This is a genomic window from Variovorax sp. LjRoot130, from assembly GCF_964253755.1.
Lineage (GTDB): Bacteria > Pseudomonadota > Gammaproteobacteria > Burkholderiales > Burkholderiaceae_C > Variovorax.
Genome location: NZ_CAXURM020000001.1, coordinates 436555 through 491763 on the forward strand (window position 1 = coordinate 436555; position 55209 = coordinate 491763).

57 protein-coding genes (2 of these 57 cut by a window edge) are annotated in these 55209 nt (G+C 67.9%); 32 read left to right on the top strand and 25 right to left on the bottom strand.

Annotated elements, in window-relative coordinates; translation table 11 throughout:
• Positions 1-140: the 3' portion of a HAMP domain-containing sensor histidine kinase gene (locus tag ACSQ86_RS02290; RefSeq protein WP_244503815.1), read on the top strand. It extends 1156 nt beyond the left edge of the window; the window shows 140 of its 1296 coding nt (coding positions 1157-1296); its start codon lies beyond the left edge, outside the window; the stop codon is at positions 138-140.
• On the opposite strand, the gene ACSQ86_RS02295 is transcribed toward ACSQ86_RS02290, so the two are convergent.
• A complete protein-coding gene (locus ACSQ86_RS02295) occupies positions 115-1071 on the bottom strand; it encodes a helix-turn-helix domain-containing protein (protein ID WP_436302528.1) in 957 nt (318 codons plus the stop codon). The two genes, ACSQ86_RS02290 and ACSQ86_RS02295, sit on opposite strands and share 26 nt — an antisense overlap.
• A gap of 165 nt (positions 1072-1236) precedes the next feature.
• On the opposite strand from ACSQ86_RS02295, the gene ACSQ86_RS02300 reads away from it, so the two are divergent.
• The 7 genes from ACSQ86_RS02300 to ACSQ86_RS02330 all read left to right on the top strand — a co-directional run bounded on the left by ACSQ86_RS02300 (position 1237) and on the right by ACSQ86_RS02330 (position 8363).
• Complete coding sequence (locus ACSQ86_RS02300; RefSeq protein ID WP_436302529.1) at positions 1237-2427, top strand: amino acid ABC transporter substrate-binding protein; 1191 nt, start codon at positions 1237-1239, stop codon at positions 2425-2427.
• A gap of 1 nt (position 2428) precedes the next feature.
• Entirely contained in the window at positions 2429-3304 is an 876-nt protein-coding gene (locus ACSQ86_RS02305; protein ID WP_436302530.1) for a branched-chain amino acid ABC transporter permease, read from the top strand.
• Positions 3301-4215, top strand: coding sequence for a branched-chain amino acid ABC transporter permease (locus tag ACSQ86_RS02310; RefSeq protein WP_436302531.1), 915 nt, complete (start codon positions 3301-3303; stop codon positions 4213-4215). Before ACSQ86_RS02305 ends, ACSQ86_RS02310 begins: the two co-directional genes overlap by 4 nt.
• On the top strand, positions 4208-4960 hold the full coding sequence (locus tag ACSQ86_RS02315; protein ID WP_436302532.1) for an ABC transporter ATP-binding protein: 753 nt from the start codon (positions 4208-4210) through the stop codon (positions 4958-4960). Before ACSQ86_RS02310 ends, ACSQ86_RS02315 begins: the two co-directional genes overlap by 8 nt.
• 59 nt (positions 4961-5019) lie before the next feature.
• Entirely contained in the window at positions 5020-5748 is a 729-nt protein-coding gene (locus ACSQ86_RS02320; protein ID WP_436308416.1) for an ABC transporter ATP-binding protein, read from the top strand.
• Positions 5749-5776: 28 nt separating this feature from the next.
• Positions 5777-7231: an aldehyde dehydrogenase gene (locus ACSQ86_RS02325; RefSeq protein WP_436302533.1), complete on the top strand. Its 1455-nt coding sequence runs from the start codon at positions 5777-5779 to the stop codon at positions 7229-7231.
• An 88-nt stretch (positions 7232-7319) separates the two neighbouring features.
• A complete protein-coding gene (locus ACSQ86_RS02330) occupies positions 7320-8363 on the top strand; it encodes an NADP-dependent oxidoreductase (protein WP_436302534.1) in 1044 nt (347 codons plus the stop codon).
• Positions 8364-8451: 88 nt separating this feature from the next.
• Here the strand turns inward: ACSQ86_RS02330 and ACSQ86_RS02335 are convergent, their stop codons facing one another.
• The 3 genes from ACSQ86_RS02335 to ACSQ86_RS02345 all read right to left on the bottom strand — a co-directional run bounded on the left by ACSQ86_RS02335 (position 8452) and on the right by ACSQ86_RS02345 (position 10819).
• Positions 8452-9297, bottom strand: coding sequence for a DMT family transporter (locus ACSQ86_RS02335; RefSeq protein ID WP_436302535.1), 846 nt, complete (start codon positions 9295-9297; stop codon positions 8452-8454).
• Positions 9298-9362: 65 nt separating this feature from the next.
• Entirely contained in the window at positions 9363-10061 is a 699-nt protein-coding gene (locus ACSQ86_RS02340; RefSeq protein ID WP_093104823.1) for a helix-turn-helix domain-containing protein, read from the bottom strand.
• A gap of 26 nt (positions 10062-10087) precedes the next feature.
• On the bottom strand, positions 10088-10819 hold the full coding sequence (locus ACSQ86_RS02345; RefSeq protein WP_436302537.1) for a GntR family transcriptional regulator: 732 nt from the start codon (positions 10817-10819) through the stop codon (positions 10088-10090).
• 94 nt (positions 10820-10913) lie between these two features.
• Here ACSQ86_RS02345 and ACSQ86_RS02350 point away from each other — a divergent pair, with 94 nt between their 5' ends.
• Genes ACSQ86_RS02350 through ACSQ86_RS02360 form a run of 3 tightly spaced genes read left to right on the top strand, consistent with a single transcriptional unit; the run spans position 10914 to position 14733 of the window.
• Complete coding sequence (locus ACSQ86_RS02350) at positions 10914-12290, top strand: class-II fumarase/aspartase family protein (RefSeq protein WP_436302538.1); 1377 nt, start codon at positions 10914-10916, stop codon at positions 12288-12290.
• A gap of 44 nt (positions 12291-12334) precedes the next feature.
• Positions 12335-13312, top strand: a complete 978-nt coding sequence (locus tag ACSQ86_RS02355; RefSeq protein ID WP_436302539.1) for a tripartite tricarboxylate transporter substrate binding protein BugD — start codon at positions 12335-12337, stop codon at positions 13310-13312.
• 5 nt (positions 13313-13317) lie between these two features.
• Positions 13318-14733 carry a class II fumarate hydratase gene (locus ACSQ86_RS02360; protein ID WP_436308417.1) on the top strand — a complete coding sequence of 472 codons (1416 nt, stop codon included), beginning with the start codon at positions 13318-13320 and terminating at the stop codon, positions 14731-14733.
• Positions 14734-15053: 320 nt separating this feature from the next.
• On the opposite strand, the gene ACSQ86_RS02365 is transcribed toward ACSQ86_RS02360, so the two are convergent.
• From ACSQ86_RS02365 to ACSQ86_RS02425, 13 genes are all read right to left on the bottom strand, one after another.
• Complete coding sequence (locus ACSQ86_RS02365) at positions 15054-16184, bottom strand: IS110 family transposase (protein ID WP_436305038.1); 1131 nt, start codon at positions 16182-16184, stop codon at positions 15054-15056.
• Between the two features lie 129 nt (positions 16185-16313).
• Positions 16314-17435: an SLC13 family permease gene (locus ACSQ86_RS02370; protein ID WP_436308418.1), complete on the bottom strand. Its 1122-nt coding sequence runs from the start codon at positions 17433-17435 to the stop codon at positions 16314-16316.
• The gene (locus tag ACSQ86_RS02375; protein WP_436310248.1) at positions 17413-18939 is read right to left on the bottom strand and encodes a class I adenylate-forming enzyme family protein; all 1527 of its coding nucleotides are present in this window, start codon (positions 18937-18939) and stop codon (positions 17413-17415) included. The genes ACSQ86_RS02370 and ACSQ86_RS02375 overlap by 23 nt, the downstream gene beginning before the upstream one ends.
• A 123-nt stretch (positions 18940-19062) precedes the next feature.
• Positions 19063-22374: a pilus assembly protein gene (locus ACSQ86_RS02380; protein ID WP_436308419.1), complete on the bottom strand. Its 3312-nt coding sequence runs from the start codon at positions 22372-22374 to the stop codon at positions 19063-19065.
• A 19-nt stretch (positions 22375-22393) separates the two neighbouring features.
• A complete protein-coding gene (locus tag ACSQ86_RS02385) occupies positions 22394-22936 on the bottom strand; it encodes a pilus assembly PilX family protein (protein WP_436308420.1) in 543 nt (180 codons plus the stop codon).
• Positions 22933-24006 (bottom strand): PilW family protein, encoded by a 1074-nt coding sequence (locus tag ACSQ86_RS02390; RefSeq protein ID WP_436308421.1) that lies wholly within the window; start codon positions 24004-24006, stop codon positions 22933-22935. The genes ACSQ86_RS02385 and ACSQ86_RS02390 overlap by 4 nt, the downstream gene beginning before the upstream one ends.
• Complete coding sequence (gene pilV, locus ACSQ86_RS02395; RefSeq protein WP_436308422.1) at positions 24003-24578, bottom strand: type IV pilus modification protein PilV; 576 nt, start codon at positions 24576-24578, stop codon at positions 24003-24005. The genes ACSQ86_RS02390 and pilV overlap by 4 nt, the downstream gene beginning before the upstream one ends.
• Positions 24579-24611: 33 nt before the next feature.
• Entirely contained in the window at positions 24612-25094 is a 483-nt protein-coding gene (locus ACSQ86_RS02400) for a GspH/FimT family pseudopilin (protein ID WP_436308423.1), read from the bottom strand.
• On the bottom strand, positions 25085-25561 hold the full coding sequence (locus ACSQ86_RS02405; protein ID WP_436308424.1) for a type IV pilin protein: 477 nt from the start codon (positions 25559-25561) through the stop codon (positions 25085-25087). The genes ACSQ86_RS02400 and ACSQ86_RS02405 overlap by 10 nt, the downstream gene beginning before the upstream one ends.
• A gap of 351 nt (positions 25562-25912) precedes the next feature.
• Positions 25913-26896: a lipoyl synthase gene (lipA, locus tag ACSQ86_RS02410; RefSeq protein WP_436308425.1), complete on the bottom strand. Its 984-nt coding sequence runs from the start codon at positions 26894-26896 to the stop codon at positions 25913-25915.
• A 19-nt stretch (positions 26897-26915) separates the two neighbouring features.
• Complete coding sequence (gene lipB / locus ACSQ86_RS02415) at positions 26916-27596, bottom strand: lipoyl(octanoyl) transferase LipB (protein ID WP_436310249.1); 681 nt, start codon at positions 27594-27596, stop codon at positions 26916-26918.
• Positions 27593-27889, bottom strand: a complete 297-nt coding sequence (locus ACSQ86_RS02420) for a YbeD family protein (protein ID WP_093104854.1) — start codon at positions 27887-27889, stop codon at positions 27593-27595. Before ACSQ86_RS02420 ends, lipB begins: the two co-directional genes overlap by 4 nt.
• On the bottom strand, positions 27886-28791 hold the full coding sequence (locus ACSQ86_RS02425) for a D-amino acid aminotransferase (protein WP_436308426.1): 906 nt from the start codon (positions 28789-28791) through the stop codon (positions 27886-27888). Before ACSQ86_RS02425 ends, ACSQ86_RS02420 begins: the two co-directional genes overlap by 4 nt.
• Positions 28792-28962: 171 nt before the next feature.
• Between ACSQ86_RS02425 and ACSQ86_RS02430 the strand changes: the two genes are divergently transcribed.
• The 16 genes from ACSQ86_RS02430 to ACSQ86_RS02505 all read left to right on the top strand — a co-directional run bounded on the left by ACSQ86_RS02430 (position 28963) and on the right by ACSQ86_RS02505 (position 44965).
• A complete protein-coding gene (locus ACSQ86_RS02430; protein WP_436302551.1) occupies positions 28963-29463 on the top strand; it encodes an ATP synthase subunit I in 501 nt (166 codons plus the stop codon).
• Between the two features lie 3 nt (positions 29464-29466).
• Positions 29467-30336: a F0F1 ATP synthase subunit A gene (gene atpB, locus ACSQ86_RS02435; RefSeq protein ID WP_093104864.1), complete on the top strand. Its 870-nt coding sequence runs from the start codon at positions 29467-29469 to the stop codon at positions 30334-30336.
• Between the two features lie 61 nt (positions 30337-30397).
• Complete coding sequence (atpE, locus tag ACSQ86_RS02440) at positions 30398-30661, top strand: F0F1 ATP synthase subunit C (protein ID WP_019657641.1); 264 nt, start codon at positions 30398-30400, stop codon at positions 30659-30661.
• 80 nt (positions 30662-30741) lie between these two features.
• Positions 30742-31212 carry a F0F1 ATP synthase subunit B gene (locus ACSQ86_RS02445; RefSeq protein ID WP_093104866.1) on the top strand — a complete coding sequence of 157 codons (471 nt, stop codon included), beginning with the start codon at positions 30742-30744 and terminating at the stop codon, positions 31210-31212.
• A gap of 8 nt (positions 31213-31220) precedes the next feature.
• A complete protein-coding gene (locus ACSQ86_RS02450) occupies positions 31221-31751 on the top strand; it encodes a F0F1 ATP synthase subunit delta (RefSeq protein ID WP_436302553.1) in 531 nt (176 codons plus the stop codon).
• A gap of 37 nt (positions 31752-31788) precedes the next feature.
• Entirely contained in the window at positions 31789-33342 is a 1554-nt protein-coding gene (atpA, locus tag ACSQ86_RS02455) for a F0F1 ATP synthase subunit alpha (RefSeq protein ID WP_214696543.1), read from the top strand.
• A gap of 21 nt (positions 33343-33363) precedes the next feature.
• The gene (gene atpG, locus ACSQ86_RS02460; RefSeq protein ID WP_093104873.1) at positions 33364-34239 is read left to right on the top strand and encodes a F0F1 ATP synthase subunit gamma; all 876 of its coding nucleotides are present in this window, start codon (positions 33364-33366) and stop codon (positions 34237-34239) included.
• Between the two features lie 52 nt (positions 34240-34291).
• The gene (atpD, locus tag ACSQ86_RS02465; protein ID WP_093105441.1) at positions 34292-35707 is read left to right on the top strand and encodes a F0F1 ATP synthase subunit beta; all 1416 of its coding nucleotides are present in this window, start codon (positions 34292-34294) and stop codon (positions 35705-35707) included.
• Between the two features lie 18 nt (positions 35708-35725).
• Entirely contained in the window at positions 35726-36145 is a 420-nt protein-coding gene (locus ACSQ86_RS02470) for a F0F1 ATP synthase subunit epsilon (protein ID WP_093104875.1), read from the top strand.
• A 207-nt stretch (positions 36146-36352) separates the two neighbouring features.
• Positions 36353-37522: an ROK family protein gene (locus ACSQ86_RS02475; protein WP_436306243.1), complete on the top strand. Its 1170-nt coding sequence runs from the start codon at positions 36353-36355 to the stop codon at positions 37520-37522.
• On the top strand, positions 37519-39036 hold the full coding sequence (locus ACSQ86_RS02480; RefSeq protein WP_436308427.1) for a sugar ABC transporter ATP-binding protein: 1518 nt from the start codon (positions 37519-37521) through the stop codon (positions 39034-39036). Before ACSQ86_RS02475 ends, ACSQ86_RS02480 begins: the two co-directional genes overlap by 4 nt.
• The gene (locus tag ACSQ86_RS02485) at positions 39005-40039 is read left to right on the top strand and encodes an ABC transporter permease (RefSeq protein ID WP_093104879.1); all 1035 of its coding nucleotides are present in this window, start codon (positions 39005-39007) and stop codon (positions 40037-40039) included. Before ACSQ86_RS02480 ends, ACSQ86_RS02485 begins: the two co-directional genes overlap by 32 nt.
• Positions 40040-40085: 46 nt before the next feature.
• Complete coding sequence (locus tag ACSQ86_RS02490; protein ID WP_436302554.1) at positions 40086-41048, top strand: substrate-binding domain-containing protein; 963 nt, start codon at positions 40086-40088, stop codon at positions 41046-41048.
• Between the two features lie 5 nt (positions 41049-41053).
• Positions 41054-42217: a Gfo/Idh/MocA family protein gene (locus ACSQ86_RS02495; protein ID WP_436308428.1), complete on the top strand. Its 1164-nt coding sequence runs from the start codon at positions 41054-41056 to the stop codon at positions 42215-42217.
• 206 nt (positions 42218-42423) lie between these two features.
• Positions 42424-42789 (top strand): hypothetical protein, encoded by a 366-nt coding sequence (locus tag ACSQ86_RS02500; protein ID WP_436308429.1) that lies wholly within the window; start codon positions 42424-42426, stop codon positions 42787-42789.
• Between the two features lie 97 nt (positions 42790-42886).
• Positions 42887-44965, top strand: coding sequence for an NAD(+) synthase (locus ACSQ86_RS02505; RefSeq protein WP_436308430.1), 2079 nt, complete (start codon positions 42887-42889; stop codon positions 44963-44965).
• 9 nt (positions 44966-44974) lie between these two features.
• Here the strand turns inward: ACSQ86_RS02505 and ACSQ86_RS02510 are convergent, their stop codons facing one another.
• Complete coding sequence (locus ACSQ86_RS02510; RefSeq protein ID WP_093104892.1) at positions 44975-45193, bottom strand: DUF3606 domain-containing protein; 219 nt, start codon at positions 45191-45193, stop codon at positions 44975-44977.
• A gap of 200 nt (positions 45194-45393) precedes the next feature.
• Here ACSQ86_RS02510 and ACSQ86_RS02515 point away from each other — a divergent pair, with 200 nt between their 5' ends.
• The 4 genes from ACSQ86_RS02515 to ACSQ86_RS02530 all read left to right on the top strand — a co-directional run bounded on the left by ACSQ86_RS02515 (position 45394) and on the right by ACSQ86_RS02530 (position 49415).
• Positions 45394-45918 carry a DUF3617 domain-containing protein gene (locus ACSQ86_RS02515; RefSeq protein ID WP_436295043.1) on the top strand — a complete coding sequence of 175 codons (525 nt, stop codon included), beginning with the start codon at positions 45394-45396 and terminating at the stop codon, positions 45916-45918.
• A 70-nt stretch (positions 45919-45988) separates the two neighbouring features.
• Positions 45989-47056 carry a ligase-associated DNA damage response exonuclease gene (locus ACSQ86_RS02520; protein ID WP_436308431.1) on the top strand — a complete coding sequence of 356 codons (1068 nt, stop codon included), beginning with the start codon at positions 45989-45991 and terminating at the stop codon, positions 47054-47056.
• A complete protein-coding gene (locus tag ACSQ86_RS02525) occupies positions 47053-48723 on the top strand; it encodes an ATP-dependent DNA ligase (protein WP_436308432.1) in 1671 nt (556 codons plus the stop codon). The genes ACSQ86_RS02520 and ACSQ86_RS02525 overlap by 4 nt, the downstream gene beginning before the upstream one ends.
• A 113-nt stretch (positions 48724-48836) precedes the next feature.
• Positions 48837-49415, top strand: a complete 579-nt coding sequence (locus ACSQ86_RS02530) for a cyclic nucleotide-binding domain-containing protein (protein ID WP_436308433.1) — start codon at positions 48837-48839, stop codon at positions 49413-49415.
• A 3-nt stretch (positions 49416-49418) separates the two neighbouring features.
• Here the strand turns inward: ACSQ86_RS02530 and ACSQ86_RS02535 are convergent, their stop codons facing one another.
• From ACSQ86_RS02535 to ACSQ86_RS02545, 3 genes are read right to left on the bottom strand one after another with little or no spacing between them, the layout of a single operon-like run.
• Entirely contained in the window at positions 49419-49946 is a 528-nt protein-coding gene (locus ACSQ86_RS02535; RefSeq protein WP_093104906.1) for a TPM domain-containing protein, read from the bottom strand.
• Positions 49947-49948: 2 nt separating this feature from the next.
• A complete protein-coding gene (locus ACSQ86_RS02540) occupies positions 49949-50878 on the bottom strand; it encodes a TPM domain-containing protein (protein WP_436308434.1) in 930 nt (309 codons plus the stop codon).
• 8 nt (positions 50879-50886) lie between these two features.
• On the bottom strand, positions 50887-51483 hold the full coding sequence (locus tag ACSQ86_RS02545) for a LemA family protein (RefSeq protein WP_244503816.1): 597 nt from the start codon (positions 51481-51483) through the stop codon (positions 50887-50889).
• Positions 51484-51528: 45 nt separating this feature from the next.
• On the opposite strand from ACSQ86_RS02545, the gene ACSQ86_RS02550 reads away from it, so the two are divergent.
• Positions 51529-52281, top strand: coding sequence for a hypothetical protein (locus ACSQ86_RS02550; RefSeq protein ID WP_436302565.1), 753 nt, complete (start codon positions 51529-51531; stop codon positions 52279-52281).
• On the opposite strand, the gene ACSQ86_RS02555 is transcribed toward ACSQ86_RS02550, so the two are convergent.
• The 4 genes in view from ACSQ86_RS02555 to ACSQ86_RS02570 are tightly spaced (each overlapping or abutting the next) and all read right to left on the bottom strand, a layout consistent with a single transcriptional unit that may run on beyond the window.
• Complete coding sequence (locus ACSQ86_RS02555) at positions 52278-53093, bottom strand: ABC transporter permease (protein WP_436308435.1); 816 nt, start codon at positions 53091-53093, stop codon at positions 52278-52280. The genes ACSQ86_RS02550 and ACSQ86_RS02555 overlap by 4 nt on opposite strands.
• A complete protein-coding gene (locus ACSQ86_RS02560) occupies positions 53090-53989 on the bottom strand; it encodes an ABC transporter permease (protein ID WP_436295050.1) in 900 nt (299 codons plus the stop codon). Before ACSQ86_RS02560 ends, ACSQ86_RS02555 begins: the two co-directional genes overlap by 4 nt.
• The gene (locus tag ACSQ86_RS02565; protein WP_436308436.1) at positions 53986-55125 is read right to left on the bottom strand and encodes an ABC transporter ATP-binding protein; all 1140 of its coding nucleotides are present in this window, start codon (positions 55123-55125) and stop codon (positions 53986-53988) included. Before ACSQ86_RS02565 ends, ACSQ86_RS02560 begins: the two co-directional genes overlap by 4 nt.
• Positions 55122-55209, bottom strand: the 3' end of a protein-coding gene (locus ACSQ86_RS02570) for an ABC transporter substrate-binding protein (RefSeq protein ID WP_436308437.1). The gene runs 959 nt beyond the window's last position; the window shows 88 of its 1047 coding nt (coding positions 960-1047); the start codon falls outside the window, past its right edge; its stop codon occupies positions 55122-55124. Before ACSQ86_RS02570 ends, ACSQ86_RS02565 begins: the two co-directional genes overlap by 4 nt.

A 55209-nucleotide genomic window follows, 5' to 3' on the forward strand; every position in this document is an offset into this window, starting at 1 on the left:
GCGCACGCCAGCGCGCGACCGGCGGCGTCGGGCTCGGCATGTACCTGTGCCGGCTGGTGGCCGAAGCGCACGGCGGCACGCTGCGCGTGCGCAACGCGCAGCCGGGCCTCGCGGTCAGCGTCGTGCTGCCTGGCGCCTGAACTCGCTCGGGCTGCCGCCGGTGTGTTCGCGGAACACGCGGCTGAAATGCGAGAGGTTGGAAAAGCCCGAGGCCAGTGCGATGTCGGTGATCGGCCGTGCCGCATTCGCCGGATCCACCAGGTCGCGGATGCAGCAGGCCAGGCGCTGGTGGAGGATGTAGCCGGCCAGCGTGTCCTCGTCGCCGGCAAAGGCGTTGTGCAGATGGCGCTTGCTGCAGCGCAGCGCCTGCGCAATGCCGTCGATCGACAAAGAAGGATCGCGCAGATGCTGCGCCACGTGCTGGCGGATGCGGTCCTTCAGCGCCTCGCGCTGGGTGCGCGGCGTTTCCTGGCCGGCCAGCTCCATCAGCGACAGCCGCACCAGCTGGATGATCAGCTCGCCCGCGCCGCGCGCCGCCGCCTCGCTCATGTAGGGCAGCTCGAGGTAGGTGTTGCGCATGGTCTCCAGCGCCACGCGCGAGATGCCGCTTGCGCCGCCCACGCGGCGCGCCACCAGCTCGCCCAGCGGCAGGTCGGGCACCGCCAGCTGGTCCTTGGGCAGCATCACGATCAGGTGGTCGCTGCGCTCTGGGTTGGCCACCGTGTAGTCGGCGGTGGTGTCGTAGAGCGTCCAGCCGCCGGTGCGCACCGAGGCCTCGCGGCCGCGCTGCGTCACCGCCGCTGACCCCTGCCAGGGCGCGACGATCTTCAGGTACGCGGCCTCGCTGCTGCGCGCCATCTGCGGGGTGCGCAGCACGCGGTGGCGATTGGCTTCCAGCCGCGTGAGGATCACGTCGCCGGCATGCGACGCTGCGATGTGGCCGTCGAACTCGCTGTCGCCGTAGAGCTCGGAATCGAGGCCGCCGAAATGGCGCCAGACCCATTCGCGCCAGACCGGCGCACGCTCGCGCGGCGGAACTTCGTCGGTCGACAGCTGCAGGGAGGCGGTCATGCGCCTATTGTCTGGCGGGCTGCGGCTGGCGGGCTTTGCGGGTTAACCACTAGCGGCGTGCGCGCTGCGTCAAATGCTTTGTGCGCAGGCGGCACAGCGGCGCAGAGTCGCGCTTCCTACGATCGGGGCATCGGACGCAGCTCGACGCCCGCAAGGAGACTCGCCATGACAGACGCCCATCGCCGCCGCTGGATCCAGCAAGCCGCCACCGCCGTCGGCGCCGCCGCCGTCGCGCCGCACCTGTTCGCGCAGGGCGCGCCGGTGAAGATCGGCTATGCCATCGCCCGCACCGGCCCCTGGGCGGCCGGCGCGCAGGTCAGCCAGGAGCCCAACTACCTGCTGTGGGCCGAGCAGGTCAATGCGGCCGGCGGGTTGTCGGTGAAGGGCGCGAAGCGGCCCATCGAGCTCGTCGGCTACGACGACCGCAGCGAGACCGAGACCTGCGTGCGCACCTTCGAGAAGCTGATGGGCAGCGACAAGGTCGACCTCATCCTGCCGCCCTGGGGCTCGGGCGCCAACTTCGCCGTCGCGCCGCTCGCCAACCGCTTCGGCTATCCGATGCTGGCGCCCACCGCGCTCTCGCGCAAGCTGATCGACATGCAGCTGCCGTACTTCTTCTCGCTGCTGCAGCAGCCCGACAAGATGATGGGCGCGCTGGTCGACATGCTGGTCGCGAACGGCGTGAAGAGCATCGCCATCGTCTACATGGACGACCTGTTCGGGCTGGAGAACTTCGCCGCCCTCAATGCCGCGCTCAAGAAGACGGGCATCCAGGTGCTGGAGCGCAAGAGCTACCCACTCGGCGTGAAGGACCTGGCGCCGGTGCTGCGCACGATGAAGGACCTGAACCCCGATGCCTTCATCGGCATCACCTACCCGCCCGACACCATCCTCGCGAGCCGGCAGGCGCGCGAGGTCGGCTTCAATCCGAAGTACTTCTACGCCTCGGTCGGCACCGCCTTCCAGCTCTACAAGAACGTGATGGCGGCCAACACCGAGGGCGTGATCGGCATGGGTTCGTGGAACGCCAAGACCAGCCCGGAGGCGAAGGCGTATTTCGACGCGCACACCAAGAAGTTCGGCAAGGAGCCGGACCGCTGGGCCAGTGGCCATTGCTGGGCCGGGCTCGAGATCCTGCAGCAGGCAGTGGCCAAGGTGGGCCTGGAGCGCAAGGCGCTGCGCGAGCAGATCGCGAAGAACGAGTTCAAGACCATCTTGGGGTCGATGCGCTTCGAGGGCAGCGAGAACGCCTCGATCCCCGGCACCGTGGCGCAATGGCAGAGCGGCGAGTTCGAGGTGGTATGGCCGAAGAACCGCGCCACCGCGCAACTGATGCCGAAGCCGGCCTGGAAATAGCGTGTCCCTCACTGGATGGGCCGAGCTCCTGGCCGGCGGCTTGATCACGGGCGGCATCTATGCGCTGGTCGCGATCGGCCTGAACCTGCAGTACGGCCTGATGCGCATCATGAACATCTCGCACGGCGAGTTCCTGATGCTCGGCGCCTTCCTGACCTGGTGGGCGCATACCGCCTGGGGCATCTCGCCGCTGGTGTTCCTGCCGGTCGCCTTCGTGGTGCTGATGGGGATCGGCATGGCGGTGCACCGGCTGTGCTTTCGCCAGGTCGCGGCGCGCGCGCCCAGCGTCGAAGTGTTCGAGGCGCGCAGCCTGATGGTCGGCTTCGGCCTGATGTTCTTCGTGCAGAACACGGCGCTCCTGATCTGGGGCGGCGACCTGCGCGGCTACGACTACCTGGCCGAGCCTGTGCAGGTGGCGGACATGCGTTTCACCGTCAACAAGCTGGTGCTCTTCGGCATCGCGCTCGCCCTGAGCCTCGTGCTCATCGCGCTGCTCAGGCTCACCTTGCTGGGCAAGGCGGTGCGCGCGCTGATGCAGTCGCCCGTCGGCGCGCAGCTGGTGGGCATCAACACGAAGCGGCTGCATCCGCTGATGTTCGGCATCGGCCTCGGGCTCTCGGGCGTGGCCGGCGCACTGCTGTCGATGACCTACGAGATCTCGCCCTCGATGGGCGAGCCTTACACCGTGACCGCGCTGATCGTCATCACGCTCGGCGGCTTCGGCAGCATCGCGGGCAGCCTGGTCGGCGGCCTGCTGCTGGGTGTGGTCGAGGCGCTGGGCATGCACTTCACGAGCCCCTCGTTCAAGATGCTGCTGTCCTATGCGGTGTTCATCGGCGTCCTGATCTGGCGCCCCAACGGGTTGTTCTCGCGATGAAGGCCGCATTCGCCAACAGGCCCTGGCTTTGGCTCTCCATCGGGCTGCTGCTCGCGGCCGGCGTGCCGCGGGTGGCTTCGGACTTCGTGAGCGCGGTCGCACTGAGCTGCCTCATGTACATCGCACTCGCCTGCAGCTGGTCGCTGTTCTGCGGGGCGACGCGCTACCTGTCGCTGGCGACCTCCGCCTTCTTCGGGCTCGGCGCGTACGCCAGCGCGACGCTGCTGGGCGTGCTGCCCTGGCCCCTGGTGATCCTCTGCGGCGCTGCGCTCGCCAGCGTGGTCGCGGTGGCGATGGGCACGGCCGTGCTGCACCTGCGCGGCACCTACTTCGCGGTGCTGACCTTCGGCATGACCGAGCTGATCCGCCATGCCGTCACCTTCGTCGAGAAGCAGGTCTCGGGCACCGTGGGCCGCGTGCTGACGGTGGTGCCGTCGAACGAGACGGTGTACCTCACGGTGCTCGCGATCGCCGGCGCCGCGATCGCGGCGGCGATCCTCGTCAAGCGCAGCCGCTTCGGCCTTGCGCTCGCGGGCATCGGCGCCGACGAGCAGCGTGCACAGACGCTGGGCGTGGACACGCGGCGCATCAAGATCGCGGGCTTCGCACTCACCGCCGCCTTCGCGGGCGCGGCCGGCGCCGCGATGGCGGTGCGCTGGACCTACATCGAGCCGGCCGCGGTGTTCAGCCCCTTCATCGGTTTCCAGACCGTGCTGATCGCACTGATCGGCGGCGCGGCCAGCATCGGCGGGCCGATCGTCGCGGCCATCGTCTTCAGCCTGCTGGCCGAGACGCTGCGGCTGCAACTGCCCTACGGCTACATGATGGTGCTGGGGCTCTTGCTGATCCTGTGCGTGATGTACCTGCCCAACGGCCTCGCGACGCTGTGGCAAAGGCAGAGAAATGAATGACGCGGTGATTCCCCTGCTCGAAGCCCGCGAGCTCACCGTGCGCTTCGGTGGACTGACGGCCGTCGACGCGGTCAGCGCGCGGCTGCATGCGGGCGAGCTGGTCGGCATCATCGGGCCCAACGGCGCGGGCAAGACCACTTTTTTCAATGCCATCTCGGGCGTCATCGCGCCGACCTCCGGCAAGCTGCTGGTGCAGGGCACCGTCGATCTCACCGGCCGCGGCCCGCACCACTACGCGGCGCACGGCATCGCGCGCACCTTCCAGACGCCGCGTGTCATGGCCGAGATGACGCTGGCCGACAACGTGCGCTTCGGCATGCAGTTCGCGGGGCGCCATCGCACGCCGCTCGCAGGTTTGCAGAGCGAGGGCGACATTCTCGACATGCTGGGCCTCGGTGCGCTGGCCGGTCGCATGGCGGCGGACGTCACGCCTTCGCAGCAACGCTTGCTCGAGATCGGCATGGCGCTCGGCACGCGGCCGCGTGTTTTGTTGCTCGACGAAGTGGCAGCCGGGCTCACCGAAGCCGAGGTCGATGCGATGGCGCGGCGCATCCGCAGCCTGCGCGACGCGCACGGGCTCACCGTCGTCTGGATCGAGCATGCGGTGACCACGCTGCTGCGCTACGTCGAGCGCGTGCTGGTGCTGCACCAGGGCCGCAAGATCGCCGACGGATCGCCGGCCGATGTGGTGCGCAATGCCGAAGTGGTCGAGGCCTATCTGGGCGACGAGATGGAGGCGCAGTGAGCGCCGCCGGGCCGCCCCAAGGCGCGAAGGCCCCCTCGGGGGGCAGCGAGGACACGCGAGTGCCGAGCGTGGGGGCGACATGCACCGCTGAACTGCGCGTGCGTGGGCTGGCGGCCGGCTACCACGGCTTCCAGGTCATCCAGGGCCTCGATCTCGATGTGCTGCCCGGGATCACCGTCGTGCTGGGCCCCAACGGCGCCGGCAAGACCACGCTGCTCAAGGCGCTCGCCGGGCTGCTGCCGCGCGCGGGGGAAGTCCTGCTCGATGGCGCGGCACTGCCTTCGAACGATGCCACGACCTGCGTGCGCCAGGGCCTCGCGCTGGTCGCCGAAGGCCGGCAGCTCTTCCCGCAGATGAGCGTGACCGAGAACCTCGAACTCGGTGCCTGGCTCGCGCCCGCGCGGCTGCGCAGCGAGCGCCTGGCGCGTGCCTTCGAGGACTTCCCGCGCCTCGCGGAACGCGCCACGCAGCTGGCCGGCACCATGAGCGGCGGCGAGCAGCAGATGGTGGCGGTGGCGCGCGCGATGATGAGCGGCCCGCGCCTCTTGATGCTCGACGAGCCCTCGCTCGGCCTCGCGCCGCGCATGGTCGACGAGCTGCTGGCCATCGTGCGCCGCATCGCGGCCCAGGGCGTGACGGTGCTGATGGTCGAGCAGAACGTGCGCAAGGCGCTCATGGCCGCCGACCGCGGCTACGTGCTCGAACGCGGTCGCGTCGTCGCTTCGGGCGACGCGAAGACGCTGCTCCATTCCGACGTGATTCGCCAGGCCTACCTCGGCGTGGCCTGAACCCCTTTCCTTTCTGGAGGACCTTCGCATGACCGTCACCATTTCGATGCTCGTCGATGGCGAACGCCGCTCGGCCGCGCGCGGCGCCACTTTCGAGCGCCGCAATCCGCTGGACGACAGCGTCGCCACCGTCGCGCCCGCGGCCACGCCCGCCGATGCGATCGCCGCGGTCGATGCCGCGGCGCAGGCCTTTGCAAGCTGGTCGCAGACCGGCCCCGGCGAGCGTCGCGCATTGCTGCTGAAGGCCGCGCAGGCGCTCGAGGCGCGCACCGATGCCTTCGTGCAGGCCATGGCGCGCGAGACCGGCGCCTCGGCGATGTGGGCCGGCTTCAATGTCCATCTCGCGGCCGGCATCCTGGTCGAGGCCGCCGCATTGACCACGCAGATTGGCGGCGAGGTCATTCCCTCGGACGTACCGGGCAGCCTGGCGATGGGCGTGCGGCAGGCGGCCGGCGTGGTGATCGGCATCGCGCCGTGGAATGCGCCGGTGATTCTCGGCGTGCGCGCCATCGCGACGCCGCTGGCCTGCGGCAACACGGTGGTGCTGAAGGGCTCGGAGCTGTGCCCGCAGACGCATGCGCTGATTGTGGAAGCGCTCAACGAGGCCGCGCTGCCGCCCGGCGTGCTGAACTTCATCACCAACGCGCCGGCCGATGCGGGCGCCGTGGTCGAGGCCATGGTCGCGCACCCGGCGGTGCGCCGCGTCAACTTCACCGGGTCGACCAAGGTCGGCCGGATCATTGCGCAGACCTGCGCCAAATACCTGAAGCCGGCGGTGCTCGAACTCGGCGGCAAGGCGCCGCTGGTGGTGCTGGACGATGCCGACATCGATGCGGCGGTGAACGCGGCCGCCTTCGGCGCTTTCGCCAACTCGGGCCAGATCTGCATGTCGACCGAACGCATCGTGGTCGACGCGGCCGTCGCCGACGAATTCGTCGCCAAGTTCGCGGCCAAGGCGCAGAGCCTGCCGCTGGGCGATCCGCGCGAGGGGCCGGTGGTGCTCGGCTCGGTGGTCGACAAGAGCACGGTGGCGCGCTGCAACGCGCTCATCGACGACGCACTGGCCAAGGGCGCCACGCTGGTGTGCGGCGGCCGCGCCGACAGCACGCTGATGCCGGCCACGGTGCTCGACCATGTGACGCGCGAGATGCTGATCTACCGCGAGGAATCCTTCGGGCCGGTGAAGGCGGTCGTGCGCGTGCGCGGCGTCGAGGAGGCGGTCGCCACCGCCAACGACAACGAGTTCGGCCTCTCATCGGCCGTGTTCGGGCGCGACGTCGCGCGGGCCTGGAACGTGGCGCGCCGCATCGAGGCCGGCATCTGCCATGTGAACGGCCCCACGGTGCACGACGAGGCGCAGATGCCCTTCGGCGGCGTCAAGGCCTCGGGCTACGGGCGCTTCGGCGGCAAGGCCGGCGTGGAGGCTTTCACCGAGCTGCGCTGGCTCACAGTACAGACCACGCCGCGGCATTACCCGTTCTAGGCTACGCGTCGTGTCGCCTGCGCTACCGGCTTGCGCGGGGGGCGGGGCTACGATGCGCTCCCGCAGACAAGCAGCAGGAGACACGCCCATGAGCAGCAGCACCCTCACCAACCGCCAGGTCCGCCTCGCCAAGCGCCCCGAAGGCGCGGCCACGCGCGACAACTGGCAGTTCACCACCGAGCCGGTCGGCGAGCCGGCCGAAGGCGGCGTCCTCGTCAAGACCCTGTCGCTCTCGCTCGACCCCGCGATGCGCGGCTGGATGAACGAGGGCAAGAGCTACATCCCGCCGGTCGAGATCGGCGCCGTCATGCGCGCCGGCGGCATCGGCCGCGTGACGGCCTCGCGCAACCCGGCCTTCGCGGTCGGCGACACGGTCTACGGCACGCTCGGCGTGCAGGAATACATCCTGATTCCGCAGGAGGACATCAAGCGCAGCGGGCTCACCAAGATCGACCTGCGTGCGGGTTCGATCACCCAATGGCTCAACGTGCTCGGCATGCCGGGCATGACCGGTTACTTCGGCCTGATGGACATCGGCCAGCCGAAGCCCGGCGAGACGGTCGTCGTCTCGGGCGCCGCCGGCGCGGTCGGCCAGACGGTGGGCCAGCTCGCGAAGATCAAGGGCTGCCGCGCGGTCGGCATCGCCGGTGGCCAGGAGAAGTGCGACTGGGTGGTGAAGGAGCTCGGCTTCGATGCCTGCATCGACTACAAGGCCGGCCCCTCGGCCGTGCGCGACGGCCTGAAGGCCCATTGCCCCAAGGGCATCGACATCTACTTCGACAACGTCGGCGGCGAGATCCTCGACGCCGCGCTGGCGCGGCTCGCGCGCGGCGCGCGCATCATCATCTGCGGCGCGATTAGCCAGTACAACAACGCCAACAGCGCACCTGCGCAGGGCCCGAAGAACTACCTGAGCCTGCTGGTGAACCGGGCGCGCATGCAGGGCATGGTGGTGTTCGACTATGCCGACCGCTACCACCTGGCCGTGGCCGAGATGGCGGTCTACCTGAAGGACGGCCGCATGAAGAGCCGCGAGGACGTGGTCGAAGGCATCGACACTTTCCCGGAAGCGTTGACGCGCCTGTTCACGGGCCAGAATTTCGGCAAGCTGGTGCTCCAGGTCGCAGAGTAAATGGCCCCCACGCTCTGTCACTGCGTGTACTCGCTGCCCCCCGAGGGGGCCGCAGCCCGCCTTGGGGCGGCCCGGCGCCGGGCTGAGCTCAGCGGGCGCGCGACCCCATGACCGCCGCGGAGATGATCAGGGCCGCCGCGAGCGCGATGGTCCAGCTCAGTGGCCGCGCCATGACCACCAGCAGCAGCGCCGTCGACGCCAGCGGCGTGATGTAGCTCAGGATGCCGATCTGGCGCACGTCGCCGCGCTTGAGCGCCATGTCCCAGAGGAAGAAGGCCGCGCCCAGCGGGCCGAGGCCACACAGCGCGACCAGCAGCCAGTCGCGCGAAGTGAGCGCCGCGGCCGGCTCCAGCAGGGCGTGGCACAAGAGCGAAAGCGCGCCCGACACCAGGCCGAAGAGCCCGATGGCCGCGGTCGGGAACGCGGGCACGCGCCGGGTCCACAGCGAATAGCTGGCCCAGATGAAGGCCGAGCCCAGGGCCGGCGCAAAGCCCCAGTAGGCGCTGCCGGCCGAGGCCGCGCCAGCGCCGCGCGTGCCGAGGATCGCGATGGCGGCGCCCGCGAAGCCCAGCAGGGCCGCGACCACATGCAGCGGCCGCAGCCACACGCCCGGCAGCAGCGCCGGCGCCAGCACGACCATGAAGAGCGGCCACAGGTAGTTGACCAGGTTGGCCTCCACCGGCGGCGCGTGCCGCAGCGCGATGAAGAGCAGGAAGTGGAAGCCGAACAGCCCGTAGACGCCCAGCGCCAGCGTGCGCGGCGGGACTGTCCAGGCCCGGCGGTCGCGCAGCACGGCGGGCCAGCTCATCACGCTGCCGATCATCAGCGCGAGCCCGGTCAGGAGGAAGGGCGGCAGGTGCGAGAGCGAAGTGCCCAACGAGGCGAGCGTGCCCCAGAGGGCGATGGCGGCGAGTGCGTACAGCGTGGCGGACATGCGCCCGAGCTTAAGCGGCGCGATCGTCTCGCAACGACGGTTCGTCGTCGAGCAATGACGGCGTTTCAGCTCTTTCGCAGGGCGGCAGTGAGCGCCGAAGGCGAACGGTAGCCCGTGCGCCGCGCGGTCTCCGCGACGCTCATGCCACCGCTGCGCAACTGCCGCGCCTGCAGCAGGCGCTGGCTTCGCAGCCATTGCATCGCAGCTACACCCTGCTCGTCGCGGCAGCGCTGGGCGAACTGACTGGGGCTCAGGCACGCGACCGCCGCGAGATCGGCGACGCTCAGAGGCCGATGCCAGCGCGCCTGCGCCCACGCGGCGAGAGCCGGCCAGTCGATGGCGCGCCTGCGGCCGTTCGGCACCACGGGCCCCCAGGCCTCCAGCAGCAGCGCCGGCGCATGGTGCAGCGCGGCCGCGGGCGGCGAAGCCTGCGTCACGCACAGCGCCAGGTAGCGCGCCAGGGAGAGCAGCTGCGGTGTCATCGGCGAGCGTCCCGCGCACTGCGCCCACAGGTCCTGCGTGGTGTCGAGCACGAGGCAGCGGCTGCCGGCGCGCGATTCGAAGTCGTGCCGGTCGCCCGGCGTCACCACCCAGCCTTCGCCCGCGCCGATGCGTCGGCCGCGTCCCTCGATCTCCAGGTCCAGCACGCCATCGAGCCCGACCAGCACCTGGAAATGGTCGTGCGCATGGCTGCCGCGCGAGGCGCCGTAGCGCCGCAGCGAGAGACCGTGCGGAGGCGATGAGGACGTGCTGTTGAACTGCATGGACGGGGCGCCGATTGTCCTCCCGTTCAGCCGGCCGAGCGCTGCAGCCGCATGGTGAGCGAGAAGCGGTCCGCCGGATGGAGGGTGACCGTGACGTCGATCGTTTCGCCGTTGGCATCGAGGTAGCGGCGCACGATCTGCATGGCCGCCGAGCCGGTTTCCACGCCCAACTGCCGTGCCATCGCCGCGGGCACTTCCAGTGCCTGCAGCTGCTGCACGATCTCGACCACGCGCCGGCCGTACTGCTGCTCGATCAAGGTGCTGACCAGCGTCTCCGGCGAATCGCGAACCCGCTCCACCAGGTCGGTGTAGGCCGGGTCCATGTACAGGTCGGTCCAGCAGATCGGCAGCTCGGGCTGCTCTTCGTCCATCCGCAGGCTGGAGATGCGCAGCCACGCCGTTCCTTCCGCGCAGCCGAGCAGGCGCGCCAAGGCGCCCTTGGCCTCGACCGTCTCGACCTCGCGTACCACCCGCACGTGCGTCGCTCCGAACTGCACCACGTCCTCGACCGAGGCCAGCGACTGCTGGAAGCCGACCTGCGGCGTTGCCGACTCCACGCGCGTGCCGACGTTCTTGCGGCGCGACACCAGGCCCAGTTGCTGCAGTTCCTGCAACGCGGCGCGCACCGTGTGCCGGCTGGTCTTGTAGTGGTCGCGCAGCTCCAGTTCGGTCGGCAGCAGCGTGCCTACGGGGTAGTGGCCCGAAGTGATGCCTTCCTTGAGGTGTCGCGCGATATCGGAGAAGCGGGGCTTGTTCATCGTGGGCGTGATTCTGAGGCTCAGGGTTAACACCGAGTTGCGATTATGTTCGGACATATTAAAGTTAAATATGTCCGAACATATGAAGGTCCACATGTCCTCTTCATCCATGCCGATGGCCAGCACCGTCGTCGATTCGATCCTGTTCCGCGACGCCTTCGGCACCGCGAAGATGCGAGCGCTTTTTTCCGACCGCGCATTGATCCAGCGCTACATCGATGCCGAGGTCGCGCTCGCGAAGGCCGAGGCACGCGTCGGCGTGATCCCGCAGGAGGCGGCCGAAACGATCGCGCGCGAATCCACCATCGAGCGCATCGACTTCGACCACATGCGGGAGGAGACCGACATCGTCGGCTACCCGATCCTGCCGCTGGTGCATCAACTGGTGGCAATGTGCGGCGAGGCCGGCCGCTATGTGCACTGGGGCGCGACCACGCAGGACATCATGGACACCGCGGTGGCGCTGCAGGTGCGCGATGCGCTCGACAGCATCGACGCCGACATTTGCGAATTGCGCGCCATCCTGGGCGGGCTCGCGAAGAAGCACCGCGACACGCCGATGGCCGGCCGCACCCACCTGCAGCAGGCCCTGCCTGTGACCTTCGGCTACAAGGTCGCGATCTGGCTCGCGATGTTCGATCGCCACCAGCAGCGCCTGGCCGAGCTGCGCCCGCGCGTCGCGCTCGTCGAGTTCGCCGGCGCCGCGGGCACGCTGGCCTCGCTCGGTGACAAGGGTTTCGAGGTCCAGCGGGCGATGGCCGAAGAGCTCGGCCTGGGCGTGCCCGCCACCACCTGGCATGTGGCACGCGACGGCTTCGCCGAGGCAGTGAACCTGCTGGCGCTCGTGACCGGCTCGCTCGGCAAGATTGCGCTCGACATCATGATCATGGCCTCGACCGAGTTCGCCGAGGTCTACGAGCCCTTCGTGAAGGGGCGCGGCGCCAGCAGCACGATGCCGCAGAAGCGCAACCCGATCTCCAGCGAACTGATGCTGGCCGCGTCGAAAGCCGTGCGGCAGCACGCCGGGCTGATGGTCGACGCGATGGTGCAGGACTTCGAGCGCGCCACCGGCCCATGGCATGCCGAGTGGATCGCGATTCCCGAGAGCTTCATCCTCACGGCGGGTGCGCTGCACCAGGCCAAGTTCGCGCTCGGCGGCCTGGTCGTCGATGCCGAGCGCATGAAGCACAACCTCGGCATCAGCCGCGGCCTGATCGTGGCCGAGGCGGTGATGATGGGCCTCGCGCCCCGCACCGGCCGCCAGCAGGCGCATGACCTCGTCTACGACGCCTGCCGCACGGTGAACGAGAAGGGCGGCACGCTGGCCGACGCGCTGGCCGCGCTACCCGAAGTCACGAAGCACCTCGACCGCGCCGCGATCGACCGCCTGACCGACCCCGCCAACTACCTCGGCCTCGCGCCGCAGATGGTGGACCGCGCGCTTGCGCTGTCGGCGAAGGCGCAGCACTGAATTCTCCCGACCCCACCCTTCATTCCATTCCAGGAGACATGAGCATGCGTTTCATCAAGACTCTTCTGTGCGCGCTCGCGGCCGCCGCCGCCGTGGCTGCCGCGCACGCCCAGGCCTACCCCGCCAAGCCGATCACGTGGATCGTGCCTTTCGCCGCGGGCGGCCCGACCGACGCGCTGGCGCGCAGCATCGCCGAGCGCGTGGCGCGCGAGGTGGGCCAGCCGATCGTGATCGACAACGCGCCCGGCGCAGGCGGCACCATCGGTGCAGCCAAGGCCGCGCGCGCCGCGCCCGACGGCTACACCATGCTGGTCGGCCACATGGGCTACATGGGCGCCGCGCCGGCGCTCTACAAGAAGTTGAACTACGACCCGGTGAAGGACTTCGAGCCGGTGTTCCGCTTTCCCGATACGCCGCTGGTGCTGATGGTGCGCAAGGAGCATCCGGCCAGGAACATCGAGGGGCTGATCGACTTTGGTAAGAAGAATCCTGACAAGCTATTCATCAGCAATGCCGGCGTGGGTTCCAGCTCGCACCTGATCGCGGCGCTGGTCGCGAGCGCGGCCGGCGTCAAGGTCACGCTGGTGCCATACAAGGGCGCGGGCCCGGCATTGGTGGACGTGATCGGCGGCCAGGTCGACGGCATCTTCGACCAGACCAACACGGCGCTGCCGCAGATCACCGAGTCCAAGGTGCGTGCGCTCGCCGTCACCTCGAAGGTGCGCCTGCCGCAGTTGAAGGACGTGCCCACGCTGGCCGAGACCGTGTTGCCCGGCTTCGAGGCGTCGACCTGGTACGGCATCTACGCGCCCAAGGGAACGCCCAAGGCCGCGCTCGACAAGGTCCAGCAGGCCTATCTGAAGGTCATGACGGACAAGGCCTTCACCGACAAGATGAGCGCGCAGGCGATCCAGATGCTGCCGACCGAGCAGTACACCGGCGCCGCGCTGGGCAAGCACACCGAGGCGGAGGTGGCGCGCTGGAAAGCGGTCGCGGCCAAGACCAACATCTCGCTGGACTGAACCCCATGCCGGCCCTGCGGGTGGAGCACGATGCCTTCGGTCCGGTCGAGATTCCGGCCGACCGCTACTGGGGCGCGCAAACGCAGCGCGCGCTGGGCGTCTTCGAGATCGGCGAGGAGCGCTTCCCGGCCTGCCTGATCCACGCCTTCGGTTTGCAGAAGATGGCCGCCGCGCGCGCCAACCTGCGCTGCGGCGCGCTCGACGCGGCGTTGGCGCAGAAGATCGTCGCCGCCGCCGAGGAGCTGCGCGCCGGCCGCTTCGACGATCACTTCCCGCTCACCGTCTGGCAAACAGGGTCGGGCACGCAAACCAACATGAACGCGAACGAGGTGATCGCGAACCGCGCTAACGAGTTGCTGGGCCAGCTGCTGGGCACACGCGCGCCGGTGCATCCCAACGACCACGTCAACGCATCGCAATCGTCCAACGACAGCTTCCCGACCGTGATGCACCTGGCGGCGCTGCTGGAGCTCGCGCATCGGTTGCGGCCCGCGTTGATGCTGTTGCGTCAACGGCTGGACGAGCGCGCCGCGGCCTTCGCCGACGTGCTGAAGATCGCGCGCACGCACCTGATGGATGCCGTGCCGATGAGCATGGGCCAGGCCTTCGATGCCTTCGCCCGCCAGATCGGCCACGGCATCGACCGCATCGACGCCACGCTGCCGCGCCTGCGCCTGCTGGCGCAGGGCGGCACCGCGGCCGGCACCGGGCTCAATGCACCGCCGGGCTTCGATGCCACCTTTTGCGAAGAACTGAGCGCGTTGGCCGGCATGGCCTTCGCGCCCAATCCCAGCAAGTTCGAAGGCATGGCGGCGCACGACACGCTGGTCGAGGTCTCGGGCGCGCTCAACGTCGTCGCGGCTTCGCTGGTCAAGATCGCCAACGACATCCGCCTGCTCGGCTCGGGGCCGCGCTGCGGGCTGGGCGAACTCGTGATTCCGGACGACGGGCTGACCAGTTCGATCATGCCGGGCAAGCGCAATCCGACGATCGCTGAAGTGGTGGTGCAAGCGAGCCTGCAGGTGATGGGCAACCACGTCACCATCACGATGGCTGGCGCGTCGGGGAACTTCGAGCTCAACGTCGCCAAGCCGGTGCTGATCCACAACCTGCTGCAGTCGATCCGCGTGCTGGCCGACAGCGCCCGCGTGTTCTCCGAGCGTATGGTGAAGGACATCGAGGTCGACAGGCCGCGCCTTGCCGCCCATGTAGCCAACGCGCTGCTGCTGGCGACGGCGCTCAATCCCGTGCTGGGCTACGACCGGGTCGCGCAGATCACGGTGACCGCGCTGGAACGGAACATGAGCCCGCGTGATGCGGCTGTTGCGCTGGGCTTCCTGAGTGCCGCGGACTACGACCGGCTGGTCGATCCGTCGGCGATGGCCGGGCTTCCAGGCAAGCCGGCGGCTGATATGGCTTGATCCTGTCAAGAGCGCAAGCCCATCTCTCCGGGTTCCGGATTGCAGAATTCGTTCGCGAATGCCGGATGGGGAACGCGACGGAGCCGGGTGCGTGAGCGACGGTTGATCATGCTGATATGCGTGGATTGGCTACCGACAGTTCATGTATTCGTCGCGGGGCTGCCTGCTTTCTAGGGTCTGCGGTTGGTCACTTGCGTGGCTGCGCAATAGCCGCGCCGAGGATTCCCCTGTGGCCGTGGCTGCGCCGCGTTCCCGATCCGGCCTCAAAGAGGTTGTTCGATAGGCGCCTCCTTCGCGTTGCTTGCCATGTCATCGCGGGTTCACGTCGAGGCAGGCGGCGTCACCTCGCGCGCAATGGCCCACACGAAGCCCGAGAGTTCGCGCGCGATGGCCACCACGATCTTGTTGTGCGGCATGCGCCGCGCGGCCAGCCGCTTGAAGCGCGCGCACAGCCGCAACTGCGCCGTCCAGGCGATGTCGGTCACGGCCTTGGGCAACTCCGACTGGCGCCTGGCGATGACCGCACTGACCCGCGCCGGGTAGCGGTACTGGTGCGCCACTTCCACCAGCATGCGCCGCGCCGCCGAGTTGCCGGCCTTGGTGATGGCACCCTGTCGGCGGCGCTGGCCGCTGGAACTCTCGCTGGGCACCAGGCCCAGGTAGGCCATCAACAGGCGCGGGTTGGCGAAGCGGTGGAAGTCCTGGATCTCGGCCACCAGCGTGATCGCGGCGATGAGCTGCACACCGCGCAGCGCCTGCAGCGCGGCCACCACCGGCGCCAGCGACCAGCCCGCCAGCGCATCGCGCAGCGACTGCTCCAGGCGTGCGATGCGCGCCCCCGACTCGCTCACCGCGTGCAGGTACTCCTGGAAGGCGATCTGCTGCGCGGCGTGCGGCAGCGCCATGCTGGCCAGCCAGCGCAGATGCGCCGCCGTCCAGGCGCTCTTGCCCGCGTACACCACGCCGCTGCGCAACAGCAGCGCCTTCAGGCGGTGGCGCGCGTTGCGCTGTTCCCGCACCGCGTCCTCGCGGGCGCGCACCAGATCGCGCAGCGCCTCGTCCACGGCGTCCGGCACGCGCACGGCACTGAGTTCACCTGCGCGTGCCAGGCGCGCCAGCATCAAGGCGTCGCGGCGGTCGGTCTTCACCCGATCACCCGAGCGCTTGGGGATGGACGAGGGCGCCACCACCTCGCAGTGGTAGCCCAGTGCGGCGAGGTGGCGCTGCAGCACGAAGCCGCAGGGGCCCGCTTCGTAGACGACATGTAGGCAATGGCCCCGGCTGACCAGGCGGCGCAGGGCCTTGGTGACGGCACCGACGCCGCCGGCGACCGCGCCCAAATGGCGCACTTCGCCGTCACGGCCGGCCTCGGCCAGGGCGATGTCGATACTGTCCTTGTGGACGTCTAGGCCAACGTAAACGGTGGCCGCAGTGGTGGTAGATTGACTCATGGCCCGTCTCCTTGCTCGTTGACACGCTGTCCGCCCCTCGGGGTGCAGCGTTGTGGCTCGGCGCACCCACGGTGCGCAACCCACGGTAGTCCTGGAGACGGGCCACCTCAACGGCTCAAGCCATTCTGTCTAGCCGAGCCTGAGCAGCAGCGCCGAGGCCGCGCACACCAGCAGAAAGGGAATGCTGATGCGATGGAACTCGCGCAGCCCGTGCGGCACCTTGGCCAGCCTGAGCGCGATCAGGTTGGCCAGCGATCCCAGCACGCAGCCGAAGCCACCCACGCTGACGCCGGCCGCCAGCGCCGGCAGGTCGTGCACGTAGCGCTCCAGCAGGATGGCCGCCGGCACGTTGCTGATGAACTGCGACGTAACGACCGCGGCGAGGTAGGCGCGCCAGCCTTCGCCGATGGTCCATTGGCCGAGCAGCGATGCGACGGCGGGCAGCTCGGCCAGCTGCCGCAAATCGACGAACATCAGCGCGATGATCGCGAGCAGCGCCCAGTCCACGCCGAGCAGCACGCGCGGGCGCAGCAGCAGGAAGGCACCGAACACCACGGCCAGCCCGGCCGTGAGCCAATGGCGATCGAGCGCGATCACGAAGCCGATGAAGAGCAGGCCCGACAGGGCGAGCAGCCGCGGCTGCATGGGCGCCGCATCGCCGGCCGGCTTGAGTAGGATCGGCGCGCGCGGCACCAGGAAGCGGATGGCGAGGAAGAGCCAGAACAGCATCAGCGCCACGGTCGGCGCCATCATGCCCATGAAGCCGACGAAGCTTTCGCCCGAGCGATGCCAGAGAAAGAGGTTCTGCGGATTGCCGATCGGCGTGAGCGCGGAGCCCGCGTTGACGGCCAGCGCTTCCAGCACCACCAGCCGCGCGAGCGGCAGATGCGCCTGGGCCGCCAGCACGCGCGTGAGCGGCACCAGCAGGAACAGGCTCACGTCGTTGGTGACCAGCGCCGAGAGCAGCGCCGCGCTTGCGGTGAGCAGAAAGACCAGGCTTCGCAGCTCGGTGGTGCGCGCGAGCAGCCGCGCGGCGGCGGCCTGCAACATTCCGCTCTTCTCCACGCCCTGGGTGATGACCAGCAGGCCGGCCAGTGCGCCGATGGTCTGCCAGTCGACCAGGCGCACATAGTCGAGCGGCGCGCGCGGGCGTGCGACCGCGAACCCGATGGCGACCAGCGCCAGCACCCACAGCAGCGTGTTGCCGCCGCCGTGCACGGGCGCGGCTTCAGCGCGCGGTATCGCGCTCACGCAGCTCGCGCTTGAGCACCTTGCCGATCGCGCTGCGCGGAAGCTCGTCAATGAGCTGCAGGCGCGCGAGCCGCTGCGTCTTGCCGAGCTGGGCATTGGCCCATTGCAGCAGCGCATCGGCGTCGGTGTCGTCGCCCGCGCGCCGCACCACGAAGGCCACCGGCGTCTCGCCCCATTGCTCGGAAGGCACGCCGACCACTGCGACATCGGCCACCGCCGCATGGCCGCGCAGCACCGCCTCGAGGTCGCTCGGGTAGATGTTGAAGCCGCCGCTGATGATCATGTCCTTCTTGCGGTCGAAGAGCGTGAGGAAGCCTTCGTCGTCGAAGCGTCCGACGTCGCCGGTGCGGATGAAGCGCTTGCCCGCGGGGTCGAACCATTCGGCTTCGCGCGTCTTCTCCGGCTGGCGGTGGTAGCCGACCATCATGCCGGCCGAATGGCCCACCACTTCGCCGGCCTCGCCGGGTGCAACTTCACGGCCGCTTTCGTCGATCAAGCGGATGTCGCTGCCTTCGGCCGGCTGGCCGACCGTGTGCAGCTTGTCCGGGTGCAGGTGCGCCTCGAGGATGCAGGTGCCGCCGCCCTCGGTCATGCCATAGAACTCGATCAGGCCGCCGGGCCAGCGTTTGAGCACGTCGGCCTTCAGCGCCGCGTTGAAAGGCGCGCTGGTGCTGAACTTGAAGCGGAAGCTCGAGAGATCGTGCGCATCGAAGGCAGGATGCGCCATGAGGCGCTGGTACTGCACCGGCACCAGCATCGTGTGCGTCACGCGATGCGCCTCGGCCAGCTTCAGGTAGCCGGCCGCGTCGAACTTCGGCATCAGGATCACGCAGCCGCCGTACGCGATGGTCGGGAAGAACACCACCAGCGTGGTGTTGGAGTAGAGCGGCGTCGACAGCAGCGTCACCGTTTCGGGGCCGTATTCGTACTTCGCGCCGCGCCGCACATGGGCCCAGCGCATGCCGTGGCCCTGCACGATGCCCTTGGGTTCGCCGGTGGTGCCCGAGGAATAGATGATGTTGAAGGCCCAGGCGGGCTGCGGCTCGACGGCCGCGGGCCGCGTACCGGCCGGCGCGAGCCAGGCTTCGAGCGCGCGAGCGGCCGCGCAGCCGTCGAGCGCGATGCGCGGCACGCCCGCTGCTGCCGCATCGCCGATCACCTCGGCCGCGGCTGCATCGACGAAGAGAAGGCGCGCCTCGGCGTCCTCGATCATGCGCGCCAGGCTGGCGGGCGTGGAGCCGGGCGCCAGCGGCGCGACCGCGATGCCCGCGCGCAGGGCGCCCAGGAACACCGCCGCATAGCTCACGCTCGATGCGGCGCAGATCGCGATCGCATCGCCTGCGTGCAGGCCGTCGCGTTGAAGGCCGGCCGCGATGCGGTCCATCAGCGCGTCGAGCGCGCCGTAGCTCAGCGTGCGCGTGCCGTCGATCAGCGCGGGCCGCGCGGGTGATTCATGCGCGTGGAGCCGGATCAGCTCGGCGATGACGCCGAAGTCGCTGTCCATCGCCGCCTGGAAGTCGGTCATACGTGGAGAGAAGGATGTGGCACGCACAGGATACCGAAGTCCTGGCGGCCAGGGATGCCAGCGGCAGGAGGTGATCGGATGCCGGCTTCGGCATCCGCCGCCTCAGCGGGCGTCCGTCTCTCGATACCAGTAGGTCCGTTTGCGTACGTTCTTGATCGGGATGACCGGCTTTTGCGCCCCCAGGCCGGACTTGCCGTCGGCGCCGGAGCCGCCGCCGCCGCCGATCAGGAAGGGCAGCTGGCGGTCCGTGCCGCCGACGTTGACCGTGACGATGCCGAACACGGGCGACGGCGCCAGCCCGCCGCCGTCGAGCACACGGAAGCTCGACGCGCCGGTGAGGAAGTTCACCGAATAGCTGCGTGCCGTGCCGAGATTGGCCTGGCAGGTGGTGGCGCTGGGAACGATGGGCTGGTTGGTGCCGAAGTAGACCAGGCCGCCGACGGTCGTCGGCGCGTTCACGCCTTTTTCTCCAGCCCCGGCCAGGGTGACGTAGAAGCCGTTGAGCGAGCCGTCGTACGGGGTCGTGTTGGTGGCCTTGAACAGAGTCGTCGGCGCGATGTCGGCGCTGCTGCTGGTGTCGTCGCGCACCGGTGTCCAGCCGCTCGCGCTCATGCCGACCTTGGTGTCCTTGATCATGTAGAAGCGGTTCACGATGCCGTTGGCCTGATGGGACAGCAGCGGGTGCTCCCGGTCACCGCTGATGTCGAGCACCACGTCGTAGGTCTTCGTCAGCACCACGTCCGGCGGAAAGAAGAACTTGCGCTTGGTGGCGCCGGTTCCGCCCAGGGCGGCGAGGTGGGTGGCCTGCCAGGTGCTCATGTCGCCGCTGCCGGTGGGCTGAAGGTCCACGCGCCAGATGTTGCCGCCGGTATCGGCCGCATAGAGCCGGTCGATGAGGCCATCGAAGTCGCGATCCACCAGCGTGACGTCGGCGGGGATCGAGTAGGTCATCTCGGCCAGCTTGCAGGGGTTGCCCGTGCAGCTGCTGCCGGCGCCGCCCGGGCCGGCCTGCCACAGCACGTTGCCGGTCACCGCGTCGACGATGAAGATGCCGCGGCCCATGGTGTCGGCGTTGGGCGGCTCGACATCCTCGTTGGTGTCGTAGCCCGCACCGAAGATCAGCACCGGGTTGGCATGGCCCTTGATCATGGCCACCTTCGGCTGCGACCATGTCTGCCCGAGTTCCGCGAAGTTTGCGTCGGCATTGCTGCGCTTCCACATGAACTTGGGGTTCGTGGGATCGCTCACGTCGAGCGCATAGAGTAGGCGGCCGCCGCGGCGCGCCGACAGGAAGATGTAGGCCTTCCCGGTGGCGCTGTTCTGGTAGACGCTGGGTGCGCCGTCGAAGAAGTAGTTCTTCGGGGTGCCGGTGGTCAAGGTGCCCAGCTTCAGGGTCGGACCGTTTTGGTAGAGCCGCTGCAGGCCCGGGTAGAACTCCGAGGGCACGAAGCTCCACAGCTCGCCGCCCGGCGGGATGCTGGTGGTGGCGCCGGTCGCGTCCTTCATGGTGAGGGCGCAGGTCGACGACACCGTGCAGTTGCCCTTGGGCTTGCTGGTGTCGGTGGGGTTGTTCGGCTGGTTGCCGTTGATGGCGCGGAACATGCCGTCGTTGGCGCCGTAGAACACCACCACGCCGGTCGTGCCGCCGTAGTTGATCACCGCGGGGCGGGAATGCAGGACGTCGCCGTGCACGGAGCCGCGGATCTTGATGCTGGCGTCGGGCGGGCTGCTCGATTCCCGGCCCGCTGCGGCGTCGCCGGCCGCGTAGGTGTCTTCGCCGCGTACCCAGTTGATCAGGTTGGCCGGGGTCACCTTGCTGTCCGTGATGCCCAGGGCCGTCGAGCTGAGATTCGTGTTGTCGGCCTTGAAGGGCATCGTGCTCAGGGCCGCATTGGTGCCGCAACCGGTGCCGATGCAGGTAAATACGTTGCGCGCGGTGGTGGGCGTCGTGACGGCCGCGGTGGCCGAATAGCTGTCCGTCAGGTACTTGAGCCGAATCTGTTGCCCGACGCCACCCTTCTCGACGACCTGCCCATCCTCCCAGTCGTACCCGTCCTTGGCGCCTTGCTCCTTGAAGGCGTTGAGCCAGAAGCCGCCCTGGGAGTCGGGCAGGGAAGCGATGGACTTGGAGGTCCAGAAGCTCACTGCCGACGGCGAGATGAAGCCCGTGCCCGCTGCGCTCAGTGCCCGGTTGGCGTTGGTGCCGATTGAGTACGTGCCCCAGGAGGCGTCGGCGAGGAACAACTGCGGCGCCGTCGGGTCGCTGATGTCGACGCCGAACTGGTATTGCTTGAGGTTGCCCTGCCAGCGCGGATTGACGTCGCCGTCGGGGCGGAACATGCCCATGTAGATCTGGTTGAGGTAGGTGCCTTGCGTGTTGGCGCTCACCGGCAGCACCGGCGCCGCGAACACGCTGTTGACGGCCTGCACCTCGTTGAAGACCTGGCCGATGGCGTCGATCAGGGCCTGGACGTTTCCGAGCTCGACCAGGAAATACTTGCCGCCGCCCTGGTTGGCCATGCTGACCATGAGCTGTTCGTAGTCGGGATTGCTGCCATCGCTGAGGATGATGGTGTAGGTCGTGATCCCCGGGTAGGTCGTCGCAAGATTGGGCGAGCTGCCCGTGTACATGAAGTTCGCCCATTCGTCCGCATAGTCGCTGCGGTACTTGCCGGAGGCCGTCTTGGAGGAAAGCTGCGACTTCCAGCCCGGCAGCGCCAACTGCGCAGGCAGTGCGCTCAGGCCTGCTGCGGTCTGCAAGGCCGTGCCGCCCAGGTTGCCGCTGTCCTGCGGCTTCTGGTTGCTGGTGGCGAGCGTGATGTAGAGAACGAAGTTCCTGCCGCAGGCTTGCTGGTTCGCCAGCCCCGGGTAGCTGGTGCCCGAGAGGCCGGTCTTGCCCTGGTAGAAGGCCCACGCTTCCTGCATCGCCTGCGCGATCTGGTTGTTGTTGCCCTTGTCGTCGCTGAGACTCAGCGCCTCGATGCGCCGCAGCATCTTGCCGACGCCCTTGCTGTTGTCGGAGCTGGCGCCGTCCATGAGAAGCAGCGAGCCGGGCGCCGGCGATGCGGGGGGCTGGACGAAGGTGCCGCCGTCGGTGGGGCCCCCCGGGAAGTACATCAAGCCCAGATTGATGTTGCCGTTGAGTGCCGCGTTGGTCCCGATCTTGGAGACCGCGCTGTGCAGGCCGCATTGTTCGAAGCCGAGGTTCTTGTTCGGGTCGTTGACCGTCAGGGATGGGCAGGTGAAGCTCGAACTCGCACTGGCCGCCGCCGCGTTGTCGAGAATGATCAGCATGTTCGGGGCGCCACCGCCGGACGTGCCCTGGTAGATGTCGATGTCCTCGGCCCGCACCGCGGCGCTGGCCAGCGTCAGCAGGGCCAAGGCACCCAGTTGTGAAATTCGTAAAGGGCGCATCGGTCCTACTCCTGATTGATCAGCACGCGGCGCCAACGGCCACGCGCACCGCGATGCCCTGGTGCACGGTCGGGGCCGGCTCCGTGCTCCCGGGCGGCGTGGCGGTGGCATTGACTTCCCAGTTCGAGTGCGAGCACAGCGAATTGCCGCCCGCGCCCGAGCCGACGATGCCCGTGTTCTGCGCAGCGCCGCTGGCATAGCAGGGCTGGTCGTCCGTGTTGGTGGCGTCCAGCTCGCTCAGCTTGATCGGCTTGACGCTGGTACAAGCCGGCGCCTCCATGACAACGGCGTAGGCCGAGCCGGCTTGGCCCATGTTTATCGACGGCGTGCTGCGCACCGGCAGCGAAGTGAAGTCGGTGCTGATCGTGTCTTCGATCGCCTGCTGCGCGGCCGCGGCGGCCTCCTTCTGGGTCTGCATGTTGCCGACCAGCTTGGTGTTGACGTTGACGGCCTTGATGGACGAAACGACGATCAGCGTGATCACCATCAGAAAGATCATCGAGACCAGCAAGGTGGCGCCTGCCTGCATGCGCGGCGCGGCGCTGCGCCTGGAGCGGTTCATGGTATTTCCCTCTGGCCCGAGCTGTTGTACAGGCGCGCGACCGTGCTGTAGACGTGGCGCTTGATGCGGTCGTTGAAGGGGCCTGCGGCCGGCACGGCCAGGCCCATGTCGTAGGTTCTGGCGTCCGTCCAGCCGCCGCTGGGCTCGGTGTTGCGCGCCAGCACGTGAATGCGAATGGCCATCACGTTGGTCCAGTTGGTCAGCGCCACGGTCCAGTCGTAGGCCGGCGTGGTTTGCGGGCACACTGCAATGGCAATTTCCGTCGCCGGCGGGCTGGCCGGATTGCTGGTGTAGCAGTCCGGCGAGCCGTTGGCGTCCATGTCGATGCCGTAGTCGAGCTGCAGGTTCTCGATGCCTTCGACCAGCGGGGTGATCTTCATCTCGCCGTCCAGGTACTCGGCCATCTTGAGGGTGGGAATGGTGTCGGTGCCGCACACATTGCAGGTGCTCACGAAGTACACGTGCTGCACGATCTTGCGCAGCGGCGCAAGCTTGCTCGGCAGGCAGTCCTTCCGCATCAGCGGGAAGCTGGCCGCGGAGGCGCCCGCTGCAGCCGCGAAGGGCAGCGTGTCGTTGGCGCAGGTGGAAACCTGCAGGTAGGCCTCGGCCGCGACTGCCGACGCGGGATTCTCGACGGGCGTGGTGCTGACGCGCGTGACGATCAGCATCGCGGTGCCCGCCATGACATTGCTGATGCAGCTCGGCGTGCTGCTCAGTCCCTGGATCGGCAAGGGAACGGTGGAGGTGCCCGGGCTCGTCATGGCAAAGTAGCCGAGGGCGGCGATGCTCGTGGGGCAGGCCACCGGCGCCACGGTCGCGAAAGCGGTGCTCGAGGAAGCGCCGACGAAACCGGCCATCTGGATGTCTTCGCTGAGCAGCTGGAGTGCGTAGCGGCCGTTCTCGATCTGGCGCCCGGTCTTGTCGAGCTCGGAGCGCGAGCCCACGGTCGAGACCAGCAGGCTGATCAGGCCGATCATCAGGAACAGGCCGAGCGTGATGGCCACCATCAGCTCGACCAGCGTGAAGCCGCGGTTGTGGCGCCGGTAGCCGCAATGCATGCGCGCTCTCACGACAACGCCCCGATCCGCACCTTGGTCGTGACCACCCGGTGCAACTTCTCGTCGCCGTAGGCGCCGCTACCGCAGGGAAAGGCGGTACTGCCATCCATCAGGGTCGGCGCGGCCGTCTTGGCCAGGCCTTGCCACGACACGGCGATCAGATAGATGTTGTTGGCGGCGTCGTCGAGGGTCACGCAGCCGATCGCGCCGATCATGGCGCCGAGCTTGGCGCTCGACTGGGTTTCGGCCTGGCCGTTGATCAAGTCTTTCCAGGCCGTGAGATCGGCCGCGGCCTGGGTTTGCTGCTGCACGTTGCCGGCGGTGCAGGCCGGCACGGTGGTGCTGGTCGCGCTCAACTGGACGCCGGTGGCGCCATTCGAATAGCAGCTCGCGACCTTCCGGTTCGCATTGAGGCGATCGGCCATGTCCTGCACGAGCTGCAGCGCCTTGATCCGCTGGTAGGCCTCCATCTCGGCAACGTTGGCGCGGCTGCTCACGCCGGCCAGGCCGAGCAGCCCGACGAGCAGGATCACGAGCGTGATCAGGACTTCGATCAGTGCGACCCCATGCTGGGGGGCGGTCATGCGGCGCGCGCGCGCCGGAATGCGCGGCGCCATCTAGCAGGCCCCCATGCTGCTGCTCGGCACGCCACTCAGCCCGATGGAGATGCAGCGCGAATTGACGCCTGCCGTGGTGGCCGACGGCGCGATGGTGAACTTGGTGCTCGTGCTCACGGTGCGGCCGTCCTTGCCATAGGTGATGACGTCGAGGTCGCTCGAGTCGCTGATGGCGAGGTTCTTGTAGGCCTGCTGGCTGTGGAAGACGTTGGCGCCGTCCTTCACTTCCCAGCCTTCGTCCCAGGCGCCGCCTGTCTTCGCCAGACCGACGCTGCGATTGCGGGTCACGGCTTCGCTGCGAGCGAGCGTGAGCGCCGCCATCAGGTCGAAGGAAACGTTGCGGATGCGCTGGTTCGCAACGAAGGCGCGAAACGAGGGCAGCGCCAGCGCAGCGAGGACGCCCATCACCGTGATCACGGTGACCAGTTCGATCAGGGTGAAGCCGCGGACGTGGCGGCGCGTGCGGCGAGGGGCTACCAGCATCCCGCAGCTCCGGTCGACGTGCCCTTCGCTCCCGCTTCGTCGATGGTCAGCGTCCCGCAGGCGGTGTCCCTGGCGAGCTGCGCGCCGATCGGCGTGGCGGTGATCGTGAATCCCGGCGGTGTCGTGCCGGCCTTGGGGGGTGCCGTGAACGAGTAGTTGGACGACACATTCGACGGAGGTGGAAAATTCAACGCAGCCAGATTCGGGGCGTAGATCCGCGCGTCCAAAAGGTAGCGCTGCTGCAGGTTGCTGAGCTCGAGCATGTAGCCCTGGGCGGCCGATCGATTAGAACGAACGATGTAATTGGTATACGAGGGATAGGCGATCGCTGCCAGGATGGCGACGATCGCCACCGTCACCATCAACTCGATCAGGGTGAAGCCACGCGATTGCCGTCGCTCATTGCAGCGCGCACGCCGGCTTGGCAGCGTGAATGCAGTCGACGGCAGTTCCAGAAACTGATGCATGGAGGCCAATCCCTTCGAGCGCCCAGAAATTTCAAAACGTGACTATATGTTAACAATGTGAAAAATTCACATTCGACGATAAGGCCTTTCGCGCACAAGTTCACGCCTGGGCAGGGCGAGTGAAATGGCGCAGCCTTCGAGGCCTGCGAGATGGACGAAAAACGAGGCGCGCACGCACAGGCCACGGCGCACGCGATCTGCTCGCGCCTCGAGAATCCGCAGTGGGTTTTTTACGTTGAGCAGGCCGAGTGCGCAAGGCACTTGCGGGCACTTGCGGGCACTTGCTGGCACTGGCGTGTGAGGCGTGTGCGCTCGCGCGCTGAAGCCCCCGGGCAGGCTTGCGCTCGAGGCCTAGACCCCGGCCGCGTGGGCCTGCTGGTCGGCGTGGTAGCTGCTGCGCACCATCGCGCCGACCGCCGCATGGCTGAAGCCCATCTTGTAGGCCTCTTCCTCGAACATCTTGAATGTGTCGGGATGCACGTAGCGGCGCACCGGCAGGTGGCTGCTGCTGGGCGCGAGGTACTGGCCGATGGTCAGCATGTCGATGTCGTGCGCGCGCATGTCGCGCATGACCTGCAGGATCTCTTCGTCGGTTTCTCCGAGGCCGACCATGATGCCGCTCTTGGTCGGCACCTCGGGATGCAGGGCCTTGAACTTCTTCAATAGGTTGAGGCTGAACTGGTAGTCGCTGCCCGGGCGCGCTTCCTTGTAGAGGCGCGGCGCGGTCTCCAGGTTGTGGTTCATCACGTCGGGCGGCGCGGCCTTGAGGATCTCGAGCGCGCGGTCGTCGCGGCCGCGGAAGTCGGGCACCAGGATCTCGATCTGCGTCTGCGGCGAGAGCTCGCGGATGTTGCGGATGCAGTCGACGAAGTGCTGGCTGCCGCCGTCGCGCAGGTCGTCGCGGTCGACGCTGGTGATCACCACGTACTTGAGGCGCAGCTTGGCGATGGTCTTCGCGAGGTTCAGCGGCTCGTCCTTGTCCAGCGGATCGGGCCGGCCGTGGCCGACGTCGCAGAAGGGGCAGCGCCGCGTGCACTTGTCGCCCATGATCATGAAGGTGGCCGTGCCGTTGCCGAAGCACTCGCCGATGTTGGGGCAGGAGGCTTCCTCGCAGACCGTGTGCAGGTTGCTCTCGCGCAGGATCTGCTTGATCTCGTAGAAGCGGGTGGTCGGGCTGCCGGCCCTGACGCGGATCCAGTCGGGCTTCTTGAGCACTTCGCCCTGCTGGATCACCTTGACGGGGATGCGCGACAGCTTGGCCGCGGCCTTCTGCTTGGCCAGGGGGTTGTAGCTGTCGGGACCTTGGGCATCGCGGACGACTTCGAGGGTGCTCATGGCTTCTCTTGAGTGGGGCTCAAGGCGCGAGGTAGGCGGCCAGCTTGCTGGCCAGCACCTGCGCGGCTTCGTCCCAGGTTGTTTGAACGCCGATTGTAGAAAGATCGACGGTTTCGAGCCCTGCGTAGCCGCAGGGGTTGATGCGCGAGAAGGGTTCCAGGTCCATCGCGACGTTGAGCGCGACGCCGTGGTAGGTGCAATGGCGGCTGACCTTGATGCCCAGCGCGGCGATCTTGCCCAGGCCGCGGAAGGGGTCGGCGGGTTGCGTCGGGCCGGTCAGTGCGGCATGCGAAAACGGGTCGTCAAGCCGCACATAGATACCCGGCGCGCCGCCCACGCGGTGGCCGGTGACGCCGAAGTGCGCCAGCGTGCGGATCACCGACTCCTCGATGCGAAAGACGTATTCCTTCACGTAGTAGCCGGCGCGCCGCAGGTCGACCAGCGGATAAGCCACCACCTGGCCGGGGCCGTGGTAGGTCACCTGGCCGCCGCGGTCGGTCTGCACGACGGGGATGTCGCCGGGGTTCAGCACATGGTCGGCCTTGCCCGCCAGGCCCTGGGTGTAGACCGGCGGGTGCTCGCAGATCCAGAGCGTATCGGCGGTGTCGGGCGTGCGCTCCCGCGTCACCTGCTGCATCGCCGCGTAGGTCGGCGCGTAGGCGACGCGGCCGAGCCACACGGCCTCGAGCGCTTTGCTCAGAGCACCACCTTGACCATCGGATGCGCGGACAGCGCCATGTAGATGGCGTCGAGCTGCTCGCGGCTGGTGGCAGTGACGGTGATGGTCACGCCGAGGTAGTTGCCGGCCTTGCTGTTGCGCAGTTCGATGGTGCTGGCGTCGAAGTTCGGATCGAACTGCTCGGCGATCAGCGTGACCGCATGCACGAAGCCATCGGCCTTGACGCCCATGACCTTGATCGGAAACTGCGAGGGGTACTCGATCAGCGACTCCTTGCGCGCGTCGATCGGTGGGGTGTCGGGGGCGGTGCTCATGCAGGAACTCCTTGCTCTTGCGCGCTGCGCTCGATGGCCCTCTGGTAGCCCGCATGCAGCGCCTGGAAGACCGGGCCGGGACGCCCCGATCCGATCGTCTGGCCATCGAGCGTGACCACCGGCAGCACTTCCTTGCTGGCCGAGGACAGCAAGAGTTCGTCGGCGCCGAAGACTTCGTCGCGTGCGATGCGGCGCAGCGAGAAGGGGATGTCCGCCTCGGCGCAGATGCGCTCGATCAGCCCGTAGCGGATGCCGGCCAGCACCAGCTCGTCCTTGGGCGGTCCATAGACCGTGCCGTCCTTCACCACCCAGACGTTGCTCGACGAGGCCTCGCTGAGCCAGTCGCCGCGGAACATGATGGTCTCGGCCGCGCCGGCCTCGACGCTGATCTGCCGCGCCAGCACCGCGCCCAGCAGGCTGGTGCTCTTGATGTGGGCTTTCTGCCAGCGGAAGTCGTGCGCGCTCACGCAAGCGACGCCCTTGGCGCGCGCCGCATCGGACACCGGCTTCATCGGGTTCAGCATGACGAAGACGGTGGGCACGAGACCCTGCACCATCGCATGCTCGCGCGGGGCCACGCCGCGCGTGACCTGGATGTAGATGGCCTGCACGGCCGCGCGCTCGGAAGGCGGGCTGGCCTCGACGAGACGCATCGCAATCGCGTGCCACTGCCCATGCGTCAACGGATTGGCGATGCGCAGCTCGCCCAGCGAGCGGTCCAGCCGCGCCATGTGTTCCTCGAAGCAGAAAGGCACGCCGCCATAGACCGGCACCACTTCATAGACGCCGTCGCCGAAGATGAAGCCGCGGTCGAGCACGCTGACCTTGGTGTCGGAGAGCGGCGCGTAGCTGCCGTCGAGGTAGCAGAGCGAGTCGGGGAGGGCGTCGGTGATCGGGTGCATAAGAGATTATGGTGGGGGCACTCCTGTGCTTTCCAACGTCTCGCGCTTGCCGCAGCGCGGGGCAAGGATGTTTTGCGAGCTCGGCCCGGAACATGGCGGAGAGCCATGGGTTTTTACTTATAATCAATGGCTTTGTAGAAATTCTGGGTCGTCATCCGGGCTTCATTCGAAATGAAAACAATCGCCCGCGATGTGAGAGAGAGGGAAGTCCGAGAGGACGCTCAAGACCCGGATGCTGACTTCAAGCCGTTGACCGCCGAAGAGGCCCAGCGGCTGCGCGAAAAGAAGCCGTCGATCTCGCCCTGGCGCGTGATCGCGGTTCAGGTCGGAGCGGGGCTGCTGGTGGCGTTGGCCGCCTGGGGCCTGACAGGGAGGCAAAATCTGGGGTGGTCCGCCGGATACGGCGCACTGGCAGTGGTCATTCCTGCTGCGGTGTTCGCGCGGGGGCTCACTGGAAGGTTCTCTTCCCTGAATCCGGGCACTGCGGTGTTCGGATTCTTTTTGTGGGAAATGGTCAAGATGGCCTTGACGGTGGCGATGCTGATCGCCGCGCCAAGGCTGGTAACGGCGCTGAGCTGGCCGGCGATGCTGGTGGGCTTGGTGGTGACAATGAAGGCGGCGTGGGTGGCGGTGATGCTGGCTCCCAGGCGCTTGAAACTTAAAGACGAGTAACGGATGGCTGCTGAAAACGCTGCGGAACATGGTCAGACCGCTGGTGAATACATCGTTCACCACTTGACGCATCTTCAGAGCTCCAAGCCGGCAGGTGTTGCCGACTTCTCGGTTTTCAACTTCGACTCCCTGTTCTTCTCGATCCTGCTCGGCGTACTGGGCTGCTGGGTGCTGTGGTTGGCCGCGCGCAAGGCGACCTCGGGCGTCCCGGGCCGCTTCCAGGCTGCGGTCGAGATCCTGATCGAAGTGGTCGACCAGCAGGCCAAGGGCATCGTCCACAACGCCAACAGCCGCAAGTTCGTCGCGCCGCTGGCGCTGACCATCTTCGTGTGGATCTTCATGCTCAATGCGATGGACCTGTTCCCGGTCGATCTGTTCCCGGCGATCTGGGGCTGGATCTTCGGCGTGGCCGGCGGCGACCCGCATCATGCCTACCTGCGCGTCGTTCCCACCGCCGACCTGTCGGTCGCCATGGGCATGTCGGTCTCGGTGCTGCTGATCTGTCTCTTCTACAACATCAAGATCAAGGGCCTCGGCGGCTGGATTCACGAGCTGTTCACCGCGCCCTTCGGCAATCACTGGGCGCTCTACCCCTTCAACTTCGCGATGCAGCTGATCGAGTTCATCGCCAAGACCGTGTCGCACGGCATGCGTCTGTTCGGCAACATGTACGCCGGCGAACTGATCTTCCTGCTCATCGCACTGATGGGCGGCGCCTGGACGCTGTCGGCCACGGGCGTGTTCCTGGCGCTCGGCCACATCATCGCGGGCACCGCGTGGGCCATCTTCCACATCCTGATCATCACGCTGCAGGCCTTCGTGTTCATGATGCTGGCGCTGGTGTACGTGGGCCAGGCGCACGATCACCACTGATCCGCTCTTTTAGTTTTTCGTTTTTTCTTTTCTCTTCAACCAAAGTCCTCTAGGAGTCATCATGGAAGTTATTAGCTTTGTTGCACTGGCCGCCGGCCTGATCATCGGTCTGGGCGCTGTGGGCGCATGTATCGGCATCGGCATCATGGGCAGCAAGTACCTCGAGTCGGCCGCACGCCAACCCGAGCTCATGGGCGAACTCCAAACCAAGATGTTCCTGCTGGCCGGTCTGATCGACGCCGCGTTCATTATCGGTACCGGTATCGCGCTGTGGTTCGCAACGGCCAACCCGTTCCTCTCGCAAATCGCCAACCTGCCGAAGTAATCGGGTCCAGGCTTTCTCGTCGAACCCCTGTCGTTCCTCGGGGAGCGGCTTCGGATTCAATCCCACAGAGAGGGTAAAAAGTGAGCATTACCGGTACCCTGATCGTCCAGATGATCGTGTTCCTGATTCTTGTCGGGTTCACGATGAAGTTCGTGTGGCCGCCGATCGCTAAGGCGCTGGATGAGCGTGCCCAGAAGATCGCCGATGGCCTGGCTGCTGCCGACAAGGCCAAGGCCGCGCTGTCCGATGCGGACAAGCGGGTGGAAGTCGAACTGGGCAAGGCGCGCAACGAGTCCGCGCAACGTCTTGCCGATGCCGAACGTCGTGCGCAGGCCATCGTTGAAGAGGCCAAGGCCCGCGCCACGGAAGAAGGCAACAAGATCGTCGTCGCCGCTCGCGCCGAAGCCGAGCAGCAGGCCGTGAAGGCGCGCGAGGTGCTGCGCGAGCAGGTGGCCGCGCTGGCCGTCAAGGGCGCCGAGCAGATCCTGCGCAAGGAAGTGAATCCGGCCGTGCACGCCGATTTGCTCGCCCGCCTGCAGACCGAACTCTGATCAAAGCCATGGCAGAACTCGCCACCATTGCACGTCCCTACGCCGAAGCGCTTTTCAAGGCGTCGTCGTCGGACCTGGCAGGCGCCGGCGCCTGGCTCGAAAAAGTCGCCGCCATCGCCGCCAGCCCCGAACTCCAGCAGTTCGCGGACAACCCCAAGGTCACGCCCGAGCAGGTGCTCGGCGTCATCGCCGGCGCTTACGGCGCTGAGTTGCCGGCTGCCGCCAACAACTTCCTGACGGCCCTGCTCGAGAACGGGCGCTTTTCCGCGCTGCCGGAAATCGCAAAGCAGTTCCGGGCCCTGGCGAATGCGCAAAGCGGTTCGTCCGACGCCGTGGTGTACAGCGCCTTCCCGATCGATGCGGCAGCGTTGAATGGCGTTGCTGCGGCGCTCGAGAAGCGCTTCGGCCGCAAGCTGCAGGTCACGGTCCAGCAGGAGCCGGCCCTCATCGGCGGCATTCGTGTGGTGGTGGGTGACGAGGTGCTCGACACCTCCGTCAAGGCGCGCCTCGAACAAATGAAAGTTGCGCTGGCAGCCTGAGGCCGTCAGCCCCTTACAAAGAAAGAAGGAAAGAGTCATGCAACTCAATCCCGCAGAAATTTCCGAACTGATCAAGAGCCGCATCGAAGGCCTCGGCGTCAGCGCGAACATCCGCAACGAGGGCACCGTGGTGTCGGTGACCGACGGCATCGTGCGCGTGCACGGCCTGTCGGACGCGATGCAGGGCGAAATGCTCGAGTTCCCGCCCACGGCGGACGGCACGCCGTCCTTCGGCCTGGCGCTGAACCTCGAGCGCGACTCGGTCGGCGCCGTGATTCTGGGCGAGTACGAGCACATCTCGGAAGGCGACACCGTCAAGTGCACGGGCCGCATCCTGGAAGTGCCGGTCGGCCCCGAGCTCATTGGCCGCGTGGTCAACGCGCTGGGCCAGCCGATTGACGGCAAGGGTCCGATCAACGCCAAGATGACCGACGTGATCGAGAAGGTCGCCCCGGGCGTGATCGCCCGCAAGTCGGTCGACCAGCCGATGCAGACCGGCCTCAAGTCCATCGACTCGATGGTGCCGATCGGCCGCGGCCAGCGCGAGCTGATCATCGGCGACCGCCAGACCGGCAAGACCGCGGTGGCGATCGACGCAATCATTAATCAGAAGGGTCAGAACATGACCTGCGTCTACGTCGCGATCGGCCAGAAGGCTTCTTCGATCAAGAACGTGGTGCGCGCGCTGGAACAGGCCGGTGCGATGGACTACACCATCGTCGTGGCCGCCTCGGCTTCCGAATCGGCCGCCATGCAGTACGTGAGCGCGTATTCGGGCTGCACGATGGGCGAGTACTTCCGCGACCGCGGCCAGGACGCGCTGATCGTCTATGACGACCTGTCCAAGCAGGCCGTGGCCTACCGCCAGGTCTCGCTGCTGCTGCGCCGCCCGCCGGGCCGCGAAGCCTACCCCGGCGACGTGTTCTACCTCCACAGCCGTCTGCTCGAACGTGCCGCTCGCGTGAACGAAAAGTACGTTGAAGATTTCACCAAAGGTGAAGTCAAGGGCAAGACCGGTTCGCTGACCGCGCTGCCGATCATCGAAACCCAGGCTGGCGACGTGTCCGCTTTCGTTCCGACCAACGTGATCTCGATCACCGACGGCCAGATCTTCCTGGAAACCAACCTGTTCAACGCCGGCATCCGTCCCGCCATCAATGCCGGTATCTCGGTGTCGCGCGTGGGTTCGGCAGCGCAGACCAAGGTCATCAAGGCCCAGTCCGGCGGTATCCGTACCGACCTCGCGCAGTACCGTGAACTCGCGGCCTTCGCGCAGTTCGCTTCCGACCTCGACGAAGCCACCCGCAAGCAGCTCGACCGCGGCGCCCGCGTGACCGAACTGCTGAAGCAGGCCCAGTACAGCCCGCTGCCCATCTCGCTGATGGGTGCCTCGCTGTTCGCGGTGAACAAGGGCTTCCTGGACGACATCGACGTGAAGAAGCTGCTGTCGTTCGAACACGGCCTGCACCAGTTCCTCAAGTCCAGCCACGCCCCCTTGCTCGACAAGATCGAGCAGGCCAAGGCGATCGACAAGGACACCGAGGCCGAGCTGACGGCCGCCGTCACGGCGTTCAAGAAGTCGTTCGCCTGATCGACCACGCAAGGAGCCCCAATGGCAGCTGGTAAGGAAATCCGCGGCAAGATCAAATCGGTGGAGAACACCAAGAAGATCACCAAGGCCATGGAAATGGTGGCCGCGTCGAAGATGCGCAAGGCGCAGGAACGCATGCGCGCCGCCCGCCCCTACAGCGAGAAGATCCGCAGCATCGCGGCCAACCTCGGCCAGGCGAACCCGGAGTACACGCACGCCTTCATGAAGGTCAACGACGTGAAGGCCGCTGGCTTCATCGTCGTGACGACCGACAAGGGCCTGTGCGGCGGCATGAACACCAACGTGCTGCGCGTCGTGACGACCAAGCTGCGCGAGCAACAGTCGGCCGGCGTCGCCGTCGAGGCGGTGGCGATCGGCAACAAGGGCCTGGGCTTTCTGAACCGCATCGGCGCCCGCGTGGTCTCGCATGTCACCCAGCTGGGCGACACACCGCACCTCGACAAGCTGATCGGCCCGGTCAAGGTGCTGCTCGACGCGTACGCCGAGGGCAAGCTCAGCGCGGTCTACCTCTGCTACACCAAGTTCATCAACACGATGCGCCAGGAGTCGGTGGTCGAGCAGCTGCTGCCGCTGGCCGCCGAGTCGATGAAGATGGAAAAGGGCCAGCACTCGTGGGACTACATCTACGAGCCCGATGCCCAGAGCGTGATCGACGAACTGCTGGTGCGCTACGTCGAGTCGCTGGTGTACCAGGCCGTGGCCGAGAACATGGCGTCGGAACAGTCGGCGCGCATGGTCGCCATGAAGTCCGCCACCGACAACGCCGGCAACGTGATCGACGAGCTCAAGCTGGTCTACAACAAGACCCGCCAGGCCGGCATCACCAAAGAGCTGTCGGAGATCGTTTCGGGCGCTGCGGCGGCCGCAGGCGTCTGAAGACCTTCGGTCCTTCGACCTCAACCAGATTTAATTTTTACCGGAGCAGATGATGGCTCAAGCAAATACAGCGCAAGGCAAGATCGTTCAATGTATCGGGGCCGTGGTCGACGTGGAATTCCCGCGCGACCAGATGCCCAAGGTGTACGACGCGCTGCAATACGAAGGCGGCACGCTGACCCTCGAGGTGCAGCAGCAGCTCGGCGACGGCGTGGTGCGCACCATTGCGCTCGGCTCGTCCGACGGCCTGCGCCGCGGCCTCGTCGTGACCAACACCGGCGCGCCGATCACCGTGCCCGTCGGCAAGGCGACGCTCGGCCGCATCATGGACGTGCTCGGTCGCCCGATCGACGAGCGCGGCCCGGTCGGCCAGGAAGTCACCGCTTCGATCCACCGCAAGGCGCCGGCCTACGACGAGCTCTCGCCGTCGACTGACCTGCTGGAAACCGGCATCAAGGTGATCGACCTGGTCTGCCCCTTCGCCAAGGGCGGCAAGGTGGGCCTGTTCGGCGGCGCCGGCGTCGGCAAGACCGTGAACATGATGGAACTCATCAACAACATCGCCAAGGCCCACTCGGGTCTGTCGGTGTTCGCCGGCGTGGGTGAGCGTACCCGCGAAGGCAACGACTTCTATCACGAGATGTCCGACTCGGGCGTGGTCAACCTCGAGAACCTCGGCGAGTCGAAAGTGGCCATGGTCTACGGCCAGATGAACGAGCCCCCGGGCAACCGTCTGCGCGTGGCGCTGACCGGCCTGACCATCGCCGAATCCTTCCGCGACGAGGGCCGCGACGTGCTCTTCTTCGTCGACAACATCTACCGCTACACGCTGGCCGGTACCGAAGTGTCGGCTCTGCTGGGCCGCATGCCTTCCGCCGTGGGCTACCAGCCGACGCTGGCCGAGGAAATGGGCCGCCTGCAGGAACGCATCACCTCGACCAAGGTCGGCTCGATCACTTCCATCCAGGCCGTGTATGTGCCGGCCGACGACTTGACCGACCCCTCGCCCGCCACCACCTTCGCCCACCTGGACTCCACCGTGGTGCTGTCGCGCGACATCGCTTCGCTCGGTATCTACCCCGCCGTGGACCCGCTCGATTCGACCTCGCGCCAGCTCGACCCGCACGTGGTCGGCGAAGAGCACTACAACGTGGCCCGCGCCGTGCAAGGCACGCTGCAGCGCTACAAGGAACTGCGCGACATCATCGCGATTCTGGGCATGGACGAACTGGCTCCGGACGACAAGCTGGCCGTGGCCCGCGCCCGCAAGATCCAGCGTTTCCTGTCGCAGCCCTTCCACGTGGCCGAAGTGTTCACCGGCTCGCCGGGCAAGTACGTGCCGCTGGCCGAAACCATCCGCGGCTTCAAGATGATCGTGAACGGCGAAGCCGACCACCTGCCGGAACAAGCGTTCTACATGGTGGGCGGGATCGACGAGGCGTTCGAAAAGGCCAAGAAGGTCGCCTAAGGCGGCATAGGAATCCAGATGGCAAACACCATTCACGTCGACGTGGTCAGTGCCGAGGAGTCCATCTTCTCGGGCGAGGCCAAGTTCGTCGCGCTGCCCGGCGAAGCCGGCGAGCTCGGCATCTATCCGCGCCACACGCCGCTGATCACGCGCATCCGTCCGGGTGCGGTGCGCATCGAGACGGCCGACGGCGGCGAGGAATTCGTCTTCGTGGCCGGCGGCATCCTGGAAGTGCAGCCCAGCACGGTGACCGTGCTGTCCGACACCGCCATCCGCGGCAAGGACCTCGACGACGAGAAGGCCAACGTGGCCAAGGCCGCCGCCGAGGAAGCGCTCAAGAACGCCAGGAGCGACATCGACATCGCGATGGCGCAATCGGAACTGGCCGTGATGGCCGCGCAGATCGCCGCACTCCGCAAATACCGCCAAAAAAAGTAAGGCAGCAGTGCTGTCCTTCGAAAGAGCCGCCTTCGGGCGGCTTTTTTCACGTCCTTCGGTCTTAATCAGGTCGAAGTTCAATCTTGTTCGGCTGAAGCCCAGCGCCTAGTATTCGCCTTCGCCCCGGTCCGTAGAGGCCGCAGGGTAACGAAGAACGAACACTGGAGACAAAGCTTGGACACCTGGAGCGGCCTCACTGCCGACGAGATGCGGCTGCTGGAGACGACCTTCTGGTCGGCCGGCGGCTCGCGCCATGGCATGGCCGAAAAGCTGGGCTTCTCCAAGAGCAAGGCCAACGCGCTGATCGCCGGCCTGGTCGAGCAGGGCCTCCTGGCCGAGGCCGGCCTGCAGCGCTCCTCCGGTGGCCGCCGGGCCGAGAACCTCCAGCTCCATGCGGGCCTCGGCGTGCTGGTCGGGGTGGACATCGGCGCCACCAGCCTCGACGTCGCGGTGCTGCGGCCCGACCTCACGGTGCTGGCCCAGCATGCGGAGCCGGCCGACGTGCGCGAAGGCCCCGGCGTGGTGCTGGCCCGCGTGCGCGTGCTGATGCGCGAGCTGCTGGGCCGATGCGGCTTCGACGCGAAGCAGGTCATCGGCATCGGCATCGGCGTGCCGGGCCCGGTCAACTTCGAGATCGGCCAGCTCGTGAACCCGCCGCTGATGCCGGCCTGGGACAGCTTCTCGATCCGCGACTACCTGCGCGAGGACTACGCGGCGCCGGTCTTCGTCGACAACGACGTGAACCTGATGGCGCTCGGCGAACTCTGGCGCCTGAAGCGCTCGCTCTCCAACTTCCTCGTCATCAAGATCGGCACCGGCATCGGCTGCGGCATCGTGTGCCACGGCGAGGTGTACCGTGGTGCCGCGGGCTCAGCCGGCGACGTGGGCCACATCTGCGTCGACCAGGAAGGCCCGCGCTGCCATTGCGGCAATGTCGGTTGCGTCGAGGCGATGGCGGCCGGCCCGGCCATCACGCGCATGGCGGTACAGGCTGCGGAAGCCGGCGAGAGCGCCGCGCTGGCCGAGCGGCTGCGCGCGCAGGGCCGCATCGATGCCATCGATGTCGGCCAGGCCAGCCGTGCCGGCGATGCGGCGGCCAACGCGATCGTGCAGCGCGCCGGCAACCTGATCGGCCAGATGCTGGCGTCGATCGTGAACTTCTTCAATCCCTCGCACGTGTTCATCGGCGGCGGCATCACGCACATCGGACCGCTGTTCCTCGCGGCCCTGCGCCAGAGCGTGTACCAGCGCTCGCTCGCGCTCTCGACACGGCATCTCGAGATCCAGTACACGCCGCTGGGCACGCAGGCCGGGCTGATCGGCGCCGGCGTGCTGGCCATGCACGAGACGCTGAAGGTTCGCGGGGTCGCGCCATGACGCAGCAGCAGCCCAAGCGCAGCGTCGCCGTCGAATTCGACAAGGTCGTGAAGGCCTTCGGCCCGGTGCAGGTGCTGCACGGCGTGAGCTTCGCCATCGAACCGGGCCGCGTCTACGGCCTGCTCGGCGAGAACGGTGCGGGCAAGTCCACGCTGATGAAGATCCTCGCCGGCTACGAATCGATCACCGGCGGCGTCGTGCGCGTGAACGGCGAGCCGCAGCACTTCGGCAGTTCGCGCGATGCGGAAGCGCTCGGCATCGTGCTGATCCACCAGGAGTTCAACCTGGCCGAAGACCTGAGCGTGGCGCAGAACATCTTCCTCGGCCACGAAAAGAGAAAAGGCTGGTTGCTCGACGACGTTGCGATGGAGCGCGAAGCGGCGACTGCGCTCACCGCAGTGGGCCTCCAGGTCGACCCGCGCACCAAGGTGCGCCGACTGATCGTCGCCGAGAAGCAGCTGGTCGAGATTGCCAAGGCGGTCTCGCGCCACGCGCGCCTGCTCGTCATGGACGAGCCGACCGCCACGCTCACGCCCGGCGAGACCGAGCGTCTGTTCAAGCTGATCGCGCAGCTGCGCGCCGACGGCGTGACCGTCGTCTACATCTCGCACAAGCTCGACGAGGTCGAGCGCATCACCGACGAAGTGATCGTGATGCGCGACGGCCGCTTCGTGACGCGCGCGCCGACCTCCGAACTCACGCGCCACCAGATGGCCAACCTGATGGTAGGCCGCGAACTCGCCGACCTGTATCCGCCGCGCGATGCCGTGGTCGCGGACGCGGCGCCTGCGATGCAGGTGCGCCACTTCAGCGTGCCCGGCTGGGCCGAGGATGCGAGCTTCGAGGTGCGCCCCGGCGAGATCCTCGGCTTCGCCGGGCTGGTCGGCGCCGGCCGCACCGAGCTCTTCGAAGGCCTGATGGGGCTGCGGCCGGCGAGCGGCAGTGTCGAGATCGGCGGCAAGCCCGTGCAGCTGCGCAACCCGCGCGATGCCGCCAAGCACGGCTTCACCTACTTGAGCGAAGACCGCAAGGGCAAGGGCCTGCACGTGCACCTCGGCCTGCGCCAGAACCTCACGCTGATGGCGCTCGAGCGCTATGCCACGCCCTGGCTGCACCCCGAGGCCGAGCGCAGCGCGCTGGCCACGGCCGTGAGGGACTACGGCATCCGGACCGGCGACCTCGACGCGCGCGCCTCCTCGCTCTCGGGCGGCAACCAGCAGAAGCTCGCGCTCGCCAAGGTGCTTCAGCCGCAGCCCAAGGTGGTGGTGCTCGACGAGCCCACGCGCGGCGTCGACGTCGGCGCCAAGCGCGACATCTATTTCCTGATCCAGCGCCTGGCCCGCGAGGGGCTGGCCGTGATCGTCGTCTCGTCGGAGCTGATGGAGCTGATCGGCCTGTGCCATCGCGTCGCGGTGATGCGCGCGGGCCGGCTCGTCACGACGCTCGATGCCGATCAATTGACCGAAGAGGAGCTCATCGCTCATGCCACCGGAACCGCAACAAGCCACGCCTGAAGCCGCTACGGCCGCCGCCGCAGCGCACCGCAGCGAAAGCAAGCCGCGCTGGACCGAGCGCCTGCACGGCCTCGGCCCGGTCATCGGCCTGGTGCTGCTGTGCATCGCCGGCACGCTGCTCAACGGCGACTTCGCCACGCTTGACAACGCGATGAACGTGCTCACGCGCACCGCCTTCATCGGCATCATCGCGGTCGGCATGTGCTTCGTGATCATCTCGGGCGGCATCGACCTCTCGGTGGGCTCGATGGCGGCGCTGATCGCGGGTTGCGTGATCATGTTCATCAACGCGATGGGTCCCATGTTCGGCTCGCCGCTCCTCGCGGTGGTGCTCGGCGCCGTGCTCGCCGTGGCGCTGGGCGCGGCGTTCGGGCTCGCGCACGGCCTGCTCATCACCAAGGGGCGCATCGAGCCCTTCATCGTGACGCTGGGCACGCTCGGCATCTTCCGGGCCTACCTGACCTACTTCGCCGACGGCGGCGCGCTCACGCTCGACAACGATCTGTCGGACCTCTACGCGCCGGTCTATTACGCGAGCCTGCTGGGCATTCCGGTGCCGGTGTGGGTGTTCCTCATCGTCGCCGTCATCGGCGGCCTGATCCTGAACCGCACCGCCTACGGCCGCTACGTGCAGGCCATCGGCTCCAACGAGCAGGTCGCGCGCTATGCGGCGGTCGGCGTCGACGGCGTGAAGATCCTCACCTACGTGCTGCTCGGCGTCTGCGTCGGCATCGCGACGCTGCTCTACGTGCCGCGCCTCGGCTCTGCGTCGCCGACCACCGGCCTGTTGTGGGAGCTCGAAGCCATCGCCGCGGTGATCGTCGGCGGCACCGCGCTCAAGGGCGGCGCGGGCAGCATCACCGGCACCGTGATCGGCGCCATCCTGCTCTCGGTCATCAGCAACATCCTGAACCTCACCAGCATCATCAGCGTGTACCTCAACGCCGCGGTGCAGGGGATCGTGATCATCGTCGTCGCCTTTCTTCAGCGAGGCAGAAGGTGAGCCCCCGGCTTTTCATTTCCCTTTTTCAACCACGGAGACAACAAGCATGACTCTCATCACCCGACGCATCGCACTCACCGCCGTCGCAGCCGCGAGCTTTGCGGCCTTCCCGGCCTTCGCCGCCGAGAAGGTCAACCTCGGCGTCTCGATCCCCGCCGCCACGCACAGCTTCATGGGCGGCATCAACTACTGGGCCAACCAGGCGAAGAAGGATCTCGAGAAGCAGCACAAGGACCTCAAGATCACGATCAAGACGGCGGCCAACGCGCCCGAGCAGGCCAACCAGCTGCAGGACCTGTCGACGGTGACCAAGATCAACGCGCTGGTGATCTTCCCCTTCGAATCGGCCGCGCTCACCAAGCCGGTGGCCCAGGTCAAGGCCAAGGGCACCTATGTCACCGTGGTCGACCGCGGCCTGACCGACACCAGCGCACAGGACGCGTATGTCGCCGGCGACAACACCGCCTTCGGCAAGATTCCGGCCGAGTACATCGCGAAGAAGCTCAATGGCAAGGGCAACGTCGTCGCGCTGCGCGGCATCGCGACCACGCTGGACAACGAGCGCATGGACGCCTTCAACGGCGTGATGAAGAACTACCCCGACATCAAGCTGCTCGACGCCAAGTACGCCAACTGGAATCGCGACGATGCCTTCAAGGTCACGCAGGACTACCTCACGCGCTTCAAGAACATCGATGCCATCTGGGCCGCCGACGACGACATGGCGGTGGGCGTGCTCAAGGCCATCGAGCAGGCCAAGCGCGACGACATCAAGATCATCTTCGGCGGCGCCGGCGCCAAGGGCATGGTCAAGACCATCCTCGACGGCAAGGACAAGCGCATCGACGCCGACGTGAGCTACTCGCCCAAGTTCATCTACGACGCGATCAAGCTCACGACCGAAGCGCGCCTGAAGGGCGAGAAGCTGCCGGCGACGACGATCATTCCCTCGGTGCTGATCACCAAGGAGAACGCCAAGGACTTCTACCACCCGAATTCACCGTTCTGAGGCCGATGACCGAGATCCCTTCTCGCAAGCTGCGCTACGCCATGGTCGGCGGCGGGCGCGACGCCTTCATCGGTGCGGTGCACCGCAAGGCGATCGCGCTCGACGGCCAGGCCGAGCTGGTGGCCGGTGCGCTGTCGTCGAGCGCCGAGAAGGCCCGGGCTTCGGGCCGCGACCTGCTGCTGGCGGACGACCGCAACCATGGCGACTGGCAAAGCCTGCTCGACGACGAACTGAAGCGCCCGGAACACGAGCGCATCGATTTCGTCTCGATCGTCACGCCCAACCACGTGCACTTCCCGGTCGCGCAGGCCTTCGTCGAAGCCGGCTTCCACGTGGTGTGCGACAAGCCGCTGGTCCACACGCGCGCGCAGGCCGATGCCCTGGTCGCCGCGGTGACGCGCAAGGGCACGATGTTCGCGGTCACCTACAACTACACCGGCTACCCGATGGTGCGCGAGGCGCGCGAGATCGTGCGCTCGGGCCGGCTCGGCGAGATCCGCAAGGTGGTGGTCGAATACAACCAGGGCTGGCTTTCGACCCAGCTCGAGAGCGAAGGCAACAAGCAGGCCGCCTGGCGCAGCGACCCGGCCATGAGCGGTGCGGCCGGCGCCATCGGCGACATCGGCTCGCACGCCGAGAACCTGGTCGCGACCGTGACCGGCCTCGAGATCGAGAGCCTCTGCGCCGACCTGAGCGCGCTGGTGCCGGGCCGTGCGCTCGACGACGACGGCAGCCTGCTGCTGCGCTTCCAGGGCGGCGCGCGCGGCGTGCTGATCGCCTCGCAGGTCAACACCGGCCTGGAGAACGACCTGCGCCTGCGCGTCTCCGGCACGCTGGGCACGCTGGTGTGGCGGCAGGAGCAGCCGAGCGAACTGCTGCACCTGCCGCACGACGGACCGCGCCGCATCCTGACACGCGGATCGCCCTGGCTCGGCGAGGCGGCGAAGCGCGCGAGCCGATTGCCCAGCGGCCACCCCGAGGGCTTCATCGAAGCCTTCGCGAACGTGTACGGCGGCGTCATGGCCGACATCCGCGCGCGGCTCACGGGCCTTGCGGCCGATCCGCTGGAAGCCGACTACCCGCGCGTCGAGGACGGCGCGCGCGGCGTGCGTTTCATCGAGCGCACGGTGGCTTCCGCGAAGAGCGAGGCGAAGTGGACGGCCTGGTGAGCCTGCATGCGCGCGCCCCGCATGCCGCGCTGCCGCTGTAGGTGTACCCTCCCACAGTTGAATGTCCGCTGCGCCGCTGACTTGGCGCGGCCGCCGGGTCAGCATCCCCATGAAGACGTCCGCGATGACCGCCGATCGCGGTGGACCGCGAGTGTCCCGATGCGAAGGGAGATGCGTATGGATGCCACGAACCCGCAGGCGCGGCGGTGGAGGGGCGCAACGGGCAGCGAGGCATCGCGCCGGACGACCTGCAGCAGCCCGCGGCCGAGAAGCAGGCGCCCGCCGGGAGCAGCGACGAGTCGCTGGATCCGCTTTTCTCTCCCGACGCGGCGCGCGACTTTCGCGTCAGCTGGGATGCGGTCCAGATCGGCTTCGTCGACGACCCCCAGCAGGCAGTGCGCAAGGCCGACGAGCTGGTGCGCCAGGTCCTCGACAACCTGAGCCAGACCTTCTCCAAGCAGCGCGGCGCGCTCGAGGGGCAGACGGACCAGGTGGAGCAGGCGTCGACGGAGCAGCTGCGCATGGCGCTGCGGCGCTATCGCGCCTTCCTGCAGCGCCTACTTTCGCTCTAGCGCGGCCTCGTCGCAAGAGCGCCGGCATTCGGGCCAAGGCCAAGGCTTTTGCCGAGCCTGCCGGGCAGGCGCTGGCACAAGGCCCACAATCCGGCCCATGACCGAACACGAGTTCCTCAATCCCTACACCCACGGTTTCGCGCGCCTCGCCGTGGCGGTGCCGCGCAATCGCGTGGCCGATCCGGTGTTCAACGTGGCCGAGACCATCCGCATGTACCGCGAGACGGCGGCCGACGGCGCGGTGCTGGTCGCCTTCCCCGAGCTGGGCCTCTCGGCCTATACCTGCGACGACCTGTTCCACCAGGCGGCCCTGCTCGATGCCTGCGAGCGCGCGCTGCTGGAGGTCGCCGCGGCCTCGCGCGACATCGGCGCCGTCGCCGTTGTCGGCCTGCCGCTGCGCGTGGACCACCGCCTCTTCAACTGTGCCGCCGTCGTCGCAGGCGGCCGGGTGCTGGGCGTGCTGCCGAAGACCTACCTGCCGAACTACGGCGAGTTCTACGAAGGCCGGCAGTTCAACGGCGCCGACAGCGCGCTCTCCACCGAGGTCGAGCTCGGCGGCGAACGCGTGCCCTTCGGCACCGAGCTCCTGTTCCGGTCGCGGCAGATGCCGCTCTTCAAGCTGCACGTGGAGATCTGCGAAGACGTGTGGGTGCCCATTCCCCCGTCGAGCTACGCGGCGCTGGCCGGTGCGACGGTGCTGGTCAATCTTTCGGCCTCCAACATCACGATCGGCAAGTCGGACTACCGGCATCGGCTGGTCAGCCTGCAGTCGGCGCGCTGCCTCGCGGCCTACCTCTATTCGTCGGCGGGCATCGGCGAATCGACCACCGACCTGGCCTGGGATGGGCAGGCGCTGATCTGCGAGAGCGGCGACATGCTGGCCGAGAGCGAACGCTTCAGCAACCGCTCGCACTTCATCGCGGCCGACGTCGACCTCGAGCGCCTGTCGCGCGAGCGCATGCGGCAGAACAGCTTCGGCACCTCGGTCCAGAAGCACAAGAGCGCGCTGGCGAACTGGCGCACCGTCGAATTCGACCTCGCGCCGCCGCCTCAAGTGCCGCGCGGCCTGCTGCGCACGGTGGAGCGCTTTCCCTACGTGCCCGCCGATCCGGCGCGGCGCGACGAGCGCTGCAGCGAGGTGTTCAATATCCAGGTGCAGTCGCTGGTGCAGCGGCTGGAGGCCAGCCGCATCGACAAGCTCGTGATCGGCGTCTCGGGCGGGCTCGATTCGACCCATGCCTTGCTGGTCTGTGCGCAGGCGATGGACCGGCTCGGCCTGCCGCGCGCCAACATCCTCGGCTTCACCATGCCCGGCTTCGCGACCAGCGGGCGCACGCTGGCGCAGGCGCACCGGCTCATGGCCAGCATCGGCTGTACGGCGCGCGAGATCGACATCCGTCCGAGCTGCCGCCAGATGCTGGAAGACCTGGGCCATCCCTTCGACCAGGGCGTCCCGCAGTACGACATCACCTTCGAGAACGTGCAGGCCGGTGAACGCACCAGCCACCTGTTTCGCCTGGCCAACCACCACAACGGCATCGTCGTGGGCACCGGCGACCTGAGCGAATTGGCGCTGGGCTGGTGCACCTACGGCGTCGGCGACCACATGTCGCACTACAACGTGAATGCGAGCGTGCCCAAGACGCTGATCAAGCACCTGGTGCACTGGGTTGCTGCAACCCAGGTGCTGGGCGCCGAGGGCAGCGCGGTGCTGCGCGACATCCTCGAGACCGAGGTCAGCCCCGAGCTGATTCCAACCGCTGCCGCCGACGGCGCGGAGGCGTCGGCGCAGCCCGGCCAGCGGACCGAGGACGTCATCGGCCCCTACGAGCTGCAGGACTTCCACCTCTACTACACGCTGCGCTACGGCTTCAGGCCGACCAAGGTCGCTTTCCTCGCGCATGCGGCCTGGGGCGACCGCACGCGCGGCCGCTGGCCCGAGGACGAGCTTCAGCCGGCGCGCAACGAGTACGCGCTGGCCGACATCAAGCGCCACCTCGGCACCTTCCTCTACCGCTTCTTCAAGATCAGCCAGTTCAAGCGCTCGTGCGTGCCGAACGCGCCCAAGGTCGGTTCGGGCGGATCGCTCTCGCCGCGCGGCGACTGGCGCGCGCCCAGTGATTCGGAAGCGGAGGTCTGGTTGGAGGATCTAAGGCGGGTTCCCGAGTCCGGTTGAGGGCGGATGTCAGTGCGATGCGCTGGAATGCCGTCCGGCGCCGGCCTGGCGGCTTCCGCGCAGATGCCACTCGATGTCCGAGGCGCGACTGCCCACCGCGCGGACGGCTTCGCGCAGGCGATCGTGTGTGACGTCCAGTTTCCTGGACCATTTGTCGAGCTCGCGGGCGGTGCTGATGTCGATGCGGTCGGAGTGAATGCCGCCGCCTGCTATGGCTGCTTTTTTCATCTCGTTTGCTCCTGTCGGTTGTCGCACCCTAGGAGATGCACCATCTCCCGCTTGTAGGAAATCAGGCCACGGGACTGCCCGCCGCGTCAACCTCGCTGAAGGCTGGGGGCTGCCGGCCGATTGCTCTATTCCGCCGATCCGGCGTGTGGGTTAGAAAGCGGCTGGCCTTCATTTCCAATCCGTCTTTGCTGGAGCACACGATGAGAATTCCCACCCGCTTGAGCGTCGCCGCTGCGATCTGCCTTCTGTACGCCGGCGCGGCGAGCGCACTCGACTATCCGCCGCGCAAGCCCGGCCTGTGGGAAATGACGATCCAGTCGGACGACGGTGCCTCCAAGGCGCCCCCGATGCAGACCCAGCAATGCATCGACGCCGCCACCGACAAGGCCATGCGCGAGATGGGCAGCAGCACAGGCCAGCAAGCCTGTTCGAAGCAGGACATGCGCACCGAGGGCGGCAAGATGGTGGTCGACTCGGTGTGCAAGATCGGCACCACCACCGCCACCACGCATTCGGTGGTCTCGGGCGACATGGGCACCGGCTACCGCATGGAAAGCCGCTCCAGCTACAACCCGCCGCTCGCGGGCCGCAAGGAGGGCACGGCCATCATCGAGGCCAAGTGGGTCGGGCCCTGCAAGGCGGGCCAGAAGCCGGGTGACATGGTGATGTCGAACGGCATGAAGATGAACGTGCTGGACATGATGGGCGCTCAAAAGAAGAAGTAGGCTGCCGCCGACAGCGCTTCGCGTCGGCCCGTCTGCATGATGGGCCGGGCATCGGCCTACGATCTGCGCCATGCCCGACGACCTGGTCATCGCCCGCCCCGAAGGCCTCTACTGCCCGCCGGGCGATTTCTACGTCGATCCGTGGAAGCCGGTCGACCGCGCCGTCATCACGCATGCGCACTCGGACCATGCGCGCGCCGGCCACGGCCACTACCTCGCGCACCGCGACAGCGCCGGCACGCTGCGCGCGCGGTTGGGCGAGATCACGCTGCAGACGCTGGACTACGGCGAGGCCATCGCCCACCAGGGCGTCAAGCTTTCGCTGCATCCGGCCGGCCACGTGCTGGGCTCGGCGCAGGTGCGGCTCGAGCACGGCGGCCGCGTCTGGGTCGCCTCGGGCGACTACAAGACCGAGCCCGACAGCACCTGCACGGCCTTCGAGCCGGTGCCCTGCGACACCTTCATCACCGAATCCACCTTCGGCCTGCCGATCTACCGCTGGCCGTCGCAAGCCGAGCTGTTCGCCGAGATCAACGGCTGGTGGCGCGCCAACGCCGAACAGGGCCGCGCCTCGGTGCTGCTGTGCTATGCCTTCGGCAAGGCGCAGCGCATCTTGCACGGCGTGGATGCGGGCATCGGGCCGATCGTGGTCCACGGCGCGGTCGAACCTTTGAATGCGGTCTACCGCGCGGCCGGCGTGGCGCTGCCGCCGACTTTGCGCGTGACCGATCCCGGCGTCGATGCCGCGCTGCTCCAGCGCGCGCTGGTGCTCGCGCCGCCCTCGGCCCATGGCACGCCGTGGATGCGGCGCCTCGGCAACTACTCGGATGGCTTCGCGAGCGGCTGGATGCAGCTGCGCGGCACGCGCCGGCGGCGCGGTGTCGATCGCGGCTTCGTGATGTCCGACCATGCCGACTGGCCGGGGCTGCAGCAGGCCATCGCCGGCACCGGGGCCGAGCGCGTGTTCGTCACGCACGGCAGCGTGGCGGTGATGGTGCGCTGGTTGAGCGAGAACGGGCTGCAGGCGCAGGGCTTCAAGACCGAATACGGAGATGAGGACATGGAGGGTGCTCCGACGGCCGCGAGCCCCCATCCCGGCCTTCCCCCGGAAGGGGAAGGTGAAACAGCCCTCCCATGAAGCAGTTCGCCGCGCTCTACCGCGAACTCGATGCGAGCACCTCGAGCCTGGCCAAGCAGGCCGCGCTGCAGCGCTATCTGCTAAGCGCCGCGCCGGCCGACGCGGCCTGGGCCGTGTACTTCCTGGCTGGCGGCAAACCGCGGCAACTGGTACCGACCAAGCTGCTGCGGCTGCTCGCGCAGGAGGCCGCCGGCCTGCCGGAATGGCTGTTCGTCGAAAGCTACGAGGCGGTCGGCGACCTGGCCGAAACCATTTCGCTGCTGCTGCCGTCGCCGACCGATGCGCACGACCTGGGGCTCGCGGTATGGGTCGAAAAGCACCTGCTGCCCTTGCGCGGCATGGCGCCCGAGCAGCTCTCCGACGCGCTGCGTGCGCAATGGCGCCGCCTCGCGCCGGAGGAGCGGCTGGTCTATTTCAAGCTCATCACCGGCGGCTTCCGCGTCGGCGTCTCGCGCCTTCAGGTCACGCAGGCGCTGTCCGCGGTCGGTGCGCTCGACCCCAAGCGCGTCGCGCAGCGGCTGATGGGCTACACGCACATCGCCGGCCAGCCCACCGCGGCCGACTACGCCGCGCTGATCGCGCCCGAGAGCAGCGGCGAGCTCGACCAGCAGGCCAGCGGCCAGCCCTATCCCTTCTTTCTCGCGCATCCCTTCAACCTGCCGCTCGAACAGTTCGATGCGGCGCTCGGGTCGCCTTCGCAATGGCTCGTCGAGTGGAAGTGGGACGGCATCCGCGCCCAGCTGGTCAAGCGCGCCGGCCGTGTCTGGCTGTGGTCGCGCGGCGAAGAGCTGGTGACCGAGCGCTTCCCCGAGCTCGCGCAGATGGGCGAGACCTTGCCCGACGGCACGGTGCTCGATGGCGAGGTGGTGGTCTGGCGCAGGGATTCGACCTCGCCTATTGGCGAGGGTCGCGTCCAGCCCTTTGCCGAGCTGCAGAAGCGCATCGGCCGCAAGACGCTCAGCCCGAAGCTGCTGCGCGAGATCCCCGCGGTGCTGCTGGCCTACGACCTGCTCGAATGGGAGGGCCGCGACCTGCGCACGTTGCCGCAGGCCGAGCGCCGCGTGCTGCTCGACGATCTGCTGACCGCCGCGCAGCACCCTTCGCTCGTTGCCAGTCCCATGCTGCACGGCGAGAGCTGGCAGGACCTGGCGCGCCAGCGCGAAGCCGCGCGCTCGATGGGCGTCGAAGGAATGATGCTCAAGCAGCGCGAGGCGCACTACGGCGTCGGCCGCACCAAGGACGTGGGCCTGTGGTGGAAGTGGAAGATCGATCCGCTCTCCGTCGATGCGGTGCTGGTCTATGCGCAGCGCGGCCATGGCCGCCGCGCCAGCCTCTACAGCGACTACACCTTTGCCGTCTGGGATGGGCCGCCCGAAGCGCCAGAACGCAAGCTCGTGCCCTTCGCCAAGGCCTACTCGGGCCTGACCGATGCCGAGATGGCGCGCGTCGATGCGGTCATCAAGAAGACCACCATCGAGAGCTTCGGGCCGGTGCGTAGCGTCGAGCCCACGCTGGTGTTCGAGCTCGGCTTCGAAGGCATCGCGCGCAGCACGCGGCACAAGAGCGGCATCGCGGTGCGCTTTCCGCGCATGCTGCGCTGGCGCGAGGACAAGCCGGTGGAGGAGGCCGATACCCTGCAGACGCTGGCGGCGCTGCTGCCCGCATGAAGACGCATCGCGCAGATAGAGAAGAAGTTCTCAGCCTCGGCCGCTACCTGAGCGCACCGCGGCAAACTGCAGGACCCAATGACGCAGTTCTGAGAAACTCGGCACTCCCATCCATGCACGATCACCGCAACCCTCGTCCCGGCGTCGATCTGCGCGAGCACGCCGTTCATCTGCTGATGCAGGCCGCACCGCTGGCCGGCATGGGGCTGCACGAGGCGCGGGTCGTGGTCGATGCGATGCGGCCGCTGCACCTGCTGGCCGACACCCTGCTGTTCGAGGAAGGCGATGCGGTCGACAACGACTACATGGTCCTGGTGCTCGATGGCCAGCTGCGTGTGGTCAGCAGCAACGGCGTCCCCGGCGACGAGGTCGTGATCTCGGTCATCGGCCCGGGCAGCCTGGTCGGCGAAATGGGCGTGATCGACGGCGGGCCGCGCTCCGCGAGCTGCACGGCGCTGACCGACGTCAAGCTCGGCGTGCTGTCGCGTACCTCGCTGCTGGAGCTGATCGAGACGCACCCCGGCGCCGCGGCCCGTCTGATGCTGGGCGTTGCCAAGGGCCTGGCCGAGCGGCTGCGCGAGGGCAACCGGCGGCTGCGCACGCTGTCGCGGGTCACGCGTGCGCTGCAGTCGGAGCTGGATGCAGCGCATGCGGTGAACCGCCGCCTGCTCGATGCGCAGGGCCGTCGCTGAGCCTCAGATCAGGATGACCGGCTCGTCGGGCAGCTCGTTGCGGTCGGCCTGGCCCTCGGCCAGCGGAAAGTGCGCGACCAAGAGCGCCGACATCTCTTCCAACGCCTGCGTGAGCCCGTCCTCGAAACGGCCCTCGCGAAAAGCGGCTGTCATGCGCTGCGCCATCGCAGCCCATTCCTCGGCGCTCACGTGCGCATCGATGCCGCGGTCGGCCACGATCTCGATCGCGTGCTCGGCCATCAGCAGGTAGATCAGCACACCATTGTTGTCCGCGGTGTCCCACACGCGCAGCTTGCCGAACATCATGATCGCGCGCTCGCGTGCCGGCGCGCCGCGCCACAGGTAGGACATCGGCAGGCCTGCCTCGACGCAGATGCGCACCTCGCCGCTGTGCCGGCGCTCGCTGGCCGCGACCCGTCGGCCCAGGCGCTCGAGTGCTTCCGGCGGCAGTGCGCGCCGCACGTCGGCCGCGTCGATCCAGCGATGGCGCCAGAGGCGCGCGAGCTTCGAGAAGAAGGATGGGCCGGCCATCGCTACCAGTCCCCCGAGGCGCCGCCGCCCCCGAAATCGCCGCCACCGCCGGAGCTGAAGCCCCCGCCGCCCGAGGAGCCGCCGCTCCAGCCGCCGCCACCGGTGCCCCAGCCGCCGAGGCCGCCTCCGCCCAAGCCACCGCCGCGCCGGCCGGCGCCGGCACCGAAGGCCGTCGACAGCAGCGTGAAAAGCAGCGCGCCAAGGCCAGCGAGCACCGCGACCACCAGGCTCGAGGTCAGCACCATCACGAGCACGCCCGTCGCGCCGCCCAGCGCCAGCGGGCCCAGCACCTTGCCGAGGATGGCGCGCGCGATCGGTCCGCCGATCAGCACGCCGAAGAACAGGAAGATGGCGAGGTCCTGCCAGTCGAATCCGCTGTCGTCGCGCGCATCGTTGCCGAAGTCGCCGCTCTTGTTGTCGACCTCGGGGAGCGCCTCGCCCTTGACGCGCGCGATCAGCTGGTCGGCCGCCGCGTCGAGTCCGCCCGCGAAATCGTTCTCGCGGAAGCGCGGCTTCATCGCATGGTCGATGATGCGCGCCGCCGCGATGTCGGGCACCGCCCCTTCGAGCGTCTTCGCGACCTCGATGCGCATCTTGCGGTCGTTCTTGGCGACGATGACGAGGATGCCGTCGCTCACCTCCTTGCGGCCGATCTTCCAGGCATTGCCGACGCGGTTGGCGTAGCTCGCGATGTCTTCGGGCGCCGTGGTGGCGACCATCAGCATCACGATCTGCGAACCCTTCTGCTGCTCGAAGGCCTGGAGCTTGGCTTCGAGCGCCTGGCGCTGCGAGGCATCGAGCGTGCCGGTCTGGTCGATCACCCGCGCGCTGAGCGCCGGCACCGGCAACAGGTCCTGGGCCTGTGCGCCGGCGAGCGCGACGGCCACCAGGAAGAGGGCTGTCAGCGCGCGCCGGATGCGGGCGGCCGTCATCTAGGAAGTTACTTCTTGGGTGCGCCGAAATCCACCGTCGGCGGCGTCGAGATCTGGGCTTCGTTCTGGACGCTGAAGTTGGGCTTCGCGTCGTAGCTGAACACCTTGGCCGTGATGTTGGTGGGGAAGCTGCGCGCGAGCACGTTGTACTCCTGCACCGTCTGGATGTAGCGGTTGCGCGCCACGGTGATGCGGTTCTCGGTGCCTTCCAGCGTCACGCGCAGGTCGCGAAAGGCCTGGTTGGCCTTGAGGTTGGGGTATTGCTCGGCCACCACCATCAGGCGCGACAGTGCGCTGGAGAGCTCGCCCTGTGCCTGCTGGAACTTGTTGAAGGCCTCGGGGTTGTTGAGCGTCTCGGGCGTGACCTGGATCGAGGTCGCCTTGGCGCGCGCCTCGATCACCTTGGTCAGCGTTTCCTGCTCGAAGTTGGCTTCGCCCTTGACCGTGGCCACGATGTTCGGCACCAGGTCCGCGCGGCGCTGGTACTGGTTGAGCACCTCGCTCCAGGCCGACTTGCTGGCCTCGTCGAGGCGCTGGAAGTCGTTGTAGCCGCAGCCTGCGAGCGACAGCGCCGTGAGGATGATCAAGAGCCAGCGTTTCACCATGTCGAACTCTCCGAGGTGCGAAGTGGGCGAAGTTAGCATAGATGCATGTCGGCCGACCCTCTTCAAGCCCTGCAGGCCGCGAGCCGTGGAGCGCAGCCCATCGCATCGGGCGAGGGCACGCTGCTGATCGCCGGCGCCACCGGCGCGCTGGGGCAGGAACTGGTGCGGCGCCTGGCGGGCCGGCATCGCTTCGACCACACGCGCGTGCTCGCACGCGAACCCATTCGCGACGGCCTGCGCGGCGTCGAGACCCTGCTCGCACCGGTTGCGGAGATCGCGCAGTGGCCGCTCGTCGCGGCCGATACGGCGCTGGTCCTGTTCGAGCCGCCGCGTCTCTACTACGACCGCGAACGCGCGCTGTGGACGCCCGAGCCGGCGCAGCTGCCCGCGCTCGCCCGTTGGCTGCGGGCCTGCGGCGTGCGCACGCTGGCCATCGTGCAGCCGCACGACCAGGGCCGGCTGCCGGAGGCGCTGAAGCGCGGCCTCGCCAGCCTCGACGAAGAGGCGGTGGTCGCTCTGGGCTTCGAGCGCGTGATCATCGTGCGCTCGGCGCAGAAGCCCGCCGCGGCGCGCTTCGCGAATCCGGCCGAGCGGCTGGCGGCCTGGATGCTGTCCATCGCGCGCTTCATGGTGCCGACCAGCGAGCAGCCGGTGCGCGCGACCAAGGTGGCGGAGCTGGTCGACGTCGCGCTGCGCATCGCGCCGCCGGGCGTGCACGTGGCCGCGCCCGAGCTGGTGTGGCAGGCGGCGCAGGGCGAGCTGCGCGCGGTGGCGGAGGGCTGGCTGCGTGCGCGCTAGCCGAAGCGCAGCGAGCGCAGCCCCACCGTCCGGTCCACCCACACCACCACCGCCAGCGTGAGCACGATGCTGACCGTGGACACGGCGGCCGCGGTCGGGTCGAAGTCCCAGCGCAGGTAGTCGAAGAGCTGCAGCGGCAGCGTCGTCATGCCGATGCCCTTCAACAGCAGCGACATGTTGAAGAGGTCGAAGGAGATCACGAAGGCGAACAGCGCGCCGGTGATGATGCCGGGCTTGATCAGCGGCAGCGTCACGCGCCGGAAGGCACGCCAGGGCGAGGCGCCGAGGCTGCGCGCCGCCTGCTCGAGCGAGGCGTCCTGGTTGTAGAGCGCCGACGCGACGTTGGTGAACACGTAGGGCAGGGTCACCAGCACGTGGCCGACCACCAGACCGAACATCGTGCGCGTGCCGATGCCGCTCGCATAGAGGAAGAACAGCAGCGCGATGGCGGTCAGGATCTCGGGCAGCATGAGCGGCATCATCAGCAGCATGCGCAGCGGCTCGCGCAGCCGCTGCGCATACCTCACCACGTAGAGCGCGCCGGCGATGCCGATGACCGAGGAGATCAGCGTCGCGATCGCCGCCAGCAGCAGCGAGCTGCGGATGGCGCGCATGAAGGCCTCGTTGACGAACAGCGCGCCGAACCAGCGCAGCGAGATGCCCTGCGGCGGGAAAGTCATGAACTCGCCGGCGTTGAGCGACATCAGTACGATGATCGCGATCGGCAGCAGCAAAAAGGCGTAGACGGCGCCGACGTAGAAGAGGCCGAAGCCGTCGGCGATGCGATGCGACAGCGGTGCGCGGCGCGTCATGCCAGGCCCTTCATGAAGCGGCCAGTCAGCTTCCCATAGAGCGCCACCGCCGCCATGCCGCATGCCGTGAGCACCAGCGCCTGTGCCGCGCCGGAGGGCCACTGGAAGTTGTCGATCAGGTTCTGCACCACCAGCACCGACATGGTCTTGACCTGCGCGCCGCCGAGCATCACCGGCGTCACGTAGGCGCTCAGCGCCAGCACGAAGACCAGGATCGTGCCGGCCTGAATGCCGGGCCACGACAAGGGCAGCACGAGCCGCCAGAACACCTTGAGCCGCGAAGCGCCGAGCGAGCGCGCGGCCGCTTCGAGCGACGGGTCGATGCTTTGAATGACGCCGACCAGCGGCAGGATCATGAAGGGCAGGAACACGTGCACCAGCGCGATGGTCACGCCGAGCCGGTTGTTCATCAGCTGCAGGCCGGTCTCGACCAGGCCGAGGTCGAGCAGCACGCGGTTGACCACGCCGTTGCCCGACAGCAGGATCAGCCAGCCGAAGCTGCGCACCACCACGCCCACCAGCAGCGGCGAGAGCACCAGCACGTAGAGCGCGCTGCCCCAGCGCGAAGTCGTGCGCGCGAGGTGGTAGGCCACCGGGTAGCCCAGCAGCAGGCAGATCGGCGTGACGGTGAGGCCCAGGAGCAGCGTGTCGCCCAGCACGCCGAGCAGGTAGCCGTCGGAGAGCGCGCGGCCGTAGTTGGCGAGCGTGAGGCCCGCGCCGTAGGGTGCGCCGACGGCCGGCGGGCGCAGGCTCATCAGCACGATGTTGAGGTAGGGCAGAACCAGGAAGACGCCGATCAGCAGCAGCGCCGGCGCGATCAGCCAGAAGGCGCGGCGCGCGAGCGGCACGGCCTGCATCGCGCGTGGCACCGGTGCGGCGGAGGCGATGGCGCTCATTCCTGCCCCGCAATGATCCAGGCGTGCCCCGGCTCGAAACGCATGCCACTCGAGGCGCCGGCCGCGACGCGCTGGCCCGGCGCGGTCTGCACCAGCAGCGTCTGGCCGCCCGCGCATTGCACCGTGTGCTCCACGCTGCTGCCGAGGAAGTAGCTGGTGGCCACCAGGCCCTGGTAGGGGCCGCTGCCGTCGAAGTGGATCGCCTCGGGCCGGATCGTGACGTGCACGGCCTGGCCGGGCGCGAGCGGCTGGTCATGGTCGGCCTCCACGGTGCCGAGCGCAGTCTCGATGCGAAAGCGCAGCCACGCGCCTTCGTCGGGCAGCTTCGACTCGACGCGGCCTTCGATCAGGTTCGAGCGGCCGATGAAGCGCGCGACATCGACGCTGCGCGGGCGCAGGTAGATCGCCTCGGGCACGTCGAACTGCTGCAGCCGGCCGCCCAGCATCACCGCCACGCGGTCGGACATCACCATCGCCTCGGCCTGGTCGTGCGTGACGTAGAGCGTGGTGATGCCGACGCGCTTCTGTAGCTCGCGGATGAAGACGCGCATGTCCTCGCGCAGCACCGCGTCGAGGTTGGCCAGCGGTTCGTCGAGCAGCAGCAGGCGCGGCTCGATCACCAGCGCGCGGGCCAGCGCCACGCGCTGCTGCTGGCCGCCCGAGAGCTGGCGCGGATAGCGCCCGGCCATGCTCGTTAGCTGCACCATCGCCAGCACCGCGTCGATGCGGCGCGCCATCTCGGCCTTGGGCACGTTGCGCATCTCCAGGCCGAAGGCGAGGTTGCGCCGCACCGTGAGATGCGGGAACAGCGCGTAGTTCTGGAACACCATGCCGATGTCGCGGCGCTCGGGCGGCAGGCCGGTGATGTCTTCGCCGTCGAGCAGCACTGCGCCCTCGTCGGGGTACTCGAAGCCGGCCACGCAGCGCAGCGTGGTGGTCTTGCCGCAGCCGCTCGGGCCCAGGAGCGAGATGAACTCGCCGGGCTCGGTGTGAAGCTCCAGCGCGTGCAGCGCCGTCGTGGCCTGGAAGCTCTTGCAGAGCCCTTGCAGCGTGAGCCGCGTCATGCGGCGCGCGCGCACCGCGGCGGCCGCGTCCGAATCCGCCGGCCGCGTGCCGGCAGGCAGCACCGCGCTCACTTGATCTCCCGGTTCCAGCGGTCGGTGATGGCCGGCAGCTGCGGATTGACCTTGCTCCAGTCGAAACCGACGATCGAGGCCATG

Excerpts from the sequence above, each read along its gene's own strand:
- atpA (WP_214696543.1), top strand. The coding sequence starts at position 31,789 with ATGCAACTCAATCCCGCAGAAATTTCCGAACTGATCAAGAGCCGCATC.
- ACSQ86_RS02475 (WP_436306243.1), top strand. The coding sequence starts at position 36,353 with ATGCGGCTGCTGGAGACGACCTTCTGGTCGGCCGGCGGCTCGCGCCAT.
- ACSQ86_RS02510 (WP_093104892.1), bottom strand. The coding sequence starts at position 45,193 with ATGAAAAAAGCAGCCATAGCAGGCGGCGGCATTCACTCCGACCGCATC.
- ACSQ86_RS02365 (WP_436305038.1), bottom strand. The coding sequence starts at position 16,184 with ATGAGTCAATCTACCACCACTGCGGCCACCGTTTACGTTGGCCTAGAC.
- atpE (WP_019657641.1), top strand. The coding sequence starts at position 30,398 with ATGGAAGTTATTAGCTTTGTTGCACTGGCCGCCGGCCTGATCATCGGT.
- ACSQ86_RS02300 (WP_436302529.1), top strand. The coding sequence starts at position 1,237 with ATGACAGACGCCCATCGCCGCCGCTGGATCCAGCAAGCCGCCACCGCC.
- ACSQ86_RS02505 (WP_436308430.1), top strand. The coding sequence starts at position 42,887 with ATGACCGAACACGAGTTCCTCAATCCCTACACCCACGGTTTCGCGCGC.
- ACSQ86_RS02550 (WP_436302565.1), top strand. The coding sequence starts at position 51,529 with ATGTCGGCCGACCCTCTTCAAGCCCTGCAGGCCGCGAGCCGTGGAGCG.
- ACSQ86_RS02490 (WP_436302554.1), top strand. The coding sequence starts at position 40,086 with ATGACTCTCATCACCCGACGCATCGCACTCACCGCCGTCGCAGCCGCG.
- ACSQ86_RS02400 (WP_436308423.1), bottom strand. The coding sequence starts at position 25,094 with ATGCTGGTAGCCCCTCGCCGCACGCGCCGCCACGTCCGCGGCTTCACC.
- ACSQ86_RS02375 (WP_436310248.1), bottom strand. The coding sequence starts at position 18,939 with ATGGACAGCGACTTCGGCGTCATCGCCGAGCTGATCCGGCTCCACGCG.
- ACSQ86_RS02340 (WP_093104823.1), bottom strand. The coding sequence starts at position 10,061 with ATGCAGTTCAACAGCACGTCCTCATCGCCTCCGCACGGTCTCTCGCTG.
- ACSQ86_RS02520 (WP_436308431.1), top strand. The coding sequence starts at position 45,989 with ATGCCCGACGACCTGGTCATCGCCCGCCCCGAAGGCCTCTACTGCCCG.
- ACSQ86_RS02295 (WP_436302528.1), bottom strand. The coding sequence starts at position 1,071 with ATGACCGCCTCCCTGCAGCTGTCGACCGACGAAGTTCCGCCGCGCGAG.
- ACSQ86_RS02310 (WP_436302531.1), top strand. The coding sequence starts at position 3,301 with ATGAAGGCCGCATTCGCCAACAGGCCCTGGCTTTGGCTCTCCATCGGG.
- ACSQ86_RS02555 (WP_436308435.1), bottom strand. The coding sequence starts at position 53,093 with ATGACGCGCCGCGCACCGCTGTCGCATCGCATCGCCGACGGCTTCGGC.
- ACSQ86_RS02535 (WP_093104906.1), bottom strand. The coding sequence starts at position 49,946 with ATGGCCGGCCCATCCTTCTTCTCGAAGCTCGCGCGCCTCTGGCGCCAT.
- atpB (WP_093104864.1), top strand. The coding sequence starts at position 29,467 with ATGGCTGCTGAAAACGCTGCGGAACATGGTCAGACCGCTGGTGAATAC.
- ACSQ86_RS02450 (WP_436302553.1), top strand. The coding sequence starts at position 31,221 with ATGGCAGAACTCGCCACCATTGCACGTCCCTACGCCGAAGCGCTTTTC.
- ACSQ86_RS02360 (WP_436308417.1), top strand. The coding sequence starts at position 13,318 with ATGCCGGCCCTGCGGGTGGAGCACGATGCCTTCGGTCCGGTCGAGATT.
- ACSQ86_RS02385 (WP_436308420.1), bottom strand. The coding sequence starts at position 22,936 with ATGAACCGCTCCAGGCGCAGCGCCGCGCCGCGCATGCAGGCAGGCGCC.
- ACSQ86_RS02420 (WP_093104854.1), bottom strand. The coding sequence starts at position 27,889 with ATGAGCACCGCCCCCGACACCCCACCGATCGACGCGCGCAAGGAGTCG.
- ACSQ86_RS02525 (WP_436308432.1), top strand. The coding sequence starts at position 47,053 with ATGAAGCAGTTCGCCGCGCTCTACCGCGAACTCGATGCGAGCACCTCG.
- ACSQ86_RS02350 (WP_436302538.1), top strand. The coding sequence starts at position 10,914 with ATGTCCTCTTCATCCATGCCGATGGCCAGCACCGTCGTCGATTCGATC.
- pilV (WP_436308422.1), bottom strand. The coding sequence starts at position 24,578 with ATGACCGCCCCCCAGCATGGGGTCGCACTGATCGAAGTCCTGATCACG.
- atpD (WP_093105441.1), top strand. The coding sequence starts at position 34,292 with ATGGCTCAAGCAAATACAGCGCAAGGCAAGATCGTTCAATGTATCGGG.
- ACSQ86_RS02530 (WP_436308433.1), top strand. The coding sequence starts at position 48,837 with ATGCACGATCACCGCAACCCTCGTCCCGGCGTCGATCTGCGCGAGCAC.
- ACSQ86_RS02545 (WP_244503816.1), bottom strand. The coding sequence starts at position 51,483 with ATGGTGAAACGCTGGCTCTTGATCATCCTCACGGCGCTGTCGCTCGCA.
- atpG (WP_093104873.1), top strand. The coding sequence starts at position 33,364 with ATGGCAGCTGGTAAGGAAATCCGCGGCAAGATCAAATCGGTGGAGAAC.
- ACSQ86_RS02540 (WP_436308434.1), bottom strand. The coding sequence starts at position 50,878 with ATGACGGCCGCCCGCATCCGGCGCGCGCTGACAGCCCTCTTCCTGGTG.
- lipA (WP_436308425.1), bottom strand. The coding sequence starts at position 26,896 with ATGAGCACCCTCGAAGTCGTCCGCGATGCCCAAGGTCCCGACAGCTAC.
- ACSQ86_RS02430 (WP_436302551.1), top strand. The coding sequence starts at position 28,963 with ATGAAAACAATCGCCCGCGATGTGAGAGAGAGGGAAGTCCGAGAGGAC.
- ACSQ86_RS02315 (WP_436302532.1), top strand. The coding sequence starts at position 4,208 with ATGAATGACGCGGTGATTCCCCTGCTCGAAGCCCGCGAGCTCACCGTG.
- ACSQ86_RS02380 (WP_436308419.1), bottom strand. The coding sequence starts at position 22,374 with ATGCGCCCTTTACGAATTTCACAACTGGGTGCCTTGGCCCTGCTGACG.
- ACSQ86_RS02355 (WP_436302539.1), top strand. The coding sequence starts at position 12,335 with ATGCGTTTCATCAAGACTCTTCTGTGCGCGCTCGCGGCCGCCGCCGCC.
- ACSQ86_RS02330 (WP_436302534.1), top strand. The coding sequence starts at position 7,320 with ATGAGCAGCAGCACCCTCACCAACCGCCAGGTCCGCCTCGCCAAGCGC.
- ACSQ86_RS02425 (WP_436308426.1), bottom strand. The coding sequence starts at position 28,791 with ATGCACCCGATCACCGACGCCCTCCCCGACTCGCTCTGCTACCTCGAC.
- ACSQ86_RS02470 (WP_093104875.1), top strand. The coding sequence starts at position 35,726 with ATGGCAAACACCATTCACGTCGACGTGGTCAGTGCCGAGGAGTCCATC.
- ACSQ86_RS02485 (WP_093104879.1), top strand. The coding sequence starts at position 39,005 with ATGCCACCGGAACCGCAACAAGCCACGCCTGAAGCCGCTACGGCCGCC.
- ACSQ86_RS02480 (WP_436308427.1), top strand. The coding sequence starts at position 37,519 with ATGACGCAGCAGCAGCCCAAGCGCAGCGTCGCCGTCGAATTCGACAAG.
- ACSQ86_RS02335 (WP_436302535.1), bottom strand. The coding sequence starts at position 9,297 with ATGTCCGCCACGCTGTACGCACTCGCCGCCATCGCCCTCTGGGGCACG.
- ACSQ86_RS02405 (WP_436308424.1), bottom strand. The coding sequence starts at position 25,561 with ATGCATCAGTTTCTGGAACTGCCGTCGACTGCATTCACGCTGCCAAGC.
- ACSQ86_RS02560 (WP_436295050.1), bottom strand. The coding sequence starts at position 53,989 with ATGAGCGCCATCGCCTCCGCCGCACCGGTGCCACGCGCGATGCAGGCC.
- ACSQ86_RS02345 (WP_436302537.1), bottom strand. The coding sequence starts at position 10,819 with ATGAACAAGCCCCGCTTCTCCGATATCGCGCGACACCTCAAGGAAGGC.
- ACSQ86_RS02495 (WP_436308428.1), top strand. The coding sequence starts at position 41,054 with ATGACCGAGATCCCTTCTCGCAAGCTGCGCTACGCCATGGTCGGCGGC.
- ACSQ86_RS02515 (WP_436295043.1), top strand. The coding sequence starts at position 45,394 with ATGAGAATTCCCACCCGCTTGAGCGTCGCCGCTGCGATCTGCCTTCTG.
- ACSQ86_RS02325 (WP_436302533.1), top strand. The coding sequence starts at position 5,777 with ATGACCGTCACCATTTCGATGCTCGTCGATGGCGAACGCCGCTCGGCC.